Genomic DNA, 57,671 nt, shown 5'->3' on the forward strand with positions numbered 1-57,671 from the left:
TTTTTCTGACGAATTGATTGCCATGAGACAACTGCCGCCGCTGGCCGCCCTGCGCGCCTTCGAGGCCATTGCCCGCACCGGCTCGGTGACCCGCGCGGCCGAGGAACTGTGCCGCAGCCACGGCGCCATCAGCCGCCACCTGCGCCTGCTGCAGGAGCACGCGGGCGCGGCGCTGTTCGAGAAAGAAGGCACGGGCCTGCGCCTGACCGAGGCCGGCGCCGTCTTCCATGCCTCGGTGCGCACGGCCTTCGACCATCTGGAGGCCGCCTATGCCCAGCTGGCGCGCGACGCCCAGGCACCGGGGCTGCATGTAGCCTGCAGCGCCACCTTTGCCATGCGCTGGCTGGTGCCGCAGCTGGCGGTGTTCTACCGCAGCCACTCACATATCCGCATCCGCCTGTCCATGACCTCGGCGCGCGAGATGCGCAATGAAGGCGCCGACCTGATCATTGCCTGGGACCTGTCCACCTACGGCGAGGCAGACCGCCGCCGCGCCATCGAACTGGCGCCCGTGCACTTCGGCGCAGTCTGCACGCCGGCCTATGCCCGGCGCCGGCCCGCCAACCGCGCGCGCATTGCACATGAGTACACGGCCAGCGCCTGGAACCAGTGGGAAGCCCTGACGGGCCAGCCCGTGGCCCTGGGCGAGACGCTGGCGTTCCCGCACACCCACCTGTGCATAGAGGCAGCACTGTCGGGCCTGGGCGTTGCCCTCGTGGAGCAGCGGCTGATCGCACGCGAGCTCCAGGAGGGGCTGCTGGTGGCGCCCCATGGCTTCGTGCCCTTCGAGGGCGGCCTGCGCGCCGTGCCAGCTGCAGGGCGTGCGCTGCCGGCCCAGGCAGGGGTCTTCATCGAATGGATGCGCGGCGCACTGGCCGCCATGCCGGCATAGGCCAGACGGCCTAGGCCCTGCCCCATTCGCGCAGGCGCCGGTACAGCAGCCCGCGCGAGACGCCCAGCATGCGGGCGGCCTGCGAGATATTGCCCTGGCAGCGGGCCAGGGCCTGCTCGATCAGCTCGCGGCTGGCCTCGCCCAGGGAGGACGGTGCCTCGGACGGCGCCTCGGCGGGCTGCGGCAGGGCCTCGATGGCCGGCAGCACCTCCTCGACCTGGGAAGATGCCTCATCCAGCTGCACCTGCATCCACAGCGTCAGCCCCGTGGGCAGCATCTGCGGGCGGGCCTGGCCGTGGTGGGCCAGCTCCAGCAACTGGTTCAGGCCCAGGCCGAAGACTTCCTCTGCCGCCAGCCCCTCGGCGGGCCGGCGCGGGCAGTCGAACAACTGGGCACCCACGCCGTTGAACCAGCGCACCATGCCGCCGCCATCCACGGCGGCCAGCCCTTCCAGCGGTGTGCCGAACATGCTGCGGCTGGACTGGAAGCGCAGCAGCAGGTGCATGCGGGCGGCGCCCACCAGCAGCCGGTTCTCGATGCAGGTGGCGTACATGTGGGCCATGGCGCCCGCATCGAAGCGAAAGGGGCCCGCCTCGCTGCTCAGGTCCAGCATGGCCACGGTGCGCCCGCTGGCGTCGCGCACGGGCGCGGCCGCGCAGTGCAGCGAGGCCAGGCAGCGAAAGAAATGCTCGCCGCCACGCACATGGCAGACCTCGCCCGTGCGCACGGCCACGCCGGGTGCGCCCGTGCCCACGGCATCCTCGGCAATGTTCACGCCCACGCGAGCCGCAGTGAGCAGCAGCGGGCCGTCGCCCGGCGTCGGGCGCGAGGCGATCAGCACCACGCCCTCGCTGCAGGTGAGCATGGCGCGCGCCTGGCTGCCCGCGATCACGGTTTCGAGTTCGGCGATGGGGTCGCGCGCCGCCTCGATCAGCGCGCGGTTGTGGGTCAGCAAGGTGGCCGTGCGGATCTTGCTGACCGGGTCGAAGCTGATCTTCTCGTCGGGGCTGCGGCTGGCGCCCAGGCAGCGTATCCAGGACTGCAGCACGGGCTCGGACACCAGGCCCGATGGGCGCTCGCCGCGCTCGAAATAGCGCTCGCGCGCCAGGGCCACCCGGTCCTGGCGCGAGGCATAGAAGGGATTGGAGGGCAGTGGGGCGGGAGGCGGCTGTTGCATGACGGACATCAAAACTGCCGCGATTGTTGTTCCGCCACGGCACAGGACAGCACTAGGGAAATCACCCGTGTTGGAGCGGATTGCCGGGCTCGGTAACCTCGGGCATCGCCACAGGCCCGCCCGCAATGACACGCTCCCCACACAGCACAAGACACCCCCGGCCCGCCCTGCCCACCCTGGGCGCCGCACTGGCCTGCACGCTGCACGCCCTGCACGCGCTACCCGCCCACGCGGCGGACGCAGCGCAGGACTCCAGCGAGGCCCTGCTCGCCCCCGTGGTCATCACGGCCAGCCAGCCCGGCGCCGGCCCCGACCTGTGGCGCGCAACGGCCGCCATCGATAGCGTGGACGGCACGGTGCTGCGCGAGGGGCAGATGCAGGTCAACCTGTCCGAGAGCCTGGCGCGCGTGCCGGGCCTGGTGGTGCTGAACCGCCAGAACTTCGCCCAGGACCTGCAGATCTCGGTGCGCGGCTTCGGTGCGCGCTCCACCTTTGGCGTGCGCGGCCTGCGCCTGTACGTGGACGGCATCCCGGCCGGCGCGCCCGATGGCCAGGGCCAGGCCGCCAACTTCACGCTGGGCAACGCCGCGCGCCTGGACGTGGTGCGCGGCCCGGCCGCCGTGCTCTACGGCAACAGCGCAGGCGGTGCGCTGCTGCTGTACACCGAAGATGGCGAGGAACCGGGCCTGTGGCGCAGCGGCATGGCCATGGGGCCGGACGGGCTGTGGCGGCTGTCCACCCAGCTGCGCGGCACGATCGGGGGCGGAAAGCCGGACCAGGCGGATGGCAGCTCCGCCCCCTGGCGCTATGCCATCCACATCGAGCGCTTCGCCACCGACGGCATGCGCCCCCAGTCGGCCGCCGACCGCAGCACGGCCCACATGAAGCTGTCACGCAAGCAGGGCGACGACCAGTGGCTGCTGCAGTACCAGGAGCAGCGCGCCAGCGCCCAGGACCCGCTGGGCCTGACACGCGCCGAGTTCGAGGCCGACCCCGGCCAGACCACGGCCAGCGCGCTGCGCTTCAATACGCGCAAAAGCGTGCGCCAGCGCCAGTTGGGCGCCGCCTGGCAGCACCAGTTCGGCGCGGGCCAGCGCCTGGAACTCATGGCCTATGCGGGCACGCGCTCCGTGCTGCAGTACCAGTCCATTCCCGTGGCCACGCAGGCGCCGCCCTCGCATTCAGGCGGCGTGATCGACCTGGACCGCGACTACGCGGGCATGAACCTGCGCTGGCGCAGCACCCATGAGGACGTGGCCGGCGGCCGGCTGGACTGGTCGGCGGGCCTGGCCTACGACTGGCAGGGCGAGACCCGGCGCGGCTACGAGAACTTCATCGGCAGCCAGCTCGGCGTGCAGGGCCGGCTGCGCCGCGACGAACGCAACCAGGCGCGCTCCGCCGACCCCTATCTGCAGGCCGAATGGAGCACGCAGAGCCTGGGCCTGAGCGCCGGCCTGCGCCAGGCGCGCGTGCGCTTCCGGTCCGAGGACCACTACATCACAGCCGGCAATGGCGACGACAGCGGCAGCATGGCCTGGCGCGGCTGGCTGCCCTCGCTGGGCCTGCGCGTGAACCTGCTGCCGGAGCTGGTGGCCCACGCATCGGCGGGCCGGGGCATGGAGACGCCCACGCTCAACGAAGTGGCCTACCGGCCCGGTGGCCAAAATGGCATGAACAGCGGCCTGAACACCGGCCTGGCCGCCAGCGCCCACAACACCGTCGAGGTCGGCCTGCGCGGGCGCCATGGCAACGCGGGCTGGAACCTCACGCTGTTCGAGACCCATACCCAGCGCGAACTCACCGTACTGTCCAACACGGGAGGGCGCGCCACCTACCAGAACGCAGGCCGCACGCTGCGCCGGGGGCTGGAATTCTCGGGCAACGCGCAATGGGGGCCGCTCACGGCCAGCACCGCCCTGACCTTGCTGCAAGCCCGCTACCGCGACAGCTTCCTGACCTGCGAGGCCACGCCCTGCACCACGCCCACCGCGCCGGTGGACGCCGGCGCGCGCCTGGCCGGCACCGCGCCGCGCCGCCTGTGGAGCGAGCTGGCCTGGCAGCTGTCGCCGCAATGGACCTGGACCGTGGACATGCTGCACAGCGGCCCCGTGGCCGTGAACGACCGCAACACCGACCGCGCGGCCGGCTACACCGTCTGGGGCTCCAGCCTGCGCTGGTCACGGCAATGGCAGCAGTGGAGCGCCCAGACCTTTGTGCGGCTGGACAACGTGTTCGACCGGCGCTTTGCAGGGTCGGTCATCGTCAACGAGGGCAACCAGCGGTACTTCGAGCCGGGTGCCGGACGCGGGCTATCGGCCGGGGTGACGGTCAGCCGGACGTTCTGAGCTGTTCCACGGCGGTACACATCCGCCCCCGGGAAAGTCCGAATGTTGTGACCGAAGGCCGCTTTTTTTATCGTCTCCCCCATGGTGCCCTTGCCCCCAGCGCCATGCACGCAAAAACAAACCACACAGGAGACGAGACAACATGAAGACCCACGTGCTTTCCTCCACGCTGCTGGCCGCCGGCCTGGCGCTGGCCCTTCCCGGCGCCACGCTGGCACAGGCCGGCCTGCCAAGCAAAGGCTCGCCCGAGCACATACGCGCCGTCACCTCGCGCATCGACTCGCAGAGCATCCGCGACAACGCGCGCAGTTCCAAGGACTGGCCCAGCTACGGCATGGACTACAGCGAGACGCGCTTTTCCAAACTCAGGCAGCTGGACACGGCCAATGTGAAGCGGCTGGGCCTGGTCTGGTCGTATGACCTGGAATCCACGCGCGGCGTGGAGTCCACGCCCGTGGTGGTCGATGGAATCATGTATGTCACGGCCAGCTGGAGCGTGGTGCATGCGGTGGACGTGCGCACCGGCAAGCGCCTGTGGAGCTACGACCCCGGCGTGGACCGTGCCAATGGCTTCAAGGGCTGCTGCGACGTGGTCAACCGGGGCGTGGCGGTCTACAAGGGCAAGGTGTATGTGGGCGCCTTCGATGGCCGCCTGGTGGCGCTGGACGCGGCCACGGGCCAGAAGGTCTGGGAGCAGGACACCATCATCGACCGCGCCTACTCGTACACCATCACGGGCGCGCCGCGCGTCATCAAGGGCAAGGTGCTGATCGGCAACGGCGGCGCCGAGTACGGGGTGCGCGGCTATGTCACGGCCTATGACGCCGAGACCGGTGCCCAGCAATGGCGCTGGTTCACCGTGCCAGGCGATCCGTCCAAGCCCTTCGAGAACGAGGCCATGGCCCGCGCCGCCAAGACCTGGGACCCGGCCGGCAAGTGGTGGGAGGCCGGTGGCGGCGGCACGGCCTGGGACACCATGGCCTATGACCCCGAGCTCAACCTCATGTACATCGGCACGGGCAACGGCTCGCCCTGGGCGCAAGCCAAGCGCAGCCCGGCCGGTGGCGACAACCTGTACCTGGCCAGCATCGTGGCGCTGAACCCCGATACGGGCGAGTACGTCTGGCATTACCAGGAAACGCCAGGCGACAGCTGGGACTTCACCTCCACCCAGCCCATGGTGCTGGCCGACATCAAGATCGGCGGCAAACCGCGCAAGGTCATCCTGCATGCGCCCAAGAACGGCTTCTTCTTCGTCATCGACCGCACCAACGGCCAGTTCATCTCGGCCAAGAACTTCGTCGATGTGAACTGGGCCAGCGGCTACGACGCCAAGGGCCGGCCCATCGAGACGCCGATTGCGCGCAGCGGCGACCGCGCGCGCGACGTGATCCCCAGCCCCTTCGGCGCGCACAACTGGCATTCCATGTCCTACAGCCCCGACACGGGCCTGGCCTACCTGCCGGCCCAGCATGTGCCGCTGACCCTGCAGGACAACAAGAACTGGAAGTTCAACGGCGGCTCCCTGCCCGAGCCGCACAGCAATATCGGCTGGAATACGGCCACGCTGGTCAACATGGAGCCGCCCAAGAGCACGCCCTTCGGCCGCCTGATCGCCTGGGACCCGGTGGCACAGAAGGAGCGCTGGCGCGTGGAGCATGCCTCGCCCTGGAACGGCGGCACGCTGGCCACGGCGGGCAACCTGGTGTTCCAGGGCACGGCCGACGGCCGCTTCGTGGCCTATGACGCGCGCAACGGCAAGAAGCTCTGGGAAAAGCCCACAGGCACGGGCGTGGTGGCCGCACCCATCACCTATGAGGTCGATGGCCGGCAGTACGTCTCCATCGCCGTGGGCTGGGGCGGCGTCTACGGCCTGGCCGCACGCCACACCGAGCGCAAGGGCCCGGGCACGGTCTACACCTTCGCGCTGGACGGCAAGGCCGAGGCGCCTGCCTTCGTCGCCTACCAGCAGGGCAAGCTGCTGCAGGGCGTGCCCTACGACAAGAGCCTGATAGCCGAAGGCACGGCCCTGTACGTCAGCAACTGCGCCTTCTGCCACGGCGTGCCCGGCGTGGATCGCGGCGGCAACCTGCCCAACCTGGGCTACCTGGACCCGGCCTATATCGAGCACCTGGACAAGTTCATCTTCAAGGGCCCGGCCATGTCGCGCGGCATGCCGGACTTCACGGGCAAGCTGAGCATGGAAGACGTGGAAAAGATCAAGGCCTTCATCCAGGGCACGGCCGACGCGGTGCGGCCCAAGTAGCCAGCGCGAGCCGCCCTCCTCCCCTCCCCCAACCTCCCATTCCCCTCCCCGGCCCTGCTGTCCTGCAGCAGGCCTGGGCAGGGCTTTGCCTGAAAACACCGGACCGGACTCTTCGCCATGCCATCCAAGCCCTTCACCCGCGCATCCCTGGCCCTGGCAGCCATGGCCGCATGCGCCAGCTTCAACGCCCACGCCGTCGATATCGACGCGGGCGACTACACCGCCCTGCCGCCCGGCACCACGCTGGGCATGGTCTATTACCAGCACGCCACGCGCGACCGCCTCTATGCCAATGGCGACCAGGCGCCCATACGGCCGAGGCTGACCTCGGACATCGGCATAGCGCGCGGCGTGCACTTCATGAAGCTGGGCGACTACGTGATCGACCCGCAGTTCCTGCTGCCCTTCGGGCGCCTGTCGGCATCGCGCGATATCGCGGCCATGGGCAGCAACACCGGCGTGGGCGACCTGATGCTGGCCGCCACCCTGTGGCTGACCAAGCCCGGCGACAAGGAGCACTTCGGCATCACCCCCTTTGTCTGGCTGCCCACGGGCCAGTACAGCCGCAACGACCCGCTGAGCCTGGGCGAGAACCGCTGGAAGGCGGCCCTGCAGGCCGGCTGGATCAAGCCGCTGGGCAAGCGCGTGACCATGGACCTGGCGGCCGATGTCACCGTCTTCGGCAAGAACGACGACTTCGGCGCCCACAGTGCCACGCTCAAGCAAAAGGCGCAGTTCCAGTTCCAGGGCCTGCTGCGCTACCACCTGTCGGAGACCTCGGACCTGCGCCTGGGCCTGTCGCACCTGACGGGCGGCGAGACCCAGGTCAACGGCGTGTCGCAAGGCGACCGCCAGTCCACCACCAAGGTCTCTTTCGGCGGCGCGGTCTTTGTCGCGCCGAAGACGCAGCTGCTGGCCACCGTGGGCCGCGATCTGCATGTGCGCCAGGGCTTCAAGGAGAACGCCCGCATCAACCTGCGCCTGCTGCAGGTTTTCTGAATCCACACCCCCTGTCCCCTGTCCACCACCAAGGAGCACGCCATGAACCTCAGCGACATCCAGCACCAGATCACCGAACGCGCCAGCGCCTTCCTCAACCGGGGCACGCATGACCTCTTCATCGACGGCCAATGGGTGGCGGCCCGGACCGGCCAGCGCCTGTCCACCGTCAACCCGGCCACCGAGGCCGTGATCGCCGAAGTCGCCAGCGCCGGCCCGGCCGACGTGGACCTGGCCGTGCGCGCCGCGCACCGCGCGCTGCACCTGGGCCCCTGGGGCCGCATGCGCCCCGTGGAGCGCGAGCGCCTGATGCTGCGCCTGGCCGACCTCATGGAGACCCATGCCCAGGCCCTGGCCGAGGTCGAATCGCTGGACAACGGCAAGTCCGCCGCCATTGCGCGCGCCGTGGACATCGCCATGGCCATCGACTCCATCCGCTACATGGCCGGCTGGGCCACCAAGATCGAAGGCATGACGCACGAGCACTCCGTGCCCTTCGCGCCCGAGGCGCAGATGTTCACCTACACCCGGCGCGAGCCCGTGGGCGTGGTCGCCGCCGTCGTGCCCTGGAACTTCCCCCTGCTCATGGCCACCTGGAAGCTGGCGCCCGCGCTGGCTGCCGGCTGCACCCTGGTGCTCAAGCCCGCCGAGCAGACGCCGCTGACCGCGCTGATGCTGGCCGAGCTGATCCAGGAAGCGGGCTTTCCGCCCGGCGTGTTCAACGTGGTCACGGGCGACGGCCCCGGCACGGGTGCGCCCCTTGTCTCGCACCCGCTGGTCAACAAGGTCAGCTTCACGGGCTCGACCGAGGTGGGCAAGCTCATCGGCCATGCCTGCATGGACAACATGACGCGCATCACGCTGGAGCTGGGCGGCAAGTCCCCCGTCATCGTGCTGGACGACTGCGACCCGGCCACGGCGGCGGCAGGTGCTGCCAACGCCATCTTCTTCAACCACGGCCAGGTCTGCTGCGCGGGCTCGCGCCTGTACGTGCACAAGAGCATGTTCGACCGCGTGGTGGCCGACGTGGCCGACCAGGCCGCCCAACTCACCCTGGGCCATGGCCTGGACCCCCGCGCACAGATGGGCCCGCTGGTCTCGCAGGAGCAGATGGAGCGTGTCTGCAGCTACATCGACATAGGCCGCAGCCAGGGCGCCGAGGTGGTGACGGGCGGCGCCCGCGCAGGCCAGCGCGGCTACTTCGTGCAGCCCACGGTGATGACCGGCGTGCAGCACGACCACCGCGTCGCCCGCGAGGAAATCTTCGGCCCCGTGCTCGTGGCCATGCCCTATGACGACCTCGACGAAGTCGCCGCCTGGGCCAACGACACGCCCTACGGCCTGGGCGCCAGCATCTGGTCCAACAACCTGTCCAAGGTCCACCGGCTGATCCCCAAGATCCAGTCCGGCACGGTCTGGGTCAACTGCCACAGCACCCTGGACCCGGGCATGCCCTTCGGCGGCTACAAGCAGTCCGGCATGGGCCGCGACATGGGCCGCACCGCGCTGGATGCCTACCTGGAGACCAAGTCGGTGTTCATCAATCTGTGAGGGCTGCTGCCGGCTTGCAGGTTGTCTGCCGGCCGGCAGCCGGTGCTTGTCGGAAAGCACGGATTCAGATCATTCCGATATCTTTTCACTGCGCAGCCCTGCACAATTTCCCGCTTTCCAAGCCACGCCGCCTGCAGTGCGGCAAAGAAGGAGAGGGAGACCATGGATCGTCGATGGATCGCAGGGCTGTCATGGCTCTTCATCGCCTGGTCCTGCCAGGCGCAGGATGGGGGCAAGGCCGACAGGCCCACGCCCGAACAGGCCCGCCAGGAGGCAGCGCGCTGGAGCCACACCGCCGTGGCCCACATCCAGCGAGTGCACCAGATGATCCGGGAGGCACATCCCGCCGTCCTCGACCCTGGCGCAAGTGCTTTCCACCAGTGGTTCAGCGAGGGATACGACCAGGCCATGGCGCTGTCTGGGCGCGCAGCCACGGAACAGCAGGCCTTTGCCGCGCTGCGCTTCTACACCACCGGATACCGGGACGGCCATCTGGCCGTATGGCGCAACCACCATGCCGCCACGCCTGTACGCACGACGTGGGCGGGCTGGGCCGTGCAGCGCCAGGCAGGCCGCTACCGCGTCTCGGGCCGCGCTGCGCAATGGCCGATCGATACGCCGCAGGTGGGGGAGCAGGTACTGTCGTGCGACGGCATCCCCATCGACGATCTGCTCACCGACAAAGTGGCGCCCTTCGTGGACCGGCTCGTGCACCTGGAGGGAACGAAGTCCGATCTGGCATGGCACCTGACCCGCGAATCGCCCAGCGCCCCGCTGTGGGAGCCGCTCAGGGTGCGTCAATGCACGACCCGCTCCGCTGCAGGCGAAATCCGGAGTTTCAACCTGGCATGGCAGCCGCTGGACGACAAGGACGCCCGTGCCCTGGCGCGGCCCCGGGCACCGCGCCAGGGCATCAAGGAAGTGCGACCGGGAGTGCAGTGGATCCAAGCGTCCAACTTCATGCCATCGTCCGAGAAGGCCATGGCCGCCTTCGAGAAAATGCTGGAGGGCATCCGGCAGGCAGGAGATGCGCAGGCCGTGGTGCTCGATGTGCGCGGCAATGGCGGGGGCAACTCCCTGCTCGGCTACCGCATCCTGATTGCCCTGCTGACAGATGCCATCACGGCCGGCGCCACGCAGCACTCCCAAGCCAGGGCTTACTGGCGTGTCTCCGCCATGGCCCTGGAGGCGTTCGAAGAACGCAGGACACAGCTCCTGCGGACGGAAGGAGCCGGCAGCCTGGTCTACCAGTTCACACAGCAGATGGCCTCGCTGATGGGCGATGCCGCATCGCGCGGGGAAGATTTTGTCGAGCAGCCGCAGGTCGATGAAACGCACAAGGAGTTGCAGCAAGACACCGCCGCCGCACGCGCAAACCCCTTCAAGGGCAAGCTGGTGCTGGTCACGGATGCCCAATGCCAGAGCGCCTGCCTGGATTTCGTGAGTGCGGCGCTGCAGATTCCGGGCATCGTGCACGTGGGCAGCATGACCGGAACGGACACGCAGTACACCGACGTGGCCGACAAGGCACTTTCGCCCACAGTGACGTTCCGCGTCCCCCTCAAGGTCTGGAAGAACCACGGGCGCCAGGACAAGGAGGGCAAGCCCTACCTGCCGCGGTTCGTCTTCGACGGCGACCTCGCCGACACCGCCGCCGTGCAGGCCTGGGTGCTGGACAGCATCCTGCCCACGGCAGGAAACATCCAGCTGGATTGAATAGAGGCAGGCTTTGAGGAAATCGGATGATGCGAAGCAGGTCCCATGACGACGCCGTGGCCGAGCTGTACCGCAGCGATCCGGTCATGGCCCATGGCCATCGAGAACATCAACGCCATCCTGGCCAATGGCGACCCGGCAGAGCTGGGGATCGTGATGCGCCAGCTGGCCCTGGCGTACCTGCCCACACAGCTTGCCCCTACTCCGAATACCCCTTGGGCCATCCCCCCGGCCGGTCACAACACTCCTCCCAGCCCAGCTTGCGCGAGGTGTGGCCTATTCCGGGGTTGAAGGTGTTGGTGGGGTCCAGCTCACGGTAGAAGCCTGCCAGCGCGGGCTTGGCCACGTACAAGTGGCCCACGTTGTGTTCGGCCGGGTACTCGGCGCGGCGCGCGTCCAGCAGTTCCCACATTCGGTGCTCCATGGCCAGCGGGTCCACGCCCTTCTTGACGATGTAGTCCTGGTGGAAGACATGGCAGAAGAAGTGGCCGTAGTAGAGCTTGTGGACCATGTCGCGCTCGACCTCGGCGGGCAGTTGCTCCACCCATTCGCGGTCGTTGCGGCGCAGGGCCACGTCCAGGGCCACGATGTCCTCGACCTGGGCGCGGTGCACCTCGCGGTAGCGGATGGCCGCGCCCGCGATGGCGAAGCGGTGCAGGAAGGCCTTGCGCCCCTCGTCGGCATCGCACTCGAACCAGCCGCCCGTGGTGCTGCCGCTGAAGTGCCGCGTGAGGAATTCACGCGTGGCCTCGGCCGTGTCGTTGGACACGCGCACCAGCAGGTGGTGCTCATAGCGGTCGCGCCACTGGCGCATGCGCGCGGGCAGGTGGCTGGGCAGCAGGTTGGTCAGCGCCTGGATCACGCGGTCGGTGACGCCGCGCAGGCCGAAGCGCTCGAAGAAGCCGTCCACGCGGCTCTTGAGGGCGAAGGCGGCCGGCACCCTGGCCGTGCCGAAGCGGTCGATCAGCAGGAAGGTGTCCTTGCCGTATTTCTCGCCGATGTCGTAGGCCGTGCGGTGGATGTACTCGCCCGCGATCGGCAGGCGCGGCAGCGCGGTCAGCAGCTCGCGGCGCACGGCCGTGAGGTCGTCGGGCGCATTGCTGCCTATATAGAAGACGGTGCTGGGCTCCTTGGGAAAGGTGTCCAGCCGCACGGCGAACAGGCACAGCTTGCCGGCCGAGCCCGAGGCCTCGAACAGGCGCGAGGGGTCGGCATTGAAGCGCGCGGGCGTGTCCTCGTCCACGGCGCGCACGGCATCGGCATAGCGCGGGTCGGAGGCGGCGCGCTGCGCATCGTGGGCGATGTCGGACTCGGTGTAGTCGCCGTTTTGCAGCCGCGTGAGGATTTCCTCGGGCGTGCGGCCCAGGGCGATGCCCAGGTGGTTGACGAGTTCCAGCGAGCCGTCGCCGCACACGCGCGCGTACAGCGCCAGTTCGGTATAGGCCGGGCCGCGCCGCACCAGGGCGCCGCCCGAGTTGTTGCAGATGCCGCCCAGCACCGAGGCGCCGATGCACGACGAGCCGATCACCGAATGCGGCTCGCGCCCCAGCGGCGCCAGCGCCTGCTCCAGCCGGTCCAGCGTGGCGCCGGGCAGGCAGACCACCTGGGCGCCGCCGCCAATGACCTGCACGCCGGTGATGCGCAAGGTGTTGATGAGCACGATCTCGCGGTCGTAGTCCGCGCCGTCGGGCGTGGAGCCGCCCGTCAGGCCCGTGTTGGCGGCCTGCATGATGACGATGCGCCCGGCCGCCACGGCGGCCTGCACCACCTTCCACTGCTCCAGCAGCGTCGCGGGCCGCACCACGGCCAGCACCGGGCCCTCGCCCGTGCGGTGGCCCTTGCGGAAGCGGCGCGTGGCCTGGTCTTCGGTGAGCACATGGGCCGCGCCCACGGCCTGGCGCAGCTGCTGCAGCAGGGTTTCGCGGGACACCTGGGGCATGGCGGAGATGGACGGCGCGCTCATGCTTCGCGCACCAGCAGGTCACCGGTGATGTCTGCCACCTTGCTGACGCTGGTCAGCGTCATGGCCACGCGCATCTCCTTTTCCAGCAGCTCCAGCAGGTGCTTGACGCCGGCCTCGCCGGCAGCGGCCAGCGCGTAGATGAAAGCGCGGCCGATCATGGCGCAGTCGGCGCCCAGGGCGATGGCGCGCACCACGTCCAGGCCGTTGCGGATGCCGGAGTCGGCCAGGATCTTGATCTGGCCCTTGACCGCATCGGCAATGGCCGGCAGCGCGCGGGCCGAGGACAGCACGCCGTCGAGCTGGCGGCCGCCATGGTTGGAGACGATGATGCCGTCGGCGCCAAAGCGCACCGCGTCCTTGGCGTCCTCGGGATCCAGGATGCCCTTGATGACCATGGGCCCCTTCCAAAAGGCGCGTATCCATTCGAGGTCCTTCCAGGAAATGGAGGGATCGAAGTTGGCGCCCAGCCAGCCGATGTAGTCGGCCAGGCCCGTGGGGCTGCCCCGGTAGGCCGAGATGTTGCCCAGGTCATGCGGGCGGCCCAGCAGGCCCACGTCCATGGACCAGGCCGGATGCGTGACCGACTGCCAGTAGCGGCGCATGGCGGCATTCGGGCCGCTCATGCCCGAATGCGCATCGCGGTAGCGCGCGCCGGGCACGGGCATGTCCACGGTGAAGACCAGGGTGGAGCAGCCGGCCGCCTGGGCACGCTCCAGCGCGTTCTGCATGAAGCCCCGGTCCTTGAGCACATAGAGCTGGAACCACATGGGGCGCTTGATCCTGGGCGCCACCTCTTCGATGGGGCAGACCGAGACCGTGGACATGGTGAACGGAATGCCATGGGCGTCGGCCGCGCGCGCGGCCTGCACTTCGCCGCGGCGGCGGTACATGCCCGTCAGGCCCACGGGCGACAGCGCCACGGGGATGGACAGTTTCTCGCCGAACAGCTCGATGCTGGTGTCCAGCCGGCTCATGTCCTTGAGCACGCGCTGGCGCAGCGCCACGGCGGCCATGTCCTCGACATTGCGGCGCAGCGTCTGCTCGGCATAGGCGCCGCCGTCGATGTAGTGGAACAGGAAAGGCGGCAGGCGCTTTTGCGCCGCCGCACGGTAGTCGGAGGTAGAGGAGATGATCATGATGGGTGTCTCATGTCTTTCGTATCAGGTCTGAAGTGGGCAGCAGCGCAGGCGCGGCGTCCAGAGGCAGCCGCATGGAGCGCTCGCGCCGCGCGCGGTCCTCGTCCAGGCGCTGGATGGTGGTGCGCACATGCTCCAGGTGCTCGCCGATGCATTCGCGGGCGCGCTGCGGGTCGCCGTCCAGGATGGCCTGCATGAGGCTCTGGTGCTGCACGGTCAGCTCCTGCAGGGTCTGGGGCGCGCTCAGGCGGAACATGTCGTGGCGGTTGCGTTCCACCGTGGACAGCACCACGGTGAACAGGCTGTGCATGACCTGCACCAGCACCAGGTTGTGCGAAGCCTCGGCAATGGCCAGGTGGAACTGCGCGTCGGCGCGCGCCGCCAGCTCGGCGTGGCCGCTTTGCTGGTGCTGGATCATCACCTCGAAGCAGCGCTGGATATGGTCCTTGTCCTGCGGCGTGGCGCGCTGGGCGGCCAGCCAGGCCGTGCTGGTCTCCAGCGCGTGGCGGGTTTCCAGCACGTCGTAGCGGTAGTGGGAGTCGGACTCCATCAGGCCGGCCAGCGGCCGCATGGCGTCCTTGAGCCAGTCCGCAGGCTCGGCAGCCGGCGCCGGCTCCTGCAGGTAGGTGCCATCGCCGCGCCGCGCCACCAGCACGCCCTGGCTGGTGAGTTTCTGTATCGCCTCGCGCACCGAGGTGCGCGAGACGCCCAGCTCGGCCGCCAGTTGCCGCTCCGCGGGCAGCCGCTGTCCGGGCTGCACTCCGCTGGCCTGCACCAGGGCAAGCAATTTCTCGACAACTTGATCGGCAACGCGCATGGGGATTCTCAGAATTGGTTTTCAGTGATTCACGGCGCTATGCGCCAGCCTCATCGCATGAAACCCGCACTGCCCAAGCCAGGGACACCGAGCAAGGGCCGCCCCGCCGCGAGGGTGTCGTCCCCCTCCCCCGCGAAGCGGGTAGAGAGGCGCCGTGCCACGGGGGGAAGGCGCGCAGCGACTCAGGGGGTGTTTCATGTCAATACCCCGGAATCATCCACGTAAACACATAGGCTTGCAGCGTCGTGATCACCCCGATGATCACGGCGAACATCAGGCTGTGCTTGACCGTGAAGCGGAACAGGTCCGACTCGCGCCCTGCCAGGCCCACGGCCGCGCAGGCAATGGCGATGGACTGGGGCGAGATCATCTTGCCCGTCACGCCGCCCGTGGTGTTGGCCGCCACCGTGAGCACCTGGGGCAGGCCCAGCTGCTGCGCCGTGGTGGCCTGCAGCGCGGCGAACAGCGCGTTGGCCGAAGTGTCCGAGCCCGTGAGGAACACGCCGATCCAGCCCAGGAAGGGCGAGAAGAACGTGAACGCCTGGCCCGTGTGTGCCAGCGCCAGGGCCAGCGTGGCCGACAGGCCCGAGTAGTTGGCCACGAAGGCGAAGGCCAGCACCATGCCGATGGAGTAGATCGGCACGGCCAGTTCCCTGAAGGTCTCGCCCAGCGTGGCCACGGCCTTGGCCGGCGACAGGCGCGTGAAGGTGATGGTGATCAGCGCCGCGATCAGGATGGCCGTGCCGGTGGCCAGCAGCCAGTTGAAGGTGTAGACCGCGCCGTAGGGCGCAGCGGCGGCCACGACGGGGGGCGTCTTCTCCACCAGGTTGTGCAGGAAGGGCACGGGGATGTTGATGACGGTGGAGGCCAGCGGGCCGCCTGCGGCGAACAGCGCCTTGAAGGGCTTGATGCTCCAGACCGTCACCATGGCCGTGAGGATGATGAAGGGCGACCAGGCCTTGATGACGGCACCGGCCGTCAGCGGTGCACCGGAAGCGGCGGCGGGAGCCTTGACCGCCTTGGCTGTCTTCGCAATGGCAGCAGCCTTGCCGCCCTCGCCTTCCGTGTCGAAACGGAAGATGCGCTTGGGTTGCCAGACCTTGAGGAACAGCGTCAGCGCCACCAGCGAGACGATGGCCGAGGTGATGTCCGGCAGCTCGGGGCCGATGTAGTTGGCCGTGAGGAACTGCACCAGGGCAAACGAGCCGCCGCCCACCAGCACCGCAGGCCAGGTTTCCTTGACGCCGCGCCAGCCGTCCATGATGGCCATCAGCCAGAACAGCACCAGCACCGTCATGAAGGGCAGCTGGCGGCCGGCCATCTGGCCGATGGCGAATGCATCCACGCCCGAGACCTGCCCCGCCACGATGATGGGAATGCCCATGGCGCCGAAAGCCACGGGCGCCGTGTTGGCGATCAGGCACAGGCCCGCCGCATACAGCGGCTTGAAGCCCAGGCCCACCAGCAGCGCGGCAGTGATGGCCACGGGCGCGCCGAAGCCGGCCGCGCCCTCCAGGAAGGCGCCGAAGCAAAAGCCCACCAGGATGAGCTGCAGCCGCTGGTCGGGCGTGACCGACAGGATGGACGAGCGGATCACGTCGAACTGCCCCGTCTTGACCGAGATCTTGTAGAGGAACACGGCCGCCACGATGATCCAGGCGATGGGCCACAGGCCGTAGAAGAAGCCGTACACGGCCGAGGCCAGTGCCGCGCTCACGGGCATCTTGTAGAACAGCAGCGCCACGCCCAGCGCCAGCGCCACGGTGACGGTGCCAGCCTGGTAGCCCTTGAGACGGAACCTGGTCAGCGCCAGGAAGAAAAAGATGATGGGAATCAGCGCGATCAGCGCCGAGATCCAGATGTTCCCGGCGGGATCGTAGTTCTGCTGCCAGATGGTTTGCATGACCGTGTCTCTAGATGATGGGGAGGGCGCGGTAAGCGCCCCTTGTCGGCCACTCCCTCTCGTTGCAGCGTTGGCATGCGGTGCGATCCGCACAGGATGTCTGCTGGCTGGCTGCAACGGTGTCTGGGAGTGTTCCCCGCGCTGGCGCCTTGTGGGCCATTGGAAAATTGGTCCAACCAATTAAGCCAAAATTCAGACCATTGCGCGAAGTGGTGCGATTCTCAGAGCTTTCAAGTGGGCAGATGAACAGGGTAAACACCTAAAAGAGTGCAGATAATGCACCACGATGTTTATTGGTCAGACCAATCATGAATGTTTTGGTGCAACGCATGCTCAAGTCCCCGGCCAAGCAAGGCCCCAGGCGGTGCACAAACGCAGCGCTCGCGGGAAAAAGATCGGCGGCAGCGCTGTGCCCGCAGGTCCGGCGCTCATGCCTGACGTCCCCAACGGAAAAGCCCGCTCCCTACAATGCAGCCTCAGCGGTCGGTGTACCGCCCTTGTATCTTCGGCGCCCGGGTCAGCCCCGGGCGCCTTATTAAACCGCCGTGTATCCGGACGGCGGTGGCTGATTGAACGGAGCCCATCCATGAACCACATTCCTGCGCGCCGCTCGGCGCTGCGCCAGGCGGCTGCCTGCGTGCTGGCCGCCTCCTCCCTGTCCAGCCTGCCTGCGCTGGCCGCCGAACCCGCCGTGCTGCGCGTCTCGGCCATCCCGGATGAAGCTCCCACCGAGCTGCAGCGCAAGTTCGAGCCGCTGGGCAAGTACCTCTCGGCCCAGACCGGCATGAAGGTGGTGTTCACGCCCGTGACCGACTACGCCGCCGTGGTCGAGTCGCTGGCCACGCGCAAGCTGGACCTGGCCTGGCTGGGCGGCTTCACCTTCGTGCAGGCCAAGATCCGCACCAACGGCACGGCCATCCCCATCGTGCAGCGCGAGGAAGACGCCAGGTTCACCTCCAAGTTCATCACGGCCAACCCCGCCATCAAGACCCTGGCCGACCTCAAGGGCAAGAGCTTTGCCTTTGGCGCGCCCTCGTCCACCTCGGGCAGCCTGATGCCGCGCTTTTTCCTGCAGCAGGACGGCATCGACCCCGAGAAGGACTTCAAGACCGTGGCCTTCTCCGGCGCGCATGACGCCACCGTGGCCTTCGTGGCCGCAGGCAAGGCCGAGGCCGGCGTGCTCAATGCATCGGTCTGGGACAAGCTGGTGGAGAGCAAGAAGGTCGATACCAGCAAGGTGCGCGTGTTCGCCACCACGCCGCCCTACTTCGACTACAACTGGACCGTGCGCGGCGACCTGGACCCGGCCCTGGTCAAGAAGCTGACCGACGCCTTCCTGGCGCTGGACCCGGCCAAGCCCGAGCACAAGGCCATCCTGGAGCTGCAGCGCGCCGCGCGCTTCGTGCCCACCCAGGCCTCGAACTACGAAGGCATCGAGGCTGCCGCCAAGTCGGCCGGCCTGCTCAAGTAAGCCGCAGCAGGCGCAATCCATGAGCTTTGAACTGGAAGGCGTGGGCCTGACCCACGCCGGCGGCGGCATTGCGCTGCGCGGCGTGACGCTGGCCGCACGCCAGGGCGAGGCCATTGCGCTGATCGGCCCCTCGGGCGCGGGCAAGACCACGCTGCTGTCCGTCATCGGCACGGCGCTGGCGCCCAGCCAGGGCCGGCGCAGCGTGCTGGGCGACGAGGTGCCTGCGTCCAGCGCGGGGGCTCCGCGGCTGCTGCGCGCGCGCATCGGCACGGTGCACCAGGCGCCGCCCATACCGCCGCGCCAGCGCGTGGTCACGGCCGTGCTGGCCGGGCGCCTGGGCCGGTGGCCGGCCTGGAAGGCGCTGGCCTCGCTGCTGTACCCACAGGACACCGCCGGCGCGCGCGAGGCCCTGGCCCGCGTGCAGCTGGCAGACAAGCTGTTCGCGCGCTGCGACCAGCTCTCGGGCGGGCAACTGCAGCGCGTGGGCATTGCCCGCGTGCTCTACCAGCAGGCCGAGCTGATCCTGGCCGACGAGCCCGTGGCCGCGCTGGACCCGGCCCTGGCCCTGTCCACCGTGCAACTGCTGGTGCACGAAGCCGCCGCGCGCGGCGCCACCCTGGTGGCCAGCCTGCATGCCGTGGACCTGGCGCTGGCCTGCTTTGCGCGCATCGTGGGCATCCGCGATGGTGCCATCGCCTTCGACCTGCCGGCGGCAGAAGTCACGCAGGAACACCTGCGTGCGCTGTATGGGTCCGAGCATCCTGGCGATGATCCCTCCCGCCCCGCGTGGACACCCGCGCCCGCCGCCTTTGCCGCACCGCTGTCCGCATCCGCATGCCGTTGAGTTCCGATCTGCACGCGCTGCGTGATCCCGCCGCGCCCCGCCGCCTCGGCGCCCTGGTGCTGGCCGCTGTCGTTCTATGGCCGCTGTTCCAGGGCGCGGGCTTCAGCCTGGGCGCGCTGTTCGATCCCGGCAACCTGCAGGTCATCGGCCGCTTTCTGGCCACCTTCCTGCCGCCCGAAACCGGGCGCGACTTCCTCGGCTACCTGGGCCGCGCCACGCTGGAGACCCTGGCCATTGCCACGGCCGGCATGGCCCTGGCCTTTGTGCTGGCCGTGCCGCTGGCCTACCTGGTCACGGGCGCCGCGCGCGAGCGGCGGGCGCTCAACCCCGTCACGCGCGGCCTGCTCACCATCCTGCGCGGCGTGCCCGAGCTGGTCTGGGCCCTGGTCTTCGTGCGCGTCTTCGGCCTGGGGCCGGCCGCTGGCGTGCTGGCCCTGGGCCTGACCTATGGCGGCATGCTGGCCAAGGTCTATGCGGAAATCCTGGAATCGGCCGACCCCGCACCCGCGCGTGCCCTGGCGCAGGCCGGCGCGCGCCGGCCGCTGGCCATGCTGTACGGCCTGCTGCCCCAGGCCGCGCGCGAGCTGACCTCGTACACCGTCTACCGCTGGGAGTGCGCCATACGCGCCTCGGTGGTCATGGGCTTTGTGGGCGCGGGCGGCCTGGGCCAGCTCATGGACCAGGCCATGAAGATGCTCAACGGCGGCGAGGCCAGCACCATCTTGCTGACCTTCATGCTGCTGGTCTGGGGCGCCGACCTGCTCTCGCGTGGCCTGCGCCGCGCGCTGGACACGCCACCCGCCGCGCGTGCCAGCGCCTGGGGCTGGCGCAGCGCCCTCGCCTGCGCCGCCCTGGCGCTGGGCGTGGCCGCCAGCTTTGCCATGCTGGAGATGGACCTGCCCTCGCTGTTCACCGGCGCGGCGGGCCGGTCCATGCTGGAATTCGTCATCAGCTTCTTCCCGCCCGACACCAGCGCCGAATGGCTGCGCAAGGTGGCCGTGGGCGTGTGGGAGACGCTGGCCATTTCCGTGGTCGGCACCCTGCTGGCGGCCGTGCTGGGCCTGCTGCTGGCGCTGCCGCGCTGGCGCGCCCCCTGGAGCCTGGTGCTCAACGTGCTGCGCTCCGTGCCCGAGCTGGTCTGGGCCACCATCACCGCCCTGGCCGTGGGCCTGGGCCCGTTCGCAGGCGCGCTGGCGCTGGCGCTGCACACGGCCGGCGTGCTGGGGCGCCTGTATGCCGAGGCCCTGCAGAACCAGCCCGCCGCCCCCACCCAAGCGCTGCGCCTGTCCGGCAGCGGCCGTGCCATGGCCTTCCTCTACGCGACGCTGCCCGGCGCCGCGCCGCAGTTGCTGGCCTATACGCTGTACCGCTGGGAGATGAACATCCGCATGGCCGCCATCCTGGGCTTCGTGGGCGCGGGCGGGCTGGGGCAGTTGCTGTACTTCGAGCTGTCGCTGTTCCACTACGCCCAGGCCAGCACCGTCATCATCGCCATGCTGGCGCTGTCCGTGGCCGTGGACTGGGCCAGCGCGGCGCTGCGCAGGCGCATGGGTTAGGTGGCGGGGGCCGCGGCGCCGTCACCCTCCACCTCGACCAGGTAGTCGATCAGCGCCCGCAGCTTCAGCGGCACATGGCGCGTGGGCGCATAGACCGCATGCACCACGCGCGGCGCGTACTTGCCGCACAGCGCCCAGCCCGGCAGCACGGGCGCCAGCTGCCCGGCCTGCAGCGCCGCCTGCGCCGCAAAGTCCGCTACCACGCCGATGCCTGGCCCCTGCTGCAGCGCCTGGATGATGCCCAGGCTGCTGGCAATGGTGATGGGCGTATTCACCAGCAGACGCGTAGCGGGCGCAGCCGGCTGGTGCCCAGCGCGCTGCGGACGCAATTCGACCTCGTTCTGGAACTGGCCGTAGCCCAGGCTGATGAAGGGATGCGCCAGCAACTGCTCAGGCGCACCGATGGCCTCATGCCGCGCCAGGTAGCCGGGTGTGGAGACCAGCACATAGCGGATGGTCTTGAGCGGCCGCGCCACCAGCCCCGGCGCGATCTGGCCCGGCACGCTGATGCGCAGGCCCAGGTCCAGCCCCTCGGCCACCAGGTCCACCATGCGGTCCGTCATGTCCACCTGCACCTGCACCTCGGGCCAGCGCGCGCAAAAGCCCGGCAGCAGCGGTGACAGCCAGAGATCGCCCAGCACGGCCGGCGCGCTGATCTTCAGCAGCCCGCGCGGCTGCTGGCGCAACTGGCCGGCCAGCGCCTGCACGGCCTGGGCATCCTCCACCAGCCGCAGGCAGGCCTGATGGATCTCTGCCCCCGCCTCGGTCAGCGACAGCGAGCGCGTGGTGCGCTGCAGCAGCCGCAGCCCGAAATGCGCCTCCAGCCGCCCCACGCTGCGGCTCACGGCCGAAGTCGTCAGCCCCAATTGCCGGGCCGCGCCCGCAAAGCTCTGGTGCTCCACCACGCGGGCGAAGACCAGCATTTCATCCAGGGGCATGGCGGTATCGGGCAAGGCGCTACTCCGGTCTTTGTTGCATGTCAGGCAATAATAATTTGAATGACTGGTAGATTGTTGATTGATTGCAGGGTCCGCAAGATATGGCCATGCGCTCCATACCGAAGCGCGCCCAGGAATCCACACCATGTCCCACAGCCCCAGCCTCACATCTGCAACCTCAACCACGCGGCCCCGAGCCAGCCAGGGCGGCACCTGGCGCATGCTGCTGGCCATGGCGCTGTCGGGCACCATCGGCCTGCTGGTCGTGGAAAGCGCGCTGCCGCCGCTGCTGGTCGTATTCGCCCGGTGCGTGCTGGGCGCACTGGGCCTGGGCCTGTGGCTGGCCTGGCGGCGCGAATGGGTCGCCCCTCAAGGCCGTGAATGGCTGTGGCTGGCTGGCGGCGGCATCGCCCTGGTGCTCAACTGGGTCGCCCTCTTCAGCGCCTACCACTACAGCTCCATCGCCGTGGCCACCGTGGTCTACCACGTGCAGCCCTTCATGCTGCTGGCTCTTTCGGCGCTGCAGGGCGAGCCCGTCGAACGCCGCAAGCTGCCCTGGCTGCTGCTGGCCCTGTTGGGGGTGGCGCTGAGCAGCGGCCTGGTCGGGCTGGATGGCATGGATGCATCGCATGCTGGAACAGGCGCCTGGATAGGCGTGGCCCTGGCCCTGCTGGCCGCCGCTCTCTACGCAGGCACCACGGTGGCCACGCGCCGCCTGGGCCACATGCCCTCGGCCCAGATCGCCATGCTGCAGATGCTGGCGGGCGGACTGGTGCTGAGCCTGTGGGCCCTGCCGCTGCTCACCCATATCGCCGCAGCCAGCCCTCAATTGCTGTCAGCGCGCGCCGCCTCCATGGTGCTGACCCTGGGACTGGTCCATACGGCCTTCATGTACACGGTGATGTATGCCGCATTCCAGCGGCTGCCGGCGCCCGCCATTGCGGCACTGTCCTTCGTCTACCCCGCCATGGCCTTGCTGGTGGATCTGGTCTGGTTTGGCGCCGTGCCGTCGGCGGCGCAGTGGGTCGGGATGGGCTGCATTGTGGTGGCGGTGCTGGGGCACCGGCTCACGGGCCAGTCCTAACGGTCCAGCGCAACCAAGCCGAACGTAATCTGGTGCGAACGCCCAGGTTTTCCGGAGCAGGATCAGAATCGTTTTCGGCCTGATCGGAAAAACATGATCGACATCAAAACCCCAAAACCATCATCCTCGTCAAGAGAAATCCACTACCCCAATAGCGGATTCTCAAAATAGACGAGAGAGTTCAAATTTACCGTGCGGAATAGCATGCACCCTGCAAAATTCGTGCAATAGAGTAACTGCAGGATCAGAGACAAAGGTCTTTACCCCAAGATCCTGAAGTTACCACGGATTTTAAGGAAACCAGATCAACCGGAAACTGTCAATCATCAATTTTTCTTGATGATGTAGCTGGGGCTGGTAACAATGTTCGCATAAGGATCAATCCTCATGCAATTGGAGGATGAGGGGTTTGTGCTCAGAGTCGTCCATCCGGCAGGACCTGGCTCACAGGCCTCAAGCTGGTAACCCGAGGGCGCATTGCTGATGAAGGCATGTGTCGTGTTCAGAGCCCACGTGATACCGCCTACACTACTGTGCAGTGTGCACTTTCCGCCAACAGCTTTCTTGACCCAATGCCCCGGCGCAGGATTGGCTCCATTACACTCAGTTCTTGTCTGCAACGTATATCCGCCATCCAGCCACATATAGGCATGGTTTTGCAGCAACAACGGTGGCTGTCCATTTTCGTTGATGAAGTAGGCTACGATTTTATGCCTTTTCCCGTCACGTTCGGCATATGGCACATCCAGAGTTCCACTGAAACCGTGCACACCGGAGTCTCCGCATATATTTCCTACCGCCTGCTCGCGTGGGATATTTGCATGCAAAGCACCTAGGAATTTATTATCTGCACTACCGCTCCAGAAGTGAACCCATCCGGAAACGCCAGGCGTTGCCGGATTACACGCCCATCCTTCTATGTGAGCGCCATCGGTATAGGTATTGGAAGTGGAACCGATCCACCCTTCCGCCAATGCATTCGACGACAAGAAAGAAGCAAAAACTACCGCACAACCAACATATGCAATCTTCATTACGGAAATCTCCTCAAGTACAATAATTTTAAAACCACACCGACTTAATTTTATTTTTTCAACTCCTTTCATTTCATGCGATCAGTATATTTTCCCATATACCATTCCCACTGAGTTTCAAAAATTATTTGGCACACTCACTTAAGACACCGAACAAGCATCATTGCTCTGTCGTATTTTTCTCAACTGCGTCGAGGCGACAAGCCTAACTCGGTATGAAGATTTTTGCAAACCCCCATTTTTTCCCTGGACAAACAGTTAGCAAGCCAATAATTATCCAACATGCAAAATAAGCACTCACTCACCACAATACAATCTATAGCCTTGACTGTGGGTGCCACAAGCACGAATGCAATGCAAGCCCCATTCACTCATCGTTTCCTTACCAAAGGCGAAGTGGGGGTATCGAGGGCGAATGGCACGACCATGCATCTCACGTCCCTCATGGAGATGGTCATGTTGAGGTCATGTTGACGAAAGAGATTCTCTATGAATACGATCGGTGCGATCGACGAAGAGATACAACATCTCACTTTCAGGCCAGCCAATGACATGGGCATCTGCCGCAAATATGGTGGTGCACTGCCTCAGTTCGCCGGGCACAACAATAGGACAACTGATTTCCCGGGGCGACGAGGTTATGGCAAGCGCCTTGTACCGTATGCACATTTCACCATGCCCTCCCACGTGCATCTCTTCATCTTGCTCTCCCGCTGAATGTGGCTCTACGCACGATCTCTACGCAGAGGGGCGGCACGGATACTTCGCGTGCCGGATGCGGTGCGTGCCCGATCCAGCCTGCCGCACTTTCCTTTATCTATCCGGCCATGATATTGCTGGTAGACCTGACCCGCTTCACCGTCGGGCCATGGGCCACGCAATGGGCCGGCATGGCCAGCACCATGGCAGCAGTGCTGGCGGCCGGCTGGTGGAAATAACTGAAAGCTGACACCCCAAGACTGCGTTGCGGGAACACCAGGACAATCTGAGCCAGCCATAGAAACCGTTGAAATCTCTGAACCTTCTTGGTGACCACCGGCTTCCAGGCAAAGCCAATACTTATAAAGGCCCGTCCATGTTCTGCCTGAAGCGAAATCTCCCCGTCTGAGGCCGCGTGCTGCGCGGCGCCGCCGCCCTTGCCCTCTTGCTCGCCGCCATGATGCTGGACAAGCTGCCCCTTCTGCCCAGGATCGCTGCTTTAATGGCGCCCAATGGCTGCTGTCCGGACGTTCTGCGCGCTGGCTGATGGGTCTTCTTCAAACCTGTTAGCAAGACGACTGCAAAAGCTCAGGCCCGGATGCAACTTCCCGGCCTGCGAAAGCGTCCTTGACAGACTGGATATCAGGTACCGGCACCATATCCAGGACTGCACCTGCGGCTTGCAAGGCGAAATTTATCTAATACAACTAGACGTGAACCGACAATAGGTTGTTTGCAGATTTGAGCCTGGACATCAGGACGACGCCTCCGATGTCGCTGTGCAATCTCTGCCTGTTGTAGGTGCTGCCAGATAGAAAAGGCATGAGTCCACTCGGCTGAGTTCAGGTACGCCCAGCCATAGTCTCATTCGCGAAGCATCCACTGAATGAACTTCTCGACCTTGCCATTGGTCTGCTGCCGGCGCATCCAATTGCGGCGCTTTTATGGGTCACCGCGCAGGCCGGTGCACTTCGCTGGCACTGGGCGTGACGGAATGCAGGACATTTCTGCGATTCATCAATCCTTCATGAACCCAAGTCAATTGTTTCAACATATTTCAATCAACAAAGTCTGTCGTACATTTCGAATTATTTCTATCTAATAAACCTGTATGCTGTGCCGGTTTTCCAGCCAGCCGCAACCAACCAGTCGGAATAAAGAGGGAGAAATAATTGGCCACTATCGAAAAAGGATTGATGGTAGACAAAAGCGTCGAAGTCAAGACCTATCCGTCCATAGAGCACGGCGCCTTGCTGTCCGTCACCTCCATCGTGCTGCACCGCACTGACTCGTCCACGGCCGCCAGCGTGCTCAATGCCTACAAGAGCGGCCAGAAGACGGGGGCGCACTTTCTGATCGAGAAGGACGGCAAGATCTACCAGACGGCCAGCCTTGAGCGCATCTGCTGGCATGTGGGAATTCTTCAGCCGCGCTGCGTCAACGAGAGCACCTGCGATCCCACGGAACTCAAGAACATCAATGCCCTGCTGCACCAAAAGGGCCTGAGCTTCAGCAAGCGGGCCAAGAATGTGTCATCGCACGAGAACACAAAGGCCTATCCGTTGCGTTATCCGGCCAACAGCGACTCCGTTGGCATCGAGGTGGTGGGCCGCTTCCTGCCATCGACCAAGGATTACGAGGCGCCCACCCAATCGCAGCTGTTCCAGACCAAATGGCTGACCCAGCAAGTGGTGGACCACTACAAGCTCAAGCTGCTGTCCGATGTCTACTCCCACGGCGCCATTGCCCGCAAGGAGGCGACCGAAGGCGCCCAATTGCTGCGCTACATCTTCACGGGAGCCTGAGCCATGCCATCCAGCCAGCTTTTCAACAACCCCTCTCGCAGCCTGCGCATTGCCGCCTGGGTTGCCGTGATGCTGTGCCTGCATGCGCCGCTGCAGGCCTCATCTACTTCCGCATCCACGCCCAAACACGCGGCCAAGGCGGCACCCATTTCCGTCATCGGCCCGGTCACCCGTTCCGTAGGCTCGGGCGAGACCATGGGCTGCGAGAAAGTCAGCCTGGACGCCACCGACGTGGCCCGCTATTTCGCGACGGCAAAGCAAGTCTCGGCTGGCAGCTTCCACGAGGAATCCATCATCCTGCCCTGCAGTTTCAGCGGACGGCTGCTGCGCTCGGGCAAGGTCTATGAATGGAACATCAACGCCGCCGGCGCCGGCTACCTGCGCAGTGAAGATGGTGAACAGGACCTGCGCTACCTGTGCCGCAAGGCCTGCGAGAAGGCATTGCCGCAGTTGACGGGGCTTTGACCTGTTGTTCAGACATTGTCTGCACGGGCGTCTTATCGCTCCCATTGAGTGGTGCCCCATCCTCCTGTCAAACACAGCGGATACGATGGCGCCTCCCACAATATTCCCAACAGACCATGGAACGACTGATTTCCCAAGGAATGCATGCCCTCAGCCAGGGCGACCACGCGCGAATGCATGCGCTATGGTCTGGCACCACGGTTTTCAGCCATCTGGACAATGAAGCGATTGCCAGCCTCTTGACCAGCATTCAGGCCACTGCCGAATCAGGCCAGGGTAGCGAATGGTCATGGCTGATGCTGTGCCTGGTGTATCTCGATTCCAGTGACCAATTCACCGAGGACCGCAGTGCGGCATTGCGCCAGGTCGTCGAATGGGCGCAGCGCGCACTGGCAATGTCACCAGGCAATGCCTATGGACACCGCTATTTGGGCAGTGCCCACTATTGGCTGGACGAACCCGAGCCCGCGCTGGCCGCCTACCGCAAGTCTCATGCCTTGCAGCCCCAGGCGGACTTGCAAGCCCGCATTTTCGAGATGGAGCATGCCGTGCCCTGGCGCAGCATCTTTTCCTATCCCGAGTTGGCTGATAGCCCGGCGGCACCCGACTACTACACGGCCGGCGTGACCGTGGGCAAGTGGAAGCGCCCCGACACGGATGCAGCGGCCCTGCAGGAAATCGAACGCCTGCAGACCACACTCTACGAACGCTGTCTGGAGCGCTTCGCCAGCGCCGGCACGCCGGCAAACGGCCGGGAGGCCGCGCCCGCCGCGCTGGACATCCACACCTATGCCATGTGCTGCAACAACCTGGGCGTGCTGTACAACGCGCAGGAACAGTACGAGCAGGCGGCCGCCGTCCTCGAAGCCGGGCTGCAGCAGACCTGTTTCCGGGCCCTGCTGGAAAACCTGCGCCATGCCTATCGGCAACTGGGGAACCGCAAGCAAGCCACCGACCTGTCCCTGCTGCTGATGGAGGACTACGCGCTTGATACCGGCCTGTATCTGGACTGCGCGCAGACCGCATGCGCCTATCTCAACGAGACCAGCCACCACCAGGACGTCCTCGACATCGTGGCCGAAGCCGAGCGCCGCTATGCGCAGCTTTCGTCTCAGCAACAGCAAGCGCCATGGGAAGTTCGCAGCATGAGCTTCGTTCATGCGCACAAGGTCACCGCCCTCAGGGCCCTGGGCCAGCTCAAGGCCTCGCACCTTCAGCCTGAACTGGTCGAGATCGCCCTGCGCCACGATCCGGGCGATGCCCAATTGCTCGGCATACGCGCCCACATGCAGGGAGCCCGGCAGCAGGTGGGTGGAAAAGGCGGATTCTGGTCGCGCCTGTTCGGCTGAGCCACACCGGGCGACCGGGCCACCAAGAAATGTAGGGCACCCAAGATGCTGGCAACCCTCAAAAGACCCCCAGCGCCAGCCCGGCCCCCATCGCCTCCCCCAACGCCCGGCACTGCTCCAGCTCAGCTGCGGCAATCCGCTTGGGTGCCAGGATGGCTTCGGTGGTCTGGGCGTGGGTGCAGATGATCAGGGGCTCGGCCACGGGCTTGAGGCGCCAGCCGGTGGCGATGCGGGCGATCTGGCGGGCGGCGTTCTGGCCGTCGCTGCCCGCGCAGATGAGGCTGGCATAGGGCCGGCCATTGAGGTGCTCCAGCGCCGCGTAGTAGCTGCGGTCGAAGAAGTCCTTGAGCTGGCCGCTGATGGCGGCCAGGTTTTCCGGGGTGGCGAAGAGGTAGCCGTCGGCGGACAGCACATCGTCGGGGCCGGCCTCGGAGGCATGCAGCAGGCGCACCTGCACGCCCTGGCCTTCGGCCGCTGCGCCGTCGCGCGCGGCCTCGGCCATCTGGCGGGTGCCGCCGGTCATGGAGTGGTAGACGATCAGCAGGGTCTTGCTTGCGTTCATGCCGCGAGCATAGACCGATGGAGGGAGAACCGGGCCGCTCCCGCCACGGTGCGGGTCAGGTAACCCCCCTGCCGGCCCCATCCGTCAGCGATGCCACGGAAGGCCTGATCCATTGCGGATCATCGAGCTGCCGTTGAATGCAGTCGCGCAACCATTGATGCGCGGGATCCGCCTGATGGCGCGGATGCCAGGCCATGCGCATGGGCTGCACCTGCACGTCGATGGGCAAGGCAAACACCACCAGCCCCAGCGATGCGGCCATGCCATGCGCCGTGCGTGTCGGCACGCAGGCCACCAGGTCGGTGCGGGAGGCCGCAATCAGGGCCGAGAACGAACTGGGCACCAGCAGCGCCAGTTGCCGCTGCAGGCCCAGCGCCTCCAGGGCAGCGTCCACGGGCGAGCTTTCACCCGGGCGCTGGGTGATGCCGACGTGGCGCGCGGCGGCGAACTGCGCGGTGCTCAGCCGTTGCGACTTTCTGGCGGACTTCAACAGGGGATGGCCGGCGCGCACGACGCCCACCAAGGTCTGCTCCGATATCACCAGGCTCTCGGTTTCCGGGTCCATGCTGCGAAAGCTGCCCACATCCAGGTCGATGCGGCCTTCGCGCAGGGCCCCCGGGTCGGCATGGGTTTCGGGCAGGAACTGCAGGCTGGCCAGCGGCATTTCCGCCTCCAGCGCACGCGAGAGGCTGGCACCGAAGACGACGGCAATGCCTTCGGGCGCCCGCACCACGAAGCGGCGGCGCAGGCCCGCCAGTCCTCCCGCATCGACAGGGTCCTGCAGCGCCCGCGCCTGGGCCAGCAGCGCGCGCACCGGCTCCGCCAGGGCCAGGGCGCGCGGCGTGGGCACCAGGCTGCGGCCCGCACGCACCAGGATGGGGTCGCCAAACGCCTCCCTGATGCGTGCCAGCGTATGGCTCATGGCGGGAGTGCTCAGGTGCATGCGCCCGGCCGCCTGCGTCACGCTGCCCGTGCTGAGCAAGGCATCCAGTGCAATCAGCAGGTTGAGGTCGTATGTGTTCGCCATGCGAAATCATACGTTCAATACATTGCACTGTACAAAACCCACACCACTCCCGACACTGGCGGCCGTTGCCTCAACCCAAGCCCTCGCCGCTGCACGCCCATGACGCCCATGTCCACAACCTCGCTGACTTCCCCGCCCGGTCGGCGGAACCTGCCCCTGCTTTGCTTCGCCATGCTCGTGCTGACGCTCGTCCTCGCGGCCCTGGACCAGACCATTCTTTCGACCGCCCTGCCCGTGATGGCCCGCGAACTGCCGGGCCATTGGCCGCTGGCCTGGGTGTTCTCGGCCTATCTGCTGGCGGCCACCGTGGTGATTGCGCTGTACGGGCGGCTGGCCGATGTGCTGGGCAGAAAGCCCATGCTGCTGCTGGCCATCGGCCTGTTCCTGGCCGGCTCCCTGGCCTGTGGTGCCAGCCATGACCTGCAGCAATTGGTGTTGGCGCGTGCCCTGCAGGGCGCAGGCGGCGGCGGACTCATGACGCTGACGATGCTGACCCTTGCCGACCTGTTTGCGCCTGAGCAACGGGCCCGCTACCAGGGCCTGCTGGGCGCCGCCTATGGCGTATCGACCATGGTCGGCCCGCTGCTGGGCGGGGCGCTGGTGGAGCATCTGTCCTGGCACTGGGCGTTCTGGCTGAATGTGCCGCTCGCAGGGCTGGCCTGGGGAGTGCTGGCATGGGCGCTGCCCCCCAGGGCGGCTGTGCCGGAGGCTGCCGCCGAGCCCCGGCCCCGCCAGCGCATCGACTGGCTGGGTGCCGTGTTGCTGGCCGCAGCCCTGGTCAGCCTGCTGCTGGCCACCCAGCACAGCCATCTGAATCTGCCAGAGCAGCTGTCGCTGTGGGTGTTGCTGGCCCTGGGCGCCAAGTTCGCCCTTGCATTCTTCGTGCGCCAGCGCCGCGCCACCCATCCGCTGCTGCCGCTGTCGCTGTTTGCCCACCCGGCCTACGCGGCGGTCAGTTTCCTAGCCCTGTCCACGGGCGTTGCGCTGTATGCGGCCGTTGTCTTCCTTCCGCAGTATCTGCAGATCGGCCTGCACCTGTCGCCTACCGGTTCCGCCTGGCACCTGGCGCCACTGATGGCCGGCATCACCGCAGGGGCCATTGGCAGCGGCCGGCGCCTGCGCGCCCAGACGCCAGCCGCGTCGCTCGCCCGGGTGGCCTGCGTGCTGATGCTGCTGTCGTTCGGACTGATCACCGCAGCCTTGCACTGGCTGCCGCAGGCACCGCTGGCCCTGTCCGCAGGACTGCTGCCGCTAGGCCTGGGACTGGGGCTGATGTTTCCCATCATCACCGTGGTGGCGCAGCGTGTGTCGCCGGCCCGGCACCTGGGCATTGCCACGGCGGCACCCGTCATGCTGCGCAGCCTGGGCGGCGCCGCCGGCGTAGCCTTGCTGGCAGCCCTGCTCACCCATTTGATGAAACAGGAGCTGGCTGCGGCCAGCCCCCTGGCCGCACAGGCCGATGCCGTCACCGCCGCGCTGGGCCACGGGCTGCAGGCCATCTTCGGCTGCGCGGCGCTGGCGGTTCTGGCGGCGTTGGCTGCCTGCCGATGGCTGCCGGCGCGCAAAGCCGCAGCGCGTGACGGCCAGGAAGCCCCTGCGGCACAGAGCGCCGCCATTCGTTCGGCTACGGAAGGCGCCTAGGCCGCCCGGTGCCTCAGAAATGCCTCAGAAATCCACCGAAGCCGACACCACGAAGGTGCGCGGAATCATCGGCGAGACGGCGCCCCAGGACGTGACGCCGGCCCAGGCCTTGCGGTCGGCCACGTTCTGCACCGTGGCGCGCAGCGTGGTCTTGCGGCCTGCGATGCGGGTGGCATAGCGCAGGCCCAGGTCGGTGCGTGTCCAGCCCGGGATGCGCAGGCGGTTGGCCTGGTCCACGAACTGGGCGCCGGTGTAGGCCAAGTCGCCGACCAGGGTCAGGCCCGCAAGGGCGGGCACATCCCATTCCACGCCCAGGTTGGCCAGCAGGCGCGAAGTGCCGATGGGCCGGTTGCCCACCAGCGCAGGCGTGGCCGAGCGCGTGATCTCGGGCTTGAGCCAGGTCACGCCACCGAGCAGGCGCAGGCCGCGCGCGGCCTCGCCGTAGGCATACAGCTCCATGCCCAGGTTGCGCTGCTCGCCGTTGGTCTTGTAGACGCCCTGGTCCAGGCCACCGCTGGGTTTTTCAATGCTGAACAGGGCGGCCGTGGCCATGAAGCTGCCGAAGTCGTACTTGCTTCCCACTTCGTACTGGCGGCTCTTGTAGGGGCGCAGCACCTCGCCGTAGTTGCTGGCGGCGGGCGGCGCGATGTCGCCCTTGCTCAGGCCCTCGATGTAGTTGGCGTAGAGGCTCCAGTTGGGCGCCTGGCGCCAGACCACGCCCACGGCGGGCGTGGTCACGCTCTCGTCGTAGACATTGGCGGCGCCGCCCGTGAGCACGTTGTAGTTGGTGGACTTGATGGCCTGGTGGCGCAGGCCCAGCGACAGTTGCAGCCTGTCCTGCAGCAGCGAAAGCGTGTCCACCAGGGCCAGGCTGGTGTTGCGGTTGTCATGAATGCGCGGAATGGCCGAAGGCCGCGCAATGCTTTGCGGCGCGTGGGCAACAGGCGCATAGATGTTGGACGCCACCGCCGAGCCCGCCTGCAGCGCACGGTGGAAATCCTCGCGGTAGCTGGCCAGCTGCAGCGTGACCGAATGCTTGACACCGGCCAGCGCAAAGCGCGAGCGCAGGCCCGCGTCGATGGTGCTGCGGTCCACGTCGAACACCGCATAGGTGGGCGTGATGCTGGTGGCACCCGCCGCACTGGTCAGGCGCGGGGCGGAGTCATAGATGCGGTCCACATTGGCGCGCGACTGGCCGATGTTGGCGAACAGCGTGAGCTGCTGCGTGAGGTCCAGCTCGGTGCGCAGCAGCACGGCGCGCTCGCGATTCCTGGACCATTCCCAGGGCTGGGTCACGTTGAGTGTGCCGTCGGGCGCAGCAGGCATGGAGGAGAGCCCCGTGGGCATGATGGGCCGGCCCACGCCGTCGATGCGCTCGTCCTGCGAGAGCAGGTCCAACGTGGCGCGGAAGCGCTCCACCTCGTAGTCCAGCGCCACGGCCAGCACATGGCCGTCGGTGCTTTGATGGTCCATGGACGTATCGCCGCCGTACTTGCTGGCGTTCACACGGATGCCGTACTGGGCCTCGTCGCCAAAGCGCCGGCCCACGTCGGCATGGGCACGCCAGAGGCTGTCCGAAGTCCAGCCCGTGGCCAGCCGCGCCACATCTTCATTGGCGCGCTTGGGAGCGATGTTGATCACGCCGCCCACCGAGCCGTTGGGCGACATGCCGAACAGCAGCGCGCCCGGCCCCTTGACCACCTCGATACGGTCCACGTACTCGGTGCGCACGCGGTAGTTGGGGGCAATGCCGTAGATGCCGTCAAAGGCGATCTCGCCCGAGTTGCCCTCCCAGATCGGAAAGCCCCGGATATAGAGGTTGTCCACGTTGCCGCCCGGCAGCACGGTGTAGCGCACGGAAGGGTCGCGGTTCACCGCCTCGGCAATGGTGCCGGCCTGCTGGTTGCGCACGGCCTCGGACGTGTAGCTGGTGGTGCTGAACGGCGCCTGCATGTTGCCGGTATTGCCCAGCACGCCCAGGCGCACGCCCTTGGCCACCTGCCCGCCGGCGTAGGGCGCGGGCAGCAGGCTCACATACTGGTCGCCGGCCGTGACGGTGATCTCGGACAGGCGGTGCGCGTTCTCCGGCGCGTTGGCGGCAGTGGGAAGCAGGGTCAGCGTACCGCCCTCGATGCGCCCCTGCAGGCCGCTGCCCTGCAGCAATGCCGCCAGGCCCTGGCGCACATCGTGGCTGCCGTTGAGCGCCGGGGCCTGCCGGCCCTGCACCAGTTCGGAGGAGTAGGTGAGCTGCAGCCCCGCCTGGCGCGCAAACTGGCTCAGCGCCTGGGCCAGCGGCTGGGCCGGCACGTCGAAGGACACCGATTGCGCGGCGGCCAACTGCAGTTGCAGGCCCAGCACCAGGCCTGCACATGCATGAAAAACCGCTGTGCGGCGGAGGCGGAATCGGAATCGGGAGGACTTGGGAGCGGACATAAGGACTTTCTGGAAGACAGGCTCATTGCGAATCGCCGGCACAGGCAGGGCGCCCGGCCTTTCATATGCAAATACGAGTCACTCCCAAAAACCCTGAAAAAAACCTCACGGCTCCGCGCGCCCGCCGCGCCGCGCAATCCGCAGGCCGCCGTCGTCCAGCACGCTGACCTGAACCGGCGCGAACTGCGGCAGCCCGCGCAGCCAGCGCTCGGCCTGGGCAATGCGCACGTGGCCGCTGATGGCCAGTTGCGCTGCGCCCTCCTCCACCACCAGGCGGCGCCGCGTGTAGCGGCCCAGCCGGTGCACGACGCGGCCCAGCGGTTCCTGCTCGAAGACCAGTTCGCCCTCGCGCCAGGCCGCGGGCCGTTGCTGGAGCTGCGGCTGCCAGGCAGCGCCATCGGCATTTCCTTCGCCGCCGTCCAGGGGAATGCGCAGCGACTGGCTGTCCTGCAGCAACTGGCTGCGTCCGGTGGCCGCATGCTCCACCCGCACCTGGCCCGACTCCACCTGCACGCGCACCGCATCGGGCTCCAGTTCCACGCCAAAGCGCGTGCCCAGCACGGTCACGCGCAAGGGGCCGGCCTCCACCACAAAGGGCCGTGCCGCATCGCGCGCCACGGCAAAGAAGGCGGCGCCTTCCTGCAGCCGTGCCTGTCGCAGGTCGGCACGGTAGGTCAGCGCCACGCGGCTGGCGGCGTCCACGCGCAGCACGCTGCCATCGGGCAGCTCCAGGCTGCGCTGCACGCCCGTGGCGCTGGCCAGTTCACCTTGCCACAGCACGCGGCGGCTCCACATCTGCCAGGCGGGCCAGGCCGCGCAGGCCATGCCGGCCACGCCCAGCAGCGCGCCCAGGGCACGCCGCCGCCGCTTTCTGGAAGAGGCCTGCAAGCCCGCCTCCACCCCGCCGCGCCAGCGCAGCAAGGCGGCTTCCAGGCAGGCATCGGCCTGCATCAGGTCACGCTCCACGGTGTTCAGGGAGACCTGCAGGCGCCGGGCGATGTCGGCCTGCCGCTCGCCATGCAGGCGGTGGGCCAGCAAGGCGGCCTGCATGCGCTCGGGCAGGTCTGCAATCGTGCGCTCCACCACGGCCAGTGCCTGCCGGTACATGGCTCGGTCGGCCACATCGCCTTCGGCCTCGGGCTGCAATTGCGCCCAGTCGTCCATGCAGCGCTGCTGCGCACCGCGCTGGCGCAGCCTGTCTATCGCCAGATGCTTGGCCGTGGCAAACAGGTAGGCCCGCGCGGCTTCGAGCGTGGGCGAGCTGCCATCGGGCAGCTGCGGCGGCGCATCGGCCAGGCGCAGCCAGGTTTCCTGGGCCAGTTCCTGCGCCTCATCACGGCTGCCGGTCTTGCCGGCCAGATAGGACACCAGTTGCTGCTGGCAGGCACAGAAAAGCTGGTGCCAGCGCGCAGCGGTCCAGGAAGCGGAAGGGGTGGGCATGGCCGGGGGGAGGTGATGAATCGACAACGAGAATGACTATCATTCTAATTTTGTTTGCCAATGGCCCCTGGCGCAACAGCCCCATGCGATGCACTCCTGAAGCACAGTTCCAGCTCGCAATGGGGACTGCCCAGAAAGCGGATGTCCCCGCCTGCATTGCGCAATATCTTGCGGGTGATGGCCAGTCCCAGGCCGGCGCCCCTGCTGCCAGGCCGCGCCTTGCTGAAGCGGGTGAACATGGCTTCCTGCCGGTCGGACGGAACGCCAGGCCCCTGGTCGGCCACCGTCAGGCGGATCACGTCACCTTCAACCGCCGTCATGGCCACCAAGACATCTCCCTGGCCATGGTGAAAGGCGTTCTCGAGCACATTGGAGATGGCGGTGTGAAGCAGGCTTGCGTTGCCCTGGCAGTGCACGCCATCGATGAGGTCCACCTGCATGCTGCGCGAGCCGGCCTCGAACAACGGCAGCATTGCGGCGATGGCCTCCCTCACCAGCCGCGTGAGATGCGTGGACGCTGCTGCGGGAGCAGCCTCGCCTGCGCCCAGGTCCTGCTCCTGGCGCGCCAGCAGCAACAGCTGCTCGGCCACGCGGCGCAGGTAGCGCACGTCGCCGTCCACGGCCTGCCAATCGGGGCTGGGGTCCGTGCGCGCCTTCTGCAGGCGCAGGTCCAGCACGGTCAGGGGCGTGCGCAGTTCATGCGCCGCGTCGGCGACCAGGCGCTTTTCGTTGGCCAGCGACTGCGCCAGATTCTCCAGTGCGCGGTTGACGGCTTCGGCCAGCGGCAGCAGTTCGCGCGGCAGCCGGGCGGTCGGAATGGGCTGGACCTGACCTGGCTTCATGCCCTGCACAAAACGTGCGGCCTGCTGCACGGGCCTGAGCGTCCAGCGCATCATCCAGTAGATGAGCAGCAGTGCCAGCAGGCCTACAGGCACCAGCATCACCAGGCTTTGCAGCAGCTTGGCGTGCAGCAGATCGCCAATGGCTTGGCGCTCCAGCACATCGCGCTTGGCCACCATCAGGGTGGCTCCATCGGCCAGTGGTGCGGCCACGTTGACAACCTGGCCACTGTAGATGGGCAGCCTCAACAGCGGCGCCCGCGCACCGTCGGGCGGTAGGCGCAGGCGGCGCGGGGATTGGAGGTTGTCGGAGAACCAGAGCACCCGCCCCTCGGGCGAATACAGCGTGTACGACAACTCGCCGCCCGCATGGCTTTTGGGCAGTCGGGCCGGATCGCTTTGCATGGTGAAGCCTTCAGCGATCTCCCGCGCCTGGATCACCATCGCCACGCGGCGCAGCTGGTCGCGCGTGTCGTACAGCGACAGCGACAGTGCGCCGGCGCCAGCCGCAAAGGCCAGCGCCAGCCCCAACAGCACGCGCAGCTCAAGACTGGTGCTCTTCATGCGCGGCAGCGGGCAAGACCATGCGATAGCCCACGCCACGCACGGTATCTATCAGCACATTGGCGCCGCCGTCGCGCAGCTTGCGGCGCAGGCGCGAGATCAGCGCCTCCACGGCATTCAGGGTCACGCTCTCGCGCGAGGCGTACAGGTGCTCTTCCATGCGTTCCTTGACCACGATGCGGGGCCACACGCGCAGCATCTCCTCCAGCAGCATGGCCTCGCGCCGGAGCAGATCGATGTGCCTGCCATCCACGGTCGCATGGCGGGAATCGGTTTCAAAGGCCAGATTGCCCAGGCTCAGCCGAGGCTCCCGGCCGCCCTGGGCACGGCGCAGCACGGCGCGTACGCGCGCTTGCAGCTCGGAGATGTCAAAGGGCTTGAGCACATAGTCGTCGGCGCCGCAATTGAGCCCGGCCAGACGGCTTTCCAGCGCGTCGCGTGCCGTGAGGATGATGCAGGGGGTTCTGCGGCGGCGGTCATCACAGCGGGCCAGCACCTGCATGCCATCCATATCAGGCAGCCCCAGGTCCAGGATCAGGGCCTCATAGTCGGTGACGGCAAGCGCGTCCAGCGCCTGCCGTCCGGTGGCGGCCACATCCACCGCGAATCCCATGCGCTCCAGATGGGCCTGCAACAGCGCTCGCAAATCTTGGTGGTCTTCAACAACGAGCAGCTTCATCGGTCAGACGTTGATCAGGAATGTTAGATACAAATACGAATCAGACGTATTTTAAATTTGAAAGCTGCAAGGCCAGCGCCATGACACCGCAAGATCCAGAACCTGCGCCCCCCGCAAGCCCTGAGCCGGCTTAGCCAGCCGCCTGCAGCGCAGCCCCCGCTTGACCGTTGCCCGGGCGAGCGCCCCACCCCACCCCACCCCACCCCACCCCAACCCATCACCCGCACCGCCTGCCCGGCGGCGCGTGCCGTCGTGTACGGACAACCCCATTTTCAATAGCGACCGGAGCCAACCAGTGATCGACTCTTTCCTGCAGCCGGCCAGGGCCTGCACCCCTGCACACCCGCTCATCCTCATCGGCAAAGGCCTAGCCTGTCTGCTGACCGGCAGCACCGTGCTGCTGGCCCATGCACAGCAGGCGGCCGGCGAAGGCAAGCTGTCCGAAGTGGTGGTGACCGCCACAGGCTTCGAGCAATCGCTGGCCGACGCGCCTGCCTCCATCACCGTGGTGACAGCCAAGGAGCTGGAAGGCAAGCGCTACCGCGACGTGACCGATGCCCTGCTCGACATTCCAGGCGTCGCCATCGAGGGAGGTGCGGGCGGCAAGATCGAATCCACGCAGATCTATATCCGCGGCCTGGGCGAGGACTACACCCTGTTCCTGGTGGACGGCAAGCCCCTGGGCAGCTCCTCCCAGGCCTACTACAACGGCTTTGGCGGCGCGCAGCAGACAAGTTGGCTGCCACCCATGTCGGCCATCGAACGCATCGAGGTCATTCGCGGCCCCATGTCGTCGCTGTACGGATCCAGCGCGCTGGGCGGGGTGATCAACATCATCACCAAGAAGGTGTCCACGCAATGGACCGGCAGCGTCACCGTGGACGGAACGATGCAGGAAAACCCACAGGCCGGCAGCGAGGGCCAGCAGCGCTTCTACCTCAGCGGCCCGCTGGTACAGGACCGGCTGGGCCTGACACTGTACGGCTCGCGCTTCAAGCGTCATGAGGACCGGTTCACCGGCGGCTACGCCGCCCGCGAGAACCGCGACATCACCGCCAAGCTGGCCTGGAAACTCACCGGCAACCAGACCCTGGGCCTGCAGGCCACGCGCGGCACCGGGGACAACGAGCGCACGGCCCGCACGGGCGCCGCAGGCTCGGTGCAGAACGAACGCAACTACTACGCGCTGACGCATGACATCGAATGGGGCTCGCGCATCCGCACCAGCTCCTTCATCACGCGGGAGAACGTGCAGATCACCAATGGCGCCTACCAGTCCGAATACCGGGCCACCTACCTGCAGTCCAAGACCGTCGTGCCGCTGGACCGGCACATGGTCTCGTTCGGTGCCGAGTACAAGAACGAAGAGACTGCGCATGACGGCAGCCGCTTTCCGGGATCGCGCAACATCAACCTCGAACGCTGGCAGATGGCCCTGTTTGCCGAGGACGAATACTTCCTGACCGACCGCTTCTCCGTCGTGGGCGGCATACGCTACGACCGCAACCAGCACTACGGCAGCGAATGGATTCCGCGCCTGTACGGCATCTACCGACTGAGCAATGCACTGACCCTCAAGGGCGGCATCAGCGGCGGCTACAAGGCACCCACCCTCAAGCAGGCCGACGACAACATCGTGGAAATCGCTGCGCGTGGCGCGGCCTGGGACATGGGCAACAAAAACCTCAAGCCCGAGAAAAGCACCAACTACGAAATTGGCCTGAACTGGACGCCCGCGCAGGACGTTAACGCCAGCATCACCGCCTACCAAACCGACTTCAAGGACAAGATCAGCACGCAGACCATCTGCACCAGCCCCACCTCCGCCCCAGCCTGCGAATACAACGGCGAAGTGCGCTCGCGCATCAACCAGTACGTCAATGTCAGCTCGGCCACCATCAAGGGACTGGAGCTGGCCTACGGCATGCCCATCGCCCTGCCGCTGGGCCGAGGTCGGTTCAACACCTCGTACACCTTCACCTCCAGCGACGTGGCCAGCGGACCGGATGCCGGCAGGCCTCTCAACAACCTGCCCCGCCACATGCTCAATCTGGGCGCGGACTGGAACATCACAGGCCAGATCAAGCTCTGGGGCAAGGCCCGCTACAAAAGCAGGAGCATAGACGGCGGCACGGCCCAGCTACCCGCCTACACCCTGGTGGACATCGGCGCCAGCTACCAGGCAACGCCCAACATCCAGCTGTTCACGGGCCTGTACAACCTGCTGGACAAGACCGTGAACCTCGCCGACTACGGCAAGACGCTGGATGGACGGCGCTTGTATTTGGGGGTGACGGCGCAGTTTTGAGGGTAGCGGCATAGAAGACCGAGCTATTTCACCGCATCAGGTGGAGAAAGCTACGGGCACGAGTATTAATCAGTCCCAGACACTGGGAACGTGCAGGGTCTCGGCCTTTCTCGCCCTGGGAACCGGAATATATTTAGACAGGGCATCTTTTTCGCGCCGGACTTCATTGCAGGTGATTTCCGCGCTGCGGAAGATGCGCTTTCCCTGCGGACCACCGCTGGAGAAAGGCCTCACTTCAATGCGCACGCTTACGGTCTCAGGCATAGGAGACCCGTTTGCCGCTTCAGCGCCGCATAGCAGGTTCAGTTTTCTCTGAGCACTACTGTGAGATGAGTGACGAGAACTCTTGGTGGGATTGCCCTGGGCATCGAATCCGAGAACATTCCAGTCCAAAACCGGTTCAGCACGAACAAGGCATGCGCTGCACGCCACTAAAACAAAAGCAACAAGGGATTTCATGGTTCTATCGAGAAATTGCACAGGCTCTTAACGCCCATTCATCAATGGGCATTGAATGAAAGTGCCTGCCTGTAGAAAGATGACTAGCTGTCCGGATTATGCAGTGACTTCAATAGGCGGACTTGCCGCCAGTGTGCCGAGGAAAACCCAATCCGGGCCCGCTACCACTTCAACGCCGCCACCCGCAGCGCATCCACCGCCATATCGATGAACGCCCGCACCCGGTGCGCGGCATGGCGCCCTTCCCGGTGCACCACATGAATCGGTAGCGGTGGCCGCTCGAAGGGCTCCAGCACCAGGCGCAGTGCGCCGTCCTGCACGGGCTTGGCAATCTGGTAGAGCGGCAGGCGCGTGATGCCCTGCCCGGCCAGGGCGCAGTCCGCCGCAGCCTCGTTGGTCATGGACATGAGGCGCGGCTGCAGGCGCACGGCCAGGGCACGGTCGCCTTCGAGAAACCGCCATTCGGGTGTGGAGGTGAGGCCGGATGCGGTGATGGTGGTGTGCTGCGCAAGCTCCTCGGGCCGCTGGGGCACGCCGTGGCTGGCCAGGTATGCGGGCGAGGCGCATAGCACCTGCCGCACGCTGCCCACGCGGATGGCCTGCAGCGAGGAGTCGGGCAGATCGCCGATGCGCACGGCCACGTCCACGCCCTCGTCCACCAGGCTGACCACGCGGTCCACAAACCAGCAGTTGACGTCCACCTCGGGAAACCGGCCCAGGTAGTCGTGCACCACGGGCAGCACGTGCATGCGCCCGAAGTTCACGGGCGCCGTGAGCGTGAGCCGGCCACGCGGTGCGGCGTGGGCGCTGGCGGCATGCTCGTCGGCCTCTTCCAGCTCGGCCAGGATGCGGCGGCAGCTGTCGGCGTAGGCCGTGCCGGCCTCGGTCACGCGCACGAAGCGTGTGGTGCGCGTGAGCAAGCGCACGCCCAGGCGCTCCTCCAGGTCGGAAACCGCGCGCGTCACCACCGAAGGCGAGACCTTGAGCCGACGTGCGGCCGAGGCGAAGCCGCCCGTGTCCACCACTGCGAGAAATGCCGTCATGGACTGGAAGCGATCCATCTGTGCCTGCCTTGTCTGTGTCGTATGTCTGCCCGGCTGCGAGCGGCCCGCGCAGGACTGCCCAGGTTTGTGCCGGCGCTTTGTTCGCGTTCCCGCAAGAGTGACTTGCCGTCGCCGGGGATTCTAAAGATGCGGACGGAGAAGGAGGATACGTCCCGTGGCGCCGACAACCGGCGCCTTCACCACCCCCAAGGAACCGCAATGAAGCTCTACCACTTTCCCCTGTCCGGCCACGCCCATCGCGCCCGCCTCTTCCTTGGCCTGCTGGGCGTGGAGCATGAGTTGGTCCACGTGGACCTGGCCAACGGCGCGCAGAAGAAACCCGAATTCCTGGCGCTGAACCCGCTGGGCCAGGTGCCGGTGCTGGACGACAACGGCACGGTGATTGCCGACTCCAACGCCATCCTGGTCTACCTGGCGCGCAAGCTGGACCGCCAGGACTGGATGCCTCTGGGCGCACAGTCCGAGGCCGAGATCCAGAAATGGCTGAGCATCGCCGCCGGCCCCATTGCCTTCGGCCCGGCGGCGGCCCGGCTGGTCACGGTGTTCAAGGCCCCCTTCCAGGCCGAGGAAGTGATAGCCCGCGCCCACGCCATCCTCGGCAAGATCGAGGCGCAATTGACCACCCGCCCCTTCCTCACCGGCAGCGCGCCCACGATTGCCGACGTGGCCCTGTACAGCTACATCGCCAGCGCGCCCGAGGGCAATGTGGACCTGCAACCCTACCGCGAAGTGCGCGCCTGGCTGGGCCGCATCGAGGCGCTGCCGGGCTTCGTGGCATTCGCCCAGACACCGGCCGGCCTGCGGGCCTGAGTGCCTGAGCCACACCTCCCCTGAAACCCCGGCAAAGGAGCGCACCATGCACCCGCAACCCCTGCAAAACCCCGCCTCGCCCTGGCATGCGGGCGAACTGGCGATCCAGCAAAGCGTTGGCGTCGTGGGCCGCATGGACATGCCGGGCCGCAAGTTCCTGCGCCCCTTCCTGCTGGACCAGCACCGCGAGTTCTACCCGCTGCTGCATTTCGTGGTGCTGGGCAGCGTGGATGCGCAAGGCGACGCCTGGGCCACGGTACGGGTCGGCGAGCCGGGCTTCCTGCACTCTCCCGATCCATCGACCCTGCATGTGGCGGCGGGCCGTGATGCGGCCGACCCGGCCGAGCCGGGCCTGGCCGATGGCCATGCCGTGGGCCTGCTGGGCATGGACCCCATGACGCGCCGGCGCAACCGGCTCAACGGCACCGTGCGGCGCAAGACAGGCGTTGATGGGGCGGGCGTCTTCGACATCAGCGTTGTCCAGAGTTTCGGCAACTGCCCGCGCTATATCCAGAACCGCAGCGTCCGGTTCGTCCGGCCTGCGGACGAGCCCACGCAGGTGCCGGCGGTCGAACTGGCATCACTGGACCCGCGCGCGCAGGCACTGATTGCGCAGGCGGATACGTTCTACGTGGCGTCCTACGTTGATGGGGAGGATGGCCTGCGCCAGGTCGATGTCTCCCACCGTGGCGGCAAGCCGGGCTTTGTGCGGATCGACGCCGATGGAACGCTGACCATCCCCGACTTCTCGGGCAACCTGTTCTTCATGACCCTGGGCAACTTCCTGGTCAATCCCAAGGCGGGCCTGCTGTTCATCGACTCCGAAACCGGGGAAATGCTGCAGATGACGGGCGAGGCCAGCGTCATCCTTGACTCCCCGGAAATCGCCGCCTTCGAGGGCGCCGAGCGCCTGTGGACCTTCAAGCCCCGCCGCATCGTGCGCCGGCCCGACGCCCTGCCGCTGCGCTGGAGCATGGCGGCCGACGGCTGGTCGCCCCACCTGCAGATGACCGGAAGCTGGGCCGATGCCAGCCAGCGCCTGGCCGCCGCCCGGCTGGGGCGGCAGTGGCGACCGTTCCGGGTGGCGCAGGCCGTGGATGAGAGTTCCACCATCCGCTCGCTCTACCTGGAGCCGGCCGATGGCATGGCCACGGTGGCTCCCCTGGCCGGCCAGCACCTGCCGCTGCGCCTCACGCTGGCGGACGGCAGCCATCTGCAGCGCACCTATACGCTGTCGCTGGCGCCTTCGGACGGGCGCTTGCGCATCAGCGTCAAGAGGCAAGGCCGAGCATCCAGCCATCTGCATGGCCTGAAGCCCGGCGATCTGGTCGAGGCCCGCCCGCCCGCTGGCAGCTTCACCGCCGATGCGGCCCTGCGCCGCCCCGCCGTGCTGCTGGCCGCGGGCATAGGCATCACGCCCTTGCTGGCCATGCTGCGCCACATCGTCCACGAAGGCCGGCGCACCCGCAGCCTGCGGCCCACCTGGCTGTTCCAGGCGGCTCGCACGCGCAGCGAACGGGCCTTTGACACGGAGATTGCCGAACTGGTGAAGGCCGGCAATGCCGAGGTGCACTGGGTGCGCACGCTCAGCCAGCCCGGCACGGCAAAGGCCGGCCGCGACTACGACCATGAGGGCCACATCGACATGGCCCTGCTGAAAGCCACCCTGCCCTGGGACGACTACGACTTCTACCTCTGCGGCCCGGACGCCTTCATGCAGGCCACCTATGACGGCCTGCGCGAACGCAATGTGCCCGACGAGCGCATCCACGCAGAAGCCTTCGGTCCCTCGGCCCTGAAGCGCTCCATGGCCGGTGCAGCCCCCGCCGCCGAACTGCCGGCACCCGCCACGCAGCCTGTCCGCATCATCTTTGCCGACTCGGCCAAGGAAGCGCGCTGGAAGCCCGGCGACGGCAGCCTGCTCGAAGTGGCCGAGGCGCGAGGCCTGGAGCCCGCCTTCGGTTGCCGAGGGGGCAGTTGCGGCGACTGCCGCACGCGTGTGCTGCAGGGCGGGGTGACCTATGCCTCGCCACCCTCCTTCGCCGTACCCGCGGGCGAGGCCCTGATCTGCTGCGCCGTGCCTGCGCAGGGGACGGGGGAGGCTTTGCATCTGGCGTTGTGAGGAGCCTGTCTCTGCGCGCTTTCCACATCAGGACATACCGACGGCAAAAGGCACATCAGCGATTGCTGCCCAATGCTTGGCTGCATCTAGCTTTCTATCTGGACGAGTATCGATTCATCAAGCTCTATGACTTCAAACAGGCCCTGACCCCGCTCATAGACCTCCCCTGACAGGAACCGAACCACTTTCTGGCCGATGTGCATGCACATCTCCACGACAAAGCCATCTGCATCCCGGCGCATGTCTTTTATCCGCACAAGGCCCAAGGGCAACTCAGCCAGCAGTCGGTCACGGTAACCAATGGATGCAGGCACGCCAGGACCCGACTCAGACGCCTCTGGAGTCACAAGGTACAGGCCGTGAAACCCGCTGCCATCGTCGATACGGGAAAGCATTGACCAGACACGTCCGTCCACCAGTTGAATCCAAATCTCGATGAACTGGAGATAGGGCACCTGCGGATGGCTCCAGACTGCTTCGCCAGGTACCCAGCGCTGCCGACCTGATTCATCCATATCCCAGCGGCCGCCTTCGGCCAACGCCATCTCGCAAGCTCGCCAGCCCACAATCATCTGCTGGTCGAGATCCTGAAGGGACGGGAACTGGCGCTGCCCCATGGGTTGGATGGAGCTCCCGGGGGCCGGCTCGGTGTCGTCGATATGGACTACCGCGAACCCTTCCTGCTCACTCGGCGGCTCGAACATGGCAAACACGCTGCGAATGGCCTGCTCCGGCACTTGGTGATCGGCTCGCCGCTGCGTGTTCCTCCGCAAGGCGGTCTGCAAATCGGCTTTGAGCCAAATACAGACTACCGGCACCCCATGAGATCTGGCGATCTGAATGGCACGCTCACGATGCACCGTCTTCGGAAGGGCGGCATCAAAGAACACCGCATCACCACCCAACGCTGCGGCGTTCTGTTGAATCCAGCTGCTCTTGCCTGCAGCTTGCACCCCCACCACCACATAGAGCTTGGTCGCGGGCGAGCTGGCAGACAGTGCTTTGTCCAAGTCCCGGTACGCCAACTCCCATGCGGCAGCACTGCGTTCCGGGGTGAACAGGCGACCTTGTTCGGTTTCCAGATAGTGGTCTGGATTGATGTGCTTCGTGGTTTCCATGAATGACCAAGGCTTTATGGAGGAGCAATGTAACTGTGCGCCGCACCACACGGTCACCAGACAAACGGCGTTGCCAAGACCAATGGTCTTCATCGATACACTCGCTGCAATTCCGGCGCTGGCCATCTACACCGCAACTCCCAAGCCCCTGCCCATGAAACTCGCCGTCCACCTGCTACGCCTGCCGTCCTTGGTTCTTGCCTGCCACATCGGCGTAGCCAGTGCACAGCAAACCACACCATCACCGGGCACCTATGTCCGCAAAGGTGGGGGCGGCGATCTGGTGGTGCAGGCTGGCGGCAAGTTCCACATCCAGACCGTCGGTGCCAACGGCCATACCTGTGAGCTGGAAGGCACCATCACCAACGGCCGGGCCAGGATGGCGAATTCGGCCTGCGCCGTGGACTTCACGCCTGCAGGCCAGCGCGTCGGCGTCGACACGGCCACCGCCGAGGCATGCCGGGACTTCTGCGGCATGCGGGCCTGGTTTGGCGGCGATTACCTTCGGCCCACACCCGGCTGCACGGACAAGGCCATTGCCGCATCGCGCAGAAACTTCAAGCGCGCGTACGAAGCCAAGGACTACCGCCTGGCGCTGACCACGCTGGCGCCGGTGCTGCAGGACTGCGATGAGGTGCTGACCGGCGTTACCAAGGGCTGGCTGCGCAACGACCTGGCGCTGGCGCAGCTTCGCTCGGGCGATGCAGCCGCCTGCCGCGAGACCCTGGCGCCGCTGGCCGAGGAAGCTGCCAAGACGGATCAGGAACTGCGCGAGGCCTATCCACCCACCGATGCCGATGTGGTGCTGCCCATGCTCAAGGCTGCGCGCACCAATCTGCGCTTGTGCAGTTGAGGCGGTGCCATCGCCATGAAAGATCCCGCATCGCCCAACGCAGGAATCTCCGGGCATTTCCGGCGTGAGGCGAAGTGGATGCTGTGGGTGCTGGTGGTGCTGCCCTTGGCGCTGACAGCATTGGCGGTTTGGCTGGGTCCGCTGGTCCTGAACCATGTGGAGAGAAGCAAGTGCTTGGATGCGGGCATGCAGGCTTCCCAGGAAAAGCGCAAGTGCGAGCAACGATAGAGACAAGGAGCTGCCGCTCAAAGCCTGATCGAACCAAATCCCTGAAATACTGGCCTACTCTTGGCCCCTTTTTTGTTTGCACGACAGGGCCCTTCATCAGGGCCATGCACACGCCTTTACATGACCGATATCCGCCCCGCCCACTTTCCCGAAGACCTCGACGCCGTGGTCCGCATCTTCCGGGAATACGTGGCCAGCCCCACCGTGAGCCTGGACTTCCAGGACTTCGAGACCGAATTCGCCGCCCTGCCCGGCAAGTACGCCGCACCCGAAGGCTGCGTGCTGCTGGCCTGGAAAGACGGCCAGCCCGTAGGCTGCGCCGCCCTGCGCCAGGTGGATGCGCAGACGTGCGAGATGAAGCGTGTCTACGTGCGCCCCTCGGTACGCGGCGAGAACCTGGGACGGCGGCTGGTGGACGGCATCCTGGACGCTGCGCGGCAAGCAGGCTACACCCGCATCTGCCTGGACGTGCTGCCCGAGTTCCAGGCTGCGCAGCGGCTGTATGAGTCTCTGGGTTTTGTGGATGCACAGCCGGTGAGCTTCAATCCCGTGCCGGGCACGCGCTATCTGGGAATGGATCTTTGAGGCATGCGCCCTCCGGCAGGCAGCCTGCAGCGCCTGCACGGCTTCCGAGGCGCTGACACCCGGTCCCTGAATCCTCGTTTGCAGGCATCCCGTACGGTGGGTCCGTAGCCCATACCCCGGTTCAACAGCCTGCCCGCCAGCGCCGCGGCGATACGGACCACCTCTCCCCGCATCCTTCACCCGCAAATGCCCGTGGCCGAGCCGGGCAGCCTGCGCTTGTGCCCCTGCGAATACCGCCCACGGCGAATGGCGTTGCGGAGGACCAAACGCTCATCTGCAGCCTCTTTATTCACCGGGTATTTCAAACATGATTTTAGGAATTGTCCTAAGGACAATTCTGAAAATGATACGCGTGCGACTTCTTTGATTGACCTCGTGCAGGTCATGAAATCAAATGAGGACTCTTCGCACAGCAAACATCAGAAACCCGCTTGGACACTGACAGCGGATTATTCGTCTGCTTGCAATCACTCAACTCCGCCAAATTGCCTTCATTGATCAAGGCGCATTGGTTGGAATCTGCGATTCCCGTTTCCGATCCAGCGTCGCCATACACCATGCCAGCCTCCATTGCCGCCACCTTCTATCAGATCGGCTATGCCGACATGCTTGCTCGCCAAATGGAGCAGAAACAGATCGATGCCCTTGTGCTCACGCCACAGGAATACGCAGGCATATTGAACGATAAAGCGCGCCAGAACCCTCGCCTGGCAGCCACGCTGCATGCCATCCTGGCCCATAGTGCACTTGGGCAATACTGGACACAGACCGCCAGCCCCAATGCAGGCAAGCCCTGGGTCGCCCCCGCCTCCCTGATGGTCAGCGACGCATACCTGATCACCAAAACGCTGATTGCATTGGGCATTGCCGGTGCCCGCTCCTACATCAAGACAACCGCCACAGGCACCTATATCATCATCACGGGCTACGCCGGACTTCGCCGCCAACTGCTGCAAGGCACGCGATTTCTAACCACCAACCCGCGCATGGTCCAGATGGGCCTGGGCATTCGCGGTCTGCAGAATGTGGCCAAGGGCGGGTTTCTTCTGGGCCTGGTGGTGGGCGCCGGGATAGAGACACTGGACTTCATCTTCAATGACGAGAAGACCATGCATGATCTTGTGGGTGGGATTGGGGTGGAGGCGGTGAAAGCAGGACTGGGAACACTTGCTGGGATAGTGGCTGCCACCATAACCGCTGGAATGACGACGGTGGCAGTGATGCCGCTCTTTGCCATGGCTGTAGCCGTACTCATCACCAGCTTTGCGCTCAACCAAGCTGATACATATTGGCGAGTCAAAGAAAATGTCGTAAACGCTATGAAAGCCCTGCCCGAAAGAACAGCAACAGGCCTCTATCAAATCAACACACAATCCATCGCATGGAAAAAAATTCAGAAAAAGAAAATGAACAAGAAAAAGAAGATATTTACTGCGCCCCAGCGACAGATACCAACAATCTCCTGTGCAAAATATCTAGATAAAATAAAATCAATCAAAGAAGATGAAGAATCGCACAATCACAAACAGAAGAAACTCCATATGGGGAATTCCATTCCTAATACTTATATTCATTATCAATGCTCTCATTTGCATTAATGATACGCTTCCTAATATTAGAGACCTTCACAACAATGAAGCAATTGTAAAGATAGTCCCAATCACACCACTACTAATATCTTCACTTCCAACACCATTGATTCTCTTATTAACGATGGTCGCAAATGCAATTCCTTGCAAAGAAAGAGTATTGAAAATAATGGAGCGCATTTTGATAATTATGCTGTCCATTAATTTCGCGAGCATAGTAATTTCATTTATTATATTAATTCCATTGCAGCACTATGCAATGCCAAAGCTTGGATATACAAATTGCAGCATTCTAAAGGACCATCCAACCATTTATTTCACAGACTGGGTCAAAAACCCCGCATGGTGCGTTCGCGGAAAATCCAGGGAATGGGTCAAAGATCAGGCCAGGCTGACCGGCAGCTCTGAAATGAATCCATGAGATAAAAAAGTGAAGACCGCTATAAACTTAATGAGTGTTCCACAGAAATTTTCAAAAATGAATTTATGTGCTACACAAATCGCAAAAACTAATAAATAAAATGTTAGACGCAAAAGAAATATGGAAAACATTGATTTGGGGCATCCCTTTAGATGTTTTCATTTTTATTCTTTGCATTTGGTACATTAAGCATGCAATATTTAATGATATCAAAGATCTTATTGAATTATCAGCATCAATAAGAATAACACCCGGAGCACCAGTCGTAGCATATTTCCCTGTAATATTGGCAGTCGGTCTAATTTCCTCATTATCCAAGGCAATACCATGCAAAACATCAATTTTAAAGGTAACCGAACGCAGCTTTAACGCAACCATGCTGGTAGGATTAATAATCACGGCTTCTTGCCTTGCCCTCATAACTCCCTTGCAATACTATGCAATGCCCAAGCTTGGCTATACGCGCTGCAATATCCTGGAAGGGCATCCCAACATATATTTCACAGACTGGGTCAAAAACCCCGAATGGTGTGTTCGCGGAAAATCCAGAGAGTGGGTCAAGGATCAGGCCCTGCTGACCGGCAGTTCTGAAATAAATCCATAAGATATAAAAGTGAAGACCGCTTGGTCTGCGACTTTGATGTCCCTCTTTTCAGGCAGATGCTTTGCCTGCTTGCGCAAAATGCCTTTTCGCTATCACTAGCCGCTTTTGACTTCGCCACCAGCTGCTGCAAGGCACGCGATTCCTTGCCGCCAATCCACGCATGGTCCAGATGGGCCTTGGCATTCGCGGTCTGCAGAATGTGGCCAAGGGCGGTTTTCTTCTGAGCCTGGTGGTGGGTGCCGGGATAGAGACCGTGGACTTCATCTTTAATGACGAGAAGACCATGCATGATCTTGTGGGCGAGATTGGCGCGGAGGCAGTCAAGGCGGGATTAGCAACAATATATTATGCAAAGTAAGCTATAGAAGATGAGAAAAACAATGCATGATATTCAACGCATCAGAAAAAATGCCTATCTTGGTATAGTGCTGACCAGTCTGACATTATTAGCCTGCGGCTTCTTCATCAACGAAGAAATTATAATAACAACCCATGAAATCAAAGCACTGGCGCCGGTCGTTCGAATATGGCCAATGGCACCTTTTTCGGTTTTTTGCGTACCATTTCTCTTATCATCGATTTTTCTATATATCGTAAAAGCCATTCCTTGCAGGCAACGTGTGCAAACAAAGATAGAAAGCATATTAATCAAATCACTTATTCTATGCTTCATCTCGGCATTATTCTGTCTTTTATTTTTAGTCCCGCTTCAATATCAGGCAATGCCAAAACTCGGTTACACCCACTGCAACCTTCTACAAGGCCATCCAAATATTTACTTCTCAGACTGGGTCAAAAAACCCGAATGGTGCGTTCGCGGAAAATCCAGAGAGTGGGTCAAGGAGCAAGCCCTGCTGACAGGCAATTCTGAAATAAATCCATGAGATAGAAAAGTGGGGACCGCTTGGTCTTCGCGTTTGATATGCCTCTTCTCAGGCAGGTGCTTTGCCTTCTTGCACAGAATGCCTTTTCGCTGTCACTAGCCGCTCTTGAATCCGCCGCCGCCAGTTGCTGCAAGGCACGCGATTTCTTGATGCCAACCCGCGCATGGTCCAGATGGGCCTGGGTATTAGCAGTCTGCAGAATGTGGCCAAGGGCGGGTTTCTTCTGAGCCTGGTGGTGGGCGCCGGGATAGAGACCTTGGACTTCATCTTCAATGACGAGAAGACCATACAAATAAATATGAGAGACATAAAAAACATTCGAAGATCTGCAATATTTGTAATACCCATCAGCATTCTATTATCCGTCGGATGTTTCTGGTTTTCCTTTATGGAAACAATCCCGATGCTGAAAGACATAAATGCTCTCGCGCCAACCATAAGAATCATGCCGGGCGCACCAACAATCTTCATGACTCCTTTCGTTTTTATTACGTTAGCACTGGTATCGGTGCTGAATTCCATCCCCTGCAACGACAATATTCTACGAAAATCCGATAAAGCACTATCAATAATTTTCGCCCTTGGAATTTCTTCAGCACTGGTTTCTTTGATATTTATTACTCCGCTGCAGTACTATGCGATGCCTAAGCTGGGCTATACACGTTGCAATATTCTGGAAGGGCATCCCACCATATATTTCACAGACTGGGTCAAAAAGCCCGAATGGTGCGTTCGCGGAAAATCCAGGGAGTGGGTCTTGGAGCAAGCCAGGCTCGCCAGCGGTCCTGAAAATCCCTGAAATAAAAAAAAGCGCAGACCACATGGTCCGCGCTTTTTTTGCATCCTCCGGCAGCCGTGCTGCCAACTCCCTCAGAACGCCTCTTCACTCATCTGCGCGCAAGTCATGTCGCGCTCACGCACGACTTTGAGCCAGGCGCCGATCTTCGGCAGTTCGTAGCCGAAGAAGTAGCGCATGGCGGCCATGCGGCCAGCGTTGGCGGGGGCGGTCAGGCCCGGGTCTTTGTCCAGCACGGCCAGGGACACGTCCAGCCAGGTCCAGGCCAGTACCGTGTGGCCGAAGGCCTGCATGTAGGGCACGGCATTGGCCAGGGCCTGTTGCGGGTCGTCGGTGGCCCATGCGGCCTTGGTGGTGGCGCCGACTTCCTGCAGCGCCTTGGCCAGTTCATTGGCATGGCCAGCCAGTTCGGGCCGGGCCATGGCGCGCTGGATGGTGTCGTTGAGGCGCGTGGCCAGCAGCTGCAGGCCCTTGCCGCCTTCCATGAGCACCTTGCGGCCCAGCAGGTCCATGGCCTGGATGCCGTGCGTGCCTTCGTGGATCATGTTCAGGCGGTTGTCGCGCCAGTATTGCTCCACGGGGAAGTCGCGCGTGTAGCCGTAGCCGCCGTGGATCTGGATGGCCAGGGAGTTGGCCTCCAGGCAGAACTCGCTGGGCCAGCTCTTGGAGATGGGCGTCAGCACTTCCAGCAGTAGCCGGGCCTCGGCCACGGATTCGGGCGTGCCGGTGTGCTGCTCATCGACCAGGCGCGCGCAGAACAGGTTCAGCGCCAGCGCGCCTTCGCAATAGGACTTCTGCGCCAGCAGCATGCGCTTGACGTCGGCGTGCTCGATGATGCGCGACTGGGGCCGCGTGGCATCCTTGCCGGCTGCACCCGGCGCCCCCTTGATCGGCCGGCCCTGCGGGCGGTTCTGCGCGTAGTCCAGGCTGGCGTGGTAGCCTGCCATTCCCAGCATGGTGGCGGCCATGCCGATGGAGATGCGGGCCTCGTTCATCATGTGGAACATGCATTTGAGGCCCTCGCCGGGCTTGCCGACCAGGTAGCCCACGGCCCCGGCGCCGCCGCGCACGGGAAAGCGCCCTTCCCCGAAGTTCAGCAGCGTGTTGGTGGTGCCGCGCCAGCCCAGCTTGTGGTTGAGGCCGGCCAGGGCCACGTCGTTGCGCTCGCCGGTCAGCTGGCCTTCGGTGTCCACGAGCTTCTTGGGCACGATGAACAGCGAGATGCCCTTGACGCCGGGCACGGGCTTGCCGTCCGGCCCCGGGATCTTGGCCAGCACGAGGTGGACGATGTTCTCGGTCAGCTCATGATCGCCCGCGCTGATCCACATCTTGTTGCCCTTGAGGCGGTAGCGCGGGCCCAGCGCATCGCTCTCGAAGTCGGCGCCATCGGGCTCGGCGCGGGTGGCGATATCGCTCAGCGAGGAACCGGCCTGGGGCTCGGACAGGCACATGGTGCCGGCCCAGCGGCCGTTGAATTCGTTGGCGGCGAAGACCTGTTTTTGCATGTCCGTGCCGTGGGCCATGATGGCGTTGGCATTGCCCGAGGTCAGCATGTTGGAGCCGATGCTGATGGAGGCCGCCGCGAAGAAGCTGTTGGCCGCCGCCTCCACGGTGTAGGGCAGCTGCATGCCGCCGATGTCGTAGTCCTGGGCGGCGCTGAGCATGCCCGAGTCGGCATAGGCCTGGCGCGCATCGTGGGTGCACCGGGGCAGGATGACTTTCTCGCCGTCGAACTGCGGCTCCTGCGTGTCCACGGTGCGGTTGAAGGGGGCGTATTTCTCGCGGGCGATGCGCTCGCAGGTGTCGAGCACGGCATCGAAGGTGTCGCGCGAATGGTCGGCAAAGCGCTCGCGCTCGCCCAGCGCATCGGCGCGCAGCCATTCATAGAGCAGGAAATCGATGGTGGAACGCAGGCGCATGGTGGGGTCCGGAATCAAAAAAGAAGCCGCAGGCGCCGCCAGAGGGAGCGCGTGCGGCCAACAGGAGTAACGGGAACAGGCGGTGGCGGCCGCAGCCGCCACCTGTACTTACAGCACTTCGAACACGCCGGCGGCACCCATGCCGCCGCCGATGCACATGGTCACGCAGACACGCTTGGCACCGCGGCGCTTGCCTTCGATCAGGGCATGGCCCGTCAGGCGCTGACCCGACACGCCATAGGGATGACCCAGGGCAATGGCGCCGCCGTTGACATTGAGGCGATCGTTGGGGATGCCCAGCTTGTCCCGGCAGTACAGCACCTGCACGGCAAAGGCTTCATTGAGCTCCCACAGGTCGATGTCCTGCACCGTCAGGCCCAGCTTCTTGAGCACCTTGGGCACGGCGAAGACGGGGCCGATGCCCATTTCGTCAGGCTCGCAGCCGGCGACGGCAAAGCCCAGGAAGCGGCCGATGGGCTTGAGGTTGTTGCGCGATGCATAGTCCTCGCTCACCACCACGCAGGCGCCTGCGCCGTCGGAGAACTGGCTGGCATTGCCGGCCGAGATCACACCGCCCGGCAGCGCGGGGCGGATGCCCGAGATGCCTTCCTTGGTCGTGCCCTCGCGCACGCCCTCGTCCTTGCTGCAGGTCACTTCCTTGGTGATCAGGCCGCGCACCTTGTCGGCCACGCCCATGGTCACGGTGATGGGGGCGATCTCGGCATCCAGCAGGCCGGCGGCCTGGGCCGCGCAGGCCTTTTGCTGGCTGGCGGCGCCGTATTCGTCCATGGCGTCACGGCCGATGCCGTAGCGCTTGGCGACCTGTTCGGCGGTCTGCAGCATGCTCCAGTAGATCTCGGGCTTTTGCTTGGCCAGGGCCAGGTCCTGGATCATGTGCAGGTTCATTTCCTGCTGCACGCAGGAGATGGATTCCACGCCGCCGGCCACGTAGACATCGCCCTCGCCCGCGATGATGCGCTGCGATGCGGTGGCAATGGTCTGCAGGCCCGAGGAGCAGAAGCGGTTGATGGTCATGCCCGACGCGGTGATGGGCAGGCCGGCCTTGAGCGCGATCTGGCGCGCGATGTTCATGCCGGTGGCGCCTTCGGGGTTGGCGCAGCCCATGATCACGTCATCGACGGCGGCGGGGTCAACGCCTGCGCGCTGCACGGCGTGCTGCACGGCATGGCCGCCCAGCGTGGCGCCATGGGTCATGTTGAAGGCACCCTTCCAGCTCTTGGCCAGGGGGGTGCGGGCGGTGGAAACGATCACGGCGGATGTCATGGATATTCCTTGTATGGCGGGTTTGCGGTGGTTCGCAAAAAGTTCGTGCGCCGCACGTCTCAGCTGAATTGCTTGCCTTCGGCCGCCAGCTTCGCCAGCAGCGGCGCGGGCTGCCAGAACTGGGCATCGTCGTTGGGGTTCCTGGCGAAGCGGTTCATGGCCTGGACCACGTTGAACAGCCCGACCTCGCCCGCGTAGTGCATGGGGCCGCCGCGCCAGATGGGAAAGCCGTAGCCGGTCAGGTAGACCATGTCGATATCGCCCGACTTGCCGGCGATGCCGTCTTCCAGGATGTGGGCGCCTTCGTTGACCAGGGCGAAGACCAGGCGCTGGACGATTTCCTCATCGGAGATCTTGCGCGGGGTGATGCCCAGCTCCTTGCGATGCGACTCGATCATCTGGTTGACCAGCTCGGACGGGATGGCGTCGCGCTTGCCCGCCTGGTAGTCGTACCAGCCCGCACCGGTCTTCTGGCCGAAGCGGCCCAGCTCGCACAGCTTATCGGCCGTGCGGCTGTACTTCATGTCGGCGCGCTCGACGGCGCGGCGCTTGCGGATGGCCCAGCCGATGTCGTTGCCGGCCAGATCGCCCATGCGGAACGGGCCCATGGCGAAGCCGAACTTCTCGATCGCCTTGTCCACCTGGGCGGGCGTGGCGCCTTCGTCCAGCAGGAATCCGGCCTGGCGCGAGTATTGCTCGATCATGCGGTTGCCGATGAAGCCGTCGCACACGCCCGAGACCACGGCGGTCTTCTTGATCTTCTTGGCCAGCTTCATCACGGTGGCCAGCACGTCCTTGGCGGTGTGCTTGCCGCGCACCACTTCCAGCAGCTTCATCACGTTGGCGGGGCTGAAGAAGTGCATGCCCACCACGTCCTGCGGGCGCTTGGTGAAGGCGGCGATCTTGTCCACATCCAGCGTGGAGGTGTTGGAGGCCAGGATGGCACCAGGCTTGGCCACCTCGTCCAGTTGCTTGAACACGGTTTCCTTGACGCCCAACTCCTCGAACACGGCCTCGATGATGAGGTCGGCGTTCTTGAGCGCGTCATACGACAGCGTGGTGCTCAGCAGGGCCATGCGCTGGTCGTACTTTTCCTGGGTGAGCTTGCCCTTCTTGACCTGGGCTTCGTAGTTCTTGCGGATGGTGGCCACGCCACGGTCCAGCGCTTCCTGCTTAGTCTCCAGAATGGTCACGGGGATGCCCGCGTTCAGGAAGTTCATGGAGATGCCGCCGCCCATGGTGCCGGCACCGATGACGCCCACGGTCTTGATGTCACGCACTGGCGTGTCCGAGGGCACGTCGGCGATCTTGGAGGCCGCGCGCTCGGCCATGAACAGGTGGCGCAGTGCGCGCGACTCGGGCGACCACATCAGTTGCATGAAGGCTTCGCGCTCCAGAGCCATGCCTTCGTCGAACTTCTTGCGCGCGGCGTTCTCCACCGTGTCCACGCAGCGGGCCGGGGCCGGGTAGTTCTTGGCCATGCCCTTGACCATGTTGCGTGCGAACTGGAAGTAGGCGTCGCCCTGAGGATGCTTGCAAGGCAGGTCGCGCACGCGCGGCAGCGGACCACCCGCCGCGTGCTTGTCGGCCACTTCCAACGCAAAGGCCTTGGCCTCGTCCAGCAGGGACTCGGGCGAGGCGGCCATCTTGTCGAACAGCTTCTGGCCGGGGATGGAGGCCAGCAGCTCGCTCTTGACCGGCTCGCCGCTGACGATCATGTTCAGCGCGGTCTCCACGCCCAGCACGCGCGGCAGGCGCTGCGTGCCGCCTGCACCGGGCAACAGGCCCAGCTTGACTTCAGGCAGGGCCACCAGGGTGCCGGGAGCAGCCACGCGGTAGTTGCAGCCCAGCGCCAGCTCCAGCCCGCCGCCCATGCAGACGGTATGGATGGCGGCCACCACGGGCTTGCTGCCCTGGTCCAGGGAGTTGATCAGCGAGACCAGGTGCGGCTCGCGATACGCCTCTTCCTTGCCGAACTCGTTGATATCGGCACCGCCCGAAAAAGCCTTGCCGGCACCCGTGATGACGATGGCCTTGACGGCCGGGTCGGAATAGGCCTTGTCCAGCCCCTCGACGATGCCCCGCCGCGTGGATAGTCCCAGGCCGTTGACCGGCGGATTGTTCAAGGTGATGACGGCGATGGCACCGTCCACTTTGTATTCAGCAGTCATGCTGTTGTCCCCTATGCGATAGAAAAAGAACGATCGTGCGATTTTGATTGTAAAAAAAACGCGGGCCGGCGCCACTGCGGTTTGTCCCAAGCGGGACAAGCGCCGTGGTCCGGGCCGCCTGCCGGGCAGCATGCCCAGCCTTGTACGGCATCAGACCTCCAGCCACTCCTTGCGCACCTTCTGATCGGCGCGCAGCCCGTCGGGCGTGCCGTCGAAGACGATGCGCCCATGACCCATGACCAGGGCTCGGTCCGAGATGCTCATGGCAATGGTGAGCTTTTGCTCGATCAGCAGCACGGACACGCCGCGCTGCTTGATCTTTTGCAGGTACTCGCCCACCAGCTCGACGATCTTGGGAGCCAGGCCCTCGGTGGGCTCGTCGATGATGATCAGGTCCGGGTCGCCCATCAGCGTGCGGCACAAGGTCAGCATCTGCTGCTCGCCGCCCGACATCACACCGGCCTCGGTGTGCTGGCGCTCCTTCAGGCGCGGGAACATGGCGTACATGTCGTCGAAGCCCCAGCGGCTGTCCCGGCCCTTGCCCTTCTGTCCCAGCAGCAGGTTCTGGTGCACGGTGAGATTGGGGAACACGTCGCGGCTCTCGGGCACGTAGCCCAGGCCCAGGTGAGCGATCTCGTAGGCCTTTCTGCCAGTCAGGCTCTGGCCCTTCCACTCCAGCGCGCCCTCCCAGTGCACCAGTCCCATGATGGCCTTGGCCGTGGTGGAGCGGCCCGAGCCATTGCGCCCCAGCAGCGCGACGATCTCGCCGGGCTGTACGGAAAATTCCACGCCATGCAGCACATGGCTTTTGCCGTAGTAGGCATGCAGGTTGTTGATGTTCAGCATCCGCATTTCCTCAATGTGCACCAGCTTGTTGATCCGCCACGGACGAGCCCAGGTAGGCCTCCTGCACGCGCGGATTGGCACGCACGGCCTCGGGCGTGTCGTAGGCGATGACTTCGCCGTAGACCACGACGGCGATCTTGTCGGCCAGGCCGAAGACCACGCCCATGTCGTGCTCCACGGTCAGCAGCGTCTTGCCTTCGGTGACCTTCTTGATCAGCTGGATGAAGTGGGCCGTCTCGCTGTTGCTCATGCCGGCCGTGGGTTCGTCCAGCAGGATGACGCCGGCGCCGCCGCCGATGGTGATGCCGATCTCCAGCGCGCGCTGCTCGGCATAGGTGAGGTTCACCGCCAGCGTGTCGCGCTTTCTGTGCAGGCCGATCATCTCCATCAGCTCATCGGCGCGGGCGTTGGCATC

47 protein-coding genes and 1 pseudogene (2 of these 48 cut by a window edge) are annotated in these 57,671 nt (G+C 65.1%); 25 read left to right on the plus strand and 23 right to left on the minus strand.

All coding sequences use genetic code 11. The features are described 5' to 3' along the window. Nucleotides 1-892: the 3' portion of a LysR substrate-binding domain-containing protein gene (locus PO605_RS11080; RefSeq protein WP_047475301.1), read on the plus strand. It extends 26 nt beyond the left edge of the window; only the last 892 of its 918 coding nucleotides appear in the window; its start codon lies beyond the left edge, outside the window; it ends in the stop codon at nt 890-892. Between the two features lie 10 nt (nt 893-902). Here the strand turns inward: PO605_RS11080 and PO605_RS11085 are convergent, their stop codons facing one another. Then, nucleotides 903-2,069, minus strand: a complete 1,167-nt coding sequence (locus PO605_RS11085) for a helix-turn-helix domain-containing protein (RefSeq protein ID WP_231574576.1) — start codon at nt 2,067-2,069, stop codon at nt 903-905. A gap of 125 nt (nt 2,070-2,194) precedes the next feature. On the opposite strand from PO605_RS11085, the gene PO605_RS11090 reads away from it, so the two are divergent. From PO605_RS11090 to PO605_RS11110, 5 genes are all read left to right on the plus strand, one after another. After that, nucleotides 2,195-4,414 (plus strand): TonB-dependent receptor domain-containing protein, encoded by a 2,220-nt coding sequence (locus PO605_RS11090; RefSeq protein WP_272206494.1) that lies wholly within the window; start codon nt 2,195-2,197, stop codon nt 4,412-4,414. A 142-nt stretch (nt 4,415-4,556) separates the two neighbouring features. Continuing rightward, nucleotides 4,557-6,680, plus strand: coding sequence for a PQQ-dependent dehydrogenase, methanol/ethanol family (locus PO605_RS11095; protein ID WP_047468940.1), 2,124 nt, complete (start codon nt 4,557-4,559; stop codon nt 6,678-6,680). Between the two features lie 117 nt (nt 6,681-6,797). Beyond that, nucleotides 6,798-7,679, plus strand: a complete 882-nt coding sequence (locus tag PO605_RS11100) for a transporter (RefSeq protein ID WP_047468941.1) — start codon at nt 6,798-6,800, stop codon at nt 7,677-7,679. A gap of 42 nt (nt 7,680-7,721) precedes the next feature. Next, nucleotides 7,722-9,230 (plus strand): aldehyde dehydrogenase family protein, encoded by a 1,509-nt coding sequence (locus PO605_RS11105; RefSeq protein WP_272206495.1) that lies wholly within the window; start codon nt 7,722-7,724, stop codon nt 9,228-9,230. A 162-nt stretch (nt 9,231-9,392) separates the two neighbouring features. Continuing rightward, nucleotides 9,393-10,946, plus strand: a complete 1,554-nt coding sequence (locus PO605_RS11110) for a S41 family peptidase (protein ID WP_047470444.1) — start codon at nt 9,393-9,395, stop codon at nt 10,944-10,946. 199 nt (nt 10,947-11,145) lie between these two features. Here the strand turns inward: PO605_RS11110 and dld are convergent, their stop codons facing one another. From dld to lldP, 4 genes are all read right to left on the minus strand, one after another. Beyond that, the gene (gene dld / locus PO605_RS11115) at nt 11,146-12,909 is read right to left on the minus strand and encodes a D-lactate dehydrogenase (protein ID WP_272206496.1); all 1,764 of its coding nucleotides are present in this window, start codon (nt 12,907-12,909) and stop codon (nt 11,146-11,148) included. After that, nucleotides 12,906-14,045, minus strand: a complete 1,140-nt coding sequence (gene lldD, locus PO605_RS11120; protein WP_016446782.1) for an FMN-dependent L-lactate dehydrogenase LldD — start codon at nt 14,043-14,045, stop codon at nt 12,906-12,908. The genes dld and lldD overlap by 4 nt, the downstream gene beginning before the upstream one ends. 10 nt (nt 14,046-14,055) lie before the next feature. Beyond that, nucleotides 14,056-14,862 carry a transcriptional regulator LldR gene (gene lldR, locus PO605_RS11125; protein WP_016446781.1) on the minus strand — a complete coding sequence of 269 codons (807 nt, stop codon included), beginning with the start codon at nt 14,860-14,862 and terminating at the stop codon, nt 14,056-14,058. A gap of 199 nt (nt 14,863-15,061) precedes the next feature. After that, on the minus strand, nt 15,062-16,765 hold the full coding sequence (gene lldP / locus PO605_RS11130) for an L-lactate permease (RefSeq protein WP_047473857.1): 1,704 nt from the start codon (nt 16,763-16,765) through the stop codon (nt 15,062-15,064). Between the two features lie 586 nt (nt 16,766-17,351). On the opposite strand from lldP, the gene PO605_RS11135 reads away from it, so the two are divergent. Genes PO605_RS11135 through PO605_RS11145 form a run of 3 tightly spaced genes read left to right on the plus strand, consistent with a single transcriptional unit; the run spans nt 17,352 to nt 20,636 of the window. Continuing rightward, entirely contained in the window at nt 17,352-18,236 is an 885-nt protein-coding gene (locus tag PO605_RS11135; RefSeq protein ID WP_047473856.1) for a putative selenate ABC transporter substrate-binding protein, read from the plus strand. Between the two features lie 19 nt (nt 18,237-18,255). Next, on the plus strand, nt 18,256-19,080 hold the full coding sequence (locus PO605_RS11140) for a phosphonate ABC transporter ATP-binding protein (RefSeq protein ID WP_272206497.1): 825 nt from the start codon (nt 18,256-18,258) through the stop codon (nt 19,078-19,080). After that, nucleotides 19,071-20,636 carry a PhnE/PtxC family ABC transporter permease gene (locus PO605_RS11145; protein ID WP_016452889.1) on the plus strand — a complete coding sequence of 522 codons (1,566 nt, stop codon included), beginning with the start codon at nt 19,071-19,073 and terminating at the stop codon, nt 20,634-20,636. The genes PO605_RS11140 and PO605_RS11145 overlap by 10 nt, the downstream gene beginning before the upstream one ends. Here PO605_RS11145 and PO605_RS11150 read toward each other — a convergent pair. Continuing rightward, nucleotides 20,633-21,574: a LysR family transcriptional regulator gene (locus PO605_RS11150; RefSeq protein ID WP_047472162.1), complete on the minus strand. Its 942-nt coding sequence runs from the start codon at nt 21,572-21,574 to the stop codon at nt 20,633-20,635. The two genes, PO605_RS11145 and PO605_RS11150, sit on opposite strands and share 4 nt — an antisense overlap. A 145-nt stretch (nt 21,575-21,719) precedes the next feature. Here PO605_RS11150 and PO605_RS11155 point away from each other — a divergent pair, with 145 nt between their 5' ends. Then, on the plus strand, nt 21,720-22,658 hold the full coding sequence (locus PO605_RS11155) for a DMT family transporter (protein ID WP_047472161.1): 939 nt from the start codon (nt 21,720-21,722) through the stop codon (nt 22,656-22,658). Nucleotides 22,659-22,984: 326 nt separating this feature from the next. Here the strand turns inward: PO605_RS11155 and PO605_RS11160 are convergent, their stop codons facing one another. Continuing rightward, entirely contained in the window at nt 22,985-23,764 is a 780-nt protein-coding gene (locus tag PO605_RS11160) for a hypothetical protein (protein ID WP_227468592.1), read from the minus strand. A gap of 417 nt (nt 23,765-24,181) precedes the next feature. Between PO605_RS11160 and PO605_RS11165 the strand changes: the two genes are divergently transcribed. From PO605_RS11165 to PO605_RS11180, 4 genes are all read left to right on the plus strand, one after another. Then, nucleotides 24,182-24,409, plus strand: coding sequence for a hypothetical protein (locus PO605_RS11165; protein ID WP_151019911.1), 228 nt, complete (start codon nt 24,182-24,184; stop codon nt 24,407-24,409). A 1,178-nt stretch (nt 24,410-25,587) separates the two neighbouring features. Further along, nucleotides 25,588-26,196 carry a peptidoglycan recognition protein family protein gene (locus tag PO605_RS11170; RefSeq protein WP_047472159.1) on the plus strand — a complete coding sequence of 203 codons (609 nt, stop codon included), beginning with the start codon at nt 25,588-25,590 and terminating at the stop codon, nt 26,194-26,196. Between the two features lie 3 nt (nt 26,197-26,199). After that, the gene (locus PO605_RS11175; protein WP_047472158.1) at nt 26,200-26,661 is read left to right on the plus strand and encodes a hypothetical protein; all 462 of its coding nucleotides are present in this window, start codon (nt 26,200-26,202) and stop codon (nt 26,659-26,661) included. Nucleotides 26,662-26,900: 239 nt separating this feature from the next. Continuing rightward, nucleotides 26,901-28,010 carry a hypothetical protein gene (locus tag PO605_RS11180; RefSeq protein ID WP_272206498.1) on the plus strand — a complete coding sequence of 370 codons (1,110 nt, stop codon included), beginning with the start codon at nt 26,901-26,903 and terminating at the stop codon, nt 28,008-28,010. 58 nt (nt 28,011-28,068) lie between these two features. Here PO605_RS11180 and PO605_RS11185 read toward each other — a convergent pair whose 3' ends face one another. After that, nucleotides 28,069-28,572 (minus strand): flavodoxin family protein, encoded by a 504-nt coding sequence (locus PO605_RS11185; protein WP_047472155.1) that lies wholly within the window; start codon nt 28,570-28,572, stop codon nt 28,069-28,071. A gap of 55 nt (nt 28,573-28,627) precedes the next feature. Beyond that, complete coding sequence (locus tag PO605_RS11190; protein ID WP_272206499.1) at nt 28,628-29,599, minus strand: LysR family transcriptional regulator; 972 nt, start codon at nt 29,597-29,599, stop codon at nt 28,628-28,630. Nucleotides 29,600-29,770: 171 nt separating this feature from the next. Here PO605_RS11190 and PO605_RS11195 point away from each other — a divergent pair, with 171 nt between their 5' ends. Further along, nucleotides 29,771-31,240, plus strand: coding sequence for an MFS transporter (locus PO605_RS11195; RefSeq protein ID WP_272206500.1), 1,470 nt, complete (start codon nt 29,771-29,773; stop codon nt 31,238-31,240). Between the two features lie 24 nt (nt 31,241-31,264). Here PO605_RS11195 and PO605_RS11200 read toward each other — a convergent pair whose 3' ends face one another. The 4 genes from PO605_RS11200 to PO605_RS11215 form a co-directional block, all read right to left on the minus strand. Continuing rightward, nucleotides 31,265-33,598: a TonB-dependent receptor gene (locus PO605_RS11200; protein ID WP_047475161.1), complete on the minus strand. Its 2,334-nt coding sequence runs from the start codon at nt 33,596-33,598 to the stop codon at nt 31,265-31,267. 180 nt (nt 33,599-33,778) lie between these two features. Beyond that, a complete protein-coding gene (locus PO605_RS11205; protein ID WP_047471071.1) occupies nt 33,779-35,113 on the minus strand; it encodes a sigma-70 family RNA polymerase sigma factor in 1,335 nt (444 codons plus the stop codon). A 44-nt stretch (nt 35,114-35,157) separates the two neighbouring features. Next, nucleotides 35,158-36,516 carry a sensor histidine kinase gene (locus PO605_RS11210; RefSeq protein WP_082001522.1) on the minus strand — a complete coding sequence of 453 codons (1,359 nt, stop codon included), beginning with the start codon at nt 36,514-36,516 and terminating at the stop codon, nt 35,158-35,160. Then, nucleotides 36,497-37,195, minus strand: a complete 699-nt coding sequence (locus PO605_RS11215; protein WP_043790363.1) for a response regulator transcription factor — start codon at nt 37,193-37,195, stop codon at nt 36,497-36,499. The genes PO605_RS11210 and PO605_RS11215 overlap by 20 nt, the downstream gene beginning before the upstream one ends. 295 nt (nt 37,196-37,490) lie before the next feature. On the opposite strand from PO605_RS11215, the gene PO605_RS11220 reads away from it, so the two are divergent. Continuing rightward, nucleotides 37,491-39,503 (plus strand): TonB-dependent receptor domain-containing protein, encoded by a 2,013-nt coding sequence (locus tag PO605_RS11220; RefSeq protein ID WP_047470218.1) that lies wholly within the window; start codon nt 37,491-37,493, stop codon nt 39,501-39,503. Nucleotides 39,504-39,572: 69 nt separating this feature from the next. On the opposite strand, the gene PO605_RS11225 is transcribed toward PO605_RS11220, so the two are convergent. Together PO605_RS11225 and PO605_RS11230 are read right to left on the minus strand one after the other, a co-directional pair. Then, nucleotides 39,573-39,962 (minus strand): hypothetical protein, encoded by a 390-nt coding sequence (locus tag PO605_RS11225; RefSeq protein WP_128422617.1) that lies wholly within the window; start codon nt 39,960-39,962, stop codon nt 39,573-39,575. Nucleotides 39,963-40,123: 161 nt separating this feature from the next. After that, on the minus strand, nt 40,124-41,023 hold the full coding sequence (locus PO605_RS11230) for a LysR family transcriptional regulator (RefSeq protein ID WP_047470222.1): 900 nt from the start codon (nt 41,021-41,023) through the stop codon (nt 40,124-40,126). A 201-nt stretch (nt 41,024-41,224) separates the two neighbouring features. Here PO605_RS11230 and PO605_RS11235 point away from each other — a divergent pair, with 201 nt between their 5' ends. Beyond that, nucleotides 41,225-41,836, plus strand: coding sequence for a glutathione S-transferase family protein (locus PO605_RS11235; RefSeq protein WP_047470225.1), 612 nt, complete (start codon nt 41,225-41,227; stop codon nt 41,834-41,836). Nucleotides 41,837-41,882: 46 nt separating this feature from the next. Continuing rightward, complete coding sequence (locus PO605_RS11240) at nt 41,883-43,958, plus strand: FAD-binding oxidoreductase (protein WP_047470227.1); 2,076 nt, start codon at nt 41,883-41,885, stop codon at nt 43,956-43,958. Between the two features lie 86 nt (nt 43,959-44,044). Here PO605_RS11240 and PO605_RS11245 read toward each other — a convergent pair whose 3' ends face one another. Beyond that, nucleotides 44,045-45,169, minus strand: coding sequence for an AAA family ATPase (locus PO605_RS11245; protein ID WP_231574365.1), 1,125 nt, complete (start codon nt 45,167-45,169; stop codon nt 44,045-44,047). 61 nt (nt 45,170-45,230) lie between these two features. Here PO605_RS11245 and PO605_RS11250 point away from each other — a divergent pair, with 61 nt between their 5' ends. The 4 genes from PO605_RS11250 (at nt 45,231) to PO605_RS11265 (ending at nt 48,340) form a co-directional block, all read left to right on the plus strand. After that, nucleotides 45,231-45,929, plus strand: a complete 699-nt coding sequence (locus PO605_RS11250) for a hypothetical protein (RefSeq protein ID WP_047470254.1) — start codon at nt 45,231-45,233, stop codon at nt 45,927-45,929. Nucleotides 45,930-45,944: 15 nt separating this feature from the next. Continuing rightward, nucleotides 45,945-46,157: a hypothetical protein gene (locus PO605_RS11255; RefSeq protein ID WP_026062350.1), complete on the plus strand. Its 213-nt coding sequence runs from the start codon at nt 45,945-45,947 to the stop codon at nt 46,155-46,157. Nucleotides 46,158-46,277: 120 nt separating this feature from the next. Next, the gene (locus PO605_RS11260) at nt 46,278-46,742 is read left to right on the plus strand and encodes a GNAT family N-acetyltransferase (RefSeq protein WP_047470234.1); all 465 of its coding nucleotides are present in this window, start codon (nt 46,278-46,280) and stop codon (nt 46,740-46,742) included. A 431-nt stretch (nt 46,743-47,173) separates the two neighbouring features. Then, nucleotides 47,174-48,340, plus strand: coding sequence for a hypothetical protein (locus tag PO605_RS11265; protein WP_231574366.1), 1,167 nt, complete (start codon nt 47,174-47,176; stop codon nt 48,338-48,340). A gap of 27 nt (nt 48,341-48,367) precedes the next feature. Here the strand turns inward: PO605_RS11265 and PO605_RS11270 are convergent, their stop codons facing one another. Further along, nucleotides 48,368-48,511, minus strand: a complete 144-nt coding sequence (locus tag PO605_RS11270; protein ID WP_272206501.1) for a hypothetical protein — start codon at nt 48,509-48,511, stop codon at nt 48,368-48,370. A 304-nt stretch (nt 48,512-48,815) separates the two neighbouring features. Beyond that, on the minus strand, nt 48,816-49,151 hold the full coding sequence (locus tag PO605_RS11275; protein ID WP_197065111.1) for a hypothetical protein: 336 nt from the start codon (nt 49,149-49,151) through the stop codon (nt 48,816-48,818). A gap of 314 nt (nt 49,152-49,465) precedes the next feature. Here PO605_RS11275 and PO605_RS11280 point away from each other — a divergent pair. The 3 genes and pseudogenes from PO605_RS11280 to PO605_RS11290 form a co-directional block, all read left to right on the plus strand. Continuing rightward, nucleotides 49,466-49,699, plus strand: a pseudogene (locus PO605_RS11280) (hypothetical protein); the annotation flags it as partial. A gap of 37 nt (nt 49,700-49,736) precedes the next feature. Further along, entirely contained in the window at nt 49,737-50,240 is a 504-nt protein-coding gene (locus PO605_RS11285; RefSeq protein ID WP_156135997.1) for a hypothetical protein, read from the plus strand. Between the two features lie 298 nt (nt 50,241-50,538). Beyond that, the gene (locus PO605_RS11290) at nt 50,539-51,039 is read left to right on the plus strand and encodes a hypothetical protein (protein WP_231574372.1); all 501 of its coding nucleotides are present in this window, start codon (nt 50,539-50,541) and stop codon (nt 51,037-51,039) included. A 71-nt stretch (nt 51,040-51,110) separates the two neighbouring features. On the opposite strand, the gene PO605_RS11295 is transcribed toward PO605_RS11290, so the two are convergent. The 5 genes from PO605_RS11295 to PO605_RS11315 all read right to left on the minus strand — a co-directional run. After that, on the minus strand, nt 51,111-52,955 hold the full coding sequence (locus PO605_RS11295; RefSeq protein ID WP_047470260.1) for an acyl-CoA dehydrogenase: 1,845 nt from the start codon (nt 52,953-52,955) through the stop codon (nt 51,111-51,113). Nucleotides 52,956-53,063: 108 nt separating this feature from the next. Next, nucleotides 53,064-54,239 (minus strand): acetyl-CoA C-acyltransferase, encoded by a 1,176-nt coding sequence (locus PO605_RS11300; RefSeq protein WP_016446755.1) that lies wholly within the window; start codon nt 54,237-54,239, stop codon nt 53,064-53,066. 59 nt (nt 54,240-54,298) lie between these two features. After that, a complete protein-coding gene (locus PO605_RS11305) occupies nt 54,299-56,410 on the minus strand; it encodes a 3-hydroxyacyl-CoA dehydrogenase NAD-binding domain-containing protein (RefSeq protein ID WP_047470241.1) in 2,112 nt (703 codons plus the stop codon). 150 nt (nt 56,411-56,560) lie between these two features. After that, nucleotides 56,561-57,256 carry an ABC transporter ATP-binding protein gene (locus PO605_RS11310; RefSeq protein ID WP_016446753.1) on the minus strand — a complete coding sequence of 232 codons (696 nt, stop codon included), beginning with the start codon at nt 57,254-57,256 and terminating at the stop codon, nt 56,561-56,563. A 10-nt stretch (nt 57,257-57,266) separates the two neighbouring features. Beyond that, a protein-coding gene (locus PO605_RS11315; RefSeq protein WP_047470244.1) for an ABC transporter ATP-binding protein crosses the window boundary here: on the minus strand, nt 57,267-57,671 show its 3' end. It continues 423 nt past the right edge of the window; only the last 405 of its 828 coding nucleotides appear in the window; the start codon falls outside the window, past its right edge; it ends in the stop codon at nt 57,267-57,269.

Source organism: Delftia sp. DT-2 (assembly GCF_028401915.1).
GTDB lineage: Bacteria > Pseudomonadota > Gammaproteobacteria > Burkholderiales > Burkholderiaceae_C > Comamonas > Comamonas tsuruhatensis.

Coding starts and splice junctions, on each gene's coding strand:
- PO605_RS11085 (WP_231574576.1), bottom strand. CDS start 2,069: ATGCAACAGCCGCCTCCCGCCCCACTGCCCTCCAATCCCTTCTATGCC.
- PO605_RS11090 (WP_272206494.1), top strand. CDS start 2,195: ATGACACGCTCCCCACACAGCACAAGACACCCCCGGCCCGCCCTGCCC.
- PO605_RS11095 (WP_047468940.1), top strand. CDS start 4,557: ATGAAGACCCACGTGCTTTCCTCCACGCTGCTGGCCGCCGGCCTGGCG.
- PO605_RS11100 (WP_047468941.1), top strand. CDS start 6,798: ATGCCATCCAAGCCCTTCACCCGCGCATCCCTGGCCCTGGCAGCCATG.
- PO605_RS11105 (WP_272206495.1), top strand. CDS start 7,722: ATGAACCTCAGCGACATCCAGCACCAGATCACCGAACGCGCCAGCGCC.
- PO605_RS11110 (WP_047470444.1), top strand. CDS start 9,393: ATGGATCGTCGATGGATCGCAGGGCTGTCATGGCTCTTCATCGCCTGG.
- dld (WP_272206496.1), bottom strand. CDS start 12,909: ATGAGCGCGCCGTCCATCTCCGCCATGCCCCAGGTGTCCCGCGAAACC.
- lldD (WP_016446782.1), bottom strand. CDS start 14,045: ATGATCATCTCCTCTACCTCCGACTACCGTGCGGCGGCGCAAAAGCGC.
- lldR (WP_016446781.1), bottom strand. CDS start 14,862: ATGCGCGTTGCCGATCAAGTTGTCGAGAAATTGCTTGCCCTGGTGCAG.
- lldP (WP_047473857.1), bottom strand. CDS start 16,765: ATGCAAACCATCTGGCAGCAGAACTACGATCCCGCCGGGAACATCTGG.
- PO605_RS11135 (WP_047473856.1), top strand. CDS start 17,352: ATGAACCACATTCCTGCGCGCCGCTCGGCGCTGCGCCAGGCGGCTGCC.
- PO605_RS11140 (WP_272206497.1), top strand. CDS start 18,256: ATGAGCTTTGAACTGGAAGGCGTGGGCCTGACCCACGCCGGCGGCGGC.
- PO605_RS11145 (WP_016452889.1), top strand. CDS start 19,071: ATGCCGTTGAGTTCCGATCTGCACGCGCTGCGTGATCCCGCCGCGCCC.
- PO605_RS11150 (WP_047472162.1), bottom strand. CDS start 21,574: ATGCCCCTGGATGAAATGCTGGTCTTCGCCCGCGTGGTGGAGCACCAG.
- PO605_RS11155 (WP_047472161.1), top strand. CDS start 21,720: ATGTCCCACAGCCCCAGCCTCACATCTGCAACCTCAACCACGCGGCCC.
- PO605_RS11160 (WP_227468592.1), bottom strand. CDS start 23,764: ATGAAAGGAGTTGAAAAAATAAAATTAAGTCGGTGTGGTTTTAAAATT.
- PO605_RS11165 (WP_151019911.1), top strand. CDS start 24,182: ATGAATACGATCGGTGCGATCGACGAAGAGATACAACATCTCACTTTC.
- PO605_RS11170 (WP_047472159.1), top strand. CDS start 25,588: ATGGTAGACAAAAGCGTCGAAGTCAAGACCTATCCGTCCATAGAGCAC.
- PO605_RS11175 (WP_047472158.1), top strand. CDS start 26,200: ATGCCATCCAGCCAGCTTTTCAACAACCCCTCTCGCAGCCTGCGCATT.
- PO605_RS11185 (WP_047472155.1), bottom strand. CDS start 28,572: ATGAACGCAAGCAAGACCCTGCTGATCGTCTACCACTCCATGACCGGC.
- PO605_RS11190 (WP_272206499.1), bottom strand. CDS start 29,599: ATGGCGAACACATACGACCTCAACCTGCTGATTGCACTGGATGCCTTG.
- PO605_RS11195 (WP_272206500.1), top strand. CDS start 29,771: ATGCTCGTGCTGACGCTCGTCCTCGCGGCCCTGGACCAGACCATTCTT.
- PO605_RS11205 (WP_047471071.1), bottom strand. CDS start 35,113: ATGCCCACCCCTTCCGCTTCCTGGACCGCTGCGCGCTGGCACCAGCTT.
- PO605_RS11210 (WP_082001522.1), bottom strand. CDS start 36,516: ATGAAGAGCACCAGTCTTGAGCTGCGCGTGCTGTTGGGGCTGGCGCTG.
- PO605_RS11215 (WP_043790363.1), bottom strand. CDS start 37,195: ATGAAGCTGCTCGTTGTTGAAGACCACCAAGATTTGCGAGCGCTGTTG.
- PO605_RS11225 (WP_128422617.1), bottom strand. CDS start 39,962: ATGAAATCCCTTGTTGCTTTTGTTTTAGTGGCGTGCAGCGCATGCCTT.
- PO605_RS11230 (WP_047470222.1), bottom strand. CDS start 41,023: ATGGATCGCTTCCAGTCCATGACGGCATTTCTCGCAGTGGTGGACACG.
- PO605_RS11235 (WP_047470225.1), top strand. CDS start 41,225: ATGAAGCTCTACCACTTTCCCCTGTCCGGCCACGCCCATCGCGCCCGC.
- PO605_RS11240 (WP_047470227.1), top strand. CDS start 41,883: ATGCACCCGCAACCCCTGCAAAACCCCGCCTCGCCCTGGCATGCGGGC.
- PO605_RS11245 (WP_231574365.1), bottom strand. CDS start 45,169: ATGAAGACCATTGGTCTTGGCAACGCCGTTTGTCTGGTGACCGTGTGG.
- PO605_RS11250 (WP_047470254.1), top strand. CDS start 45,231: ATGAAACTCGCCGTCCACCTGCTACGCCTGCCGTCCTTGGTTCTTGCC.
- PO605_RS11255 (WP_026062350.1), top strand. CDS start 45,945: ATGAAAGATCCCGCATCGCCCAACGCAGGAATCTCCGGGCATTTCCGG.
- PO605_RS11260 (WP_047470234.1), top strand. CDS start 46,278: ATGACCGATATCCGCCCCGCCCACTTTCCCGAAGACCTCGACGCCGTG.
- PO605_RS11270 (WP_272206501.1), bottom strand. CDS start 48,511: ATGCGCTCCATTATTTTCAATACTCTTTCTTTGCAAGGAATTGCATTT.
- PO605_RS11285 (WP_156135997.1), top strand. CDS start 49,737: ATGCATGATATTCAACGCATCAGAAAAAATGCCTATCTTGGTATAGTG.
- PO605_RS11290 (WP_231574372.1), top strand. CDS start 50,539: ATGAGAGACATAAAAAACATTCGAAGATCTGCAATATTTGTAATACCC.
- PO605_RS11295 (WP_047470260.1), bottom strand. CDS start 52,955: ATGCGCCTGCGTTCCACCATCGATTTCCTGCTCTATGAATGGCTGCGC.
- PO605_RS11300 (WP_016446755.1), bottom strand. CDS start 54,239: ATGACATCCGCCGTGATCGTTTCCACCGCCCGCACCCCCCTGGCCAAG.
- PO605_RS11305 (WP_047470241.1), bottom strand. CDS start 56,410: ATGACTGCTGAATACAAAGTGGACGGTGCCATCGCCGTCATCACCTTG.
- PO605_RS11310 (WP_016446753.1), bottom strand. CDS start 57,256: ATGCTGAACATCAACAACCTGCATGCCTACTACGGCAAAAGCCATGTG.